The organism is Pseudomonas paracarnis (genome assembly GCF_904063055.1).
In the GTDB taxonomy this organism is placed as follows: Bacteria; Pseudomonadota; Gammaproteobacteria; order Pseudomonadales; family Pseudomonadaceae; genus Aquipseudomonas; species Aquipseudomonas paracarnis.
This window is the reverse complement of record NZ_CAJFCN010000011.1, coordinates 113,462-171,132: the sequence shown is the minus strand read 5'-3', so window position 1 is coordinate 171,132 and position 57,671 is coordinate 113,462. Positions and strand designations below refer to the sequence as shown.

46 protein-coding genes and 1 pseudogene (2 of these 47 running past the window's edge) are annotated in these 57,671 nt (G+C 59.0%); 39 read left to right on the top strand and 8 right to left on the bottom strand.

Annotated features, from left to right (window positions below):
- The 5 genes from JMV15_RS21890 to JMV15_RS21870 form a co-directional block, all read left to right on the top strand.
- Nucleotides 1-482: the 3' portion of an HlyD family secretion protein gene (locus tag JMV15_RS21890; protein WP_201491918.1), read on the top strand. Its footprint begins 577 nt before the window's first position; 482 of the gene's 1,059 nt are visible here — the last part of the coding sequence; the start codon falls outside the window, past its left edge; its stop codon occupies nt 480-482.
- Nucleotides 479-1,924 (top strand): efflux transporter outer membrane subunit, encoded by a 1,446-nt coding sequence (locus tag JMV15_RS21885; RefSeq protein WP_014716374.1) that lies wholly within the window; start codon nt 479-481, stop codon nt 1,922-1,924. Before JMV15_RS21890 ends, JMV15_RS21885 begins: the two co-directional genes overlap by 4 nt.
- Nucleotides 1,925-1,998: 74 nt before the next feature.
- On the top strand, nt 1,999-2,508 hold the full coding sequence (locus JMV15_RS21880; protein ID WP_019819531.1) for a sigma-70 family RNA polymerase sigma factor: 510 nt from the start codon (nt 1,999-2,001) through the stop codon (nt 2,506-2,508).
- Nucleotides 2,505-3,455: a FecR domain-containing protein gene (locus tag JMV15_RS21875; protein ID WP_038448395.1), complete on the top strand. Its 951-nt coding sequence runs from the start codon at nt 2,505-2,507 to the stop codon at nt 3,453-3,455. Before JMV15_RS21880 ends, JMV15_RS21875 begins: the two co-directional genes overlap by 4 nt.
- A 92-nt stretch (nt 3,456-3,547) precedes the next feature.
- Nucleotides 3,548-6,001 carry a TonB-dependent siderophore receptor gene (locus JMV15_RS21870; RefSeq protein ID WP_038448397.1) on the top strand — a complete coding sequence of 818 codons (2,454 nt, stop codon included), beginning with the start codon at nt 3,548-3,550 and terminating at the stop codon, nt 5,999-6,001.
- 62 nt (nt 6,002-6,063) lie between these two features.
- Here the strand turns inward: JMV15_RS21870 and JMV15_RS21865 are convergent, their stop codons facing one another.
- The 4 genes from JMV15_RS21865 to JMV15_RS21850 form a co-directional block, all read right to left on the bottom strand.
- On the bottom strand, nt 6,064-7,284 hold the full coding sequence (locus JMV15_RS21865) for a type II toxin-antitoxin system HipA family toxin (protein ID WP_081339094.1): 1,221 nt from the start codon (nt 7,282-7,284) through the stop codon (nt 6,064-6,066).
- Nucleotides 7,262-7,621 (bottom strand): helix-turn-helix domain-containing protein, encoded by a 360-nt coding sequence (locus tag JMV15_RS21860; RefSeq protein WP_014716379.1) that lies wholly within the window; start codon nt 7,619-7,621, stop codon nt 7,262-7,264. The genes JMV15_RS21865 and JMV15_RS21860 overlap by 23 nt, the downstream gene beginning before the upstream one ends.
- Nucleotides 7,622-7,726: 105 nt before the next feature.
- Nucleotides 7,727-8,431, bottom strand: a complete 705-nt coding sequence (locus tag JMV15_RS21855) for a DUF3142 domain-containing protein (RefSeq protein WP_201491917.1) — start codon at nt 8,429-8,431, stop codon at nt 7,727-7,729.
- A complete protein-coding gene (locus JMV15_RS21850) occupies nt 8,428-10,590 on the bottom strand; it encodes a hypothetical protein (RefSeq protein ID WP_038448401.1) in 2,163 nt (720 codons plus the stop codon). The genes JMV15_RS21855 and JMV15_RS21850 overlap by 4 nt, the downstream gene beginning before the upstream one ends.
- 181 nt (nt 10,591-10,771) lie before the next feature.
- On the opposite strand from JMV15_RS21850, the gene JMV15_RS21845 reads away from it, so the two are divergent.
- The 25 genes and pseudogenes from JMV15_RS21845 (at nt 10,772) to JMV15_RS21725 (ending at nt 46,088) form a co-directional block, all read left to right on the top strand.
- Nucleotides 10,772-12,352, top strand: a complete 1,581-nt coding sequence (locus JMV15_RS21845) for a glycosyltransferase family 39 protein (RefSeq protein ID WP_038452055.1) — start codon at nt 10,772-10,774, stop codon at nt 12,350-12,352.
- A gap of 32 nt (nt 12,353-12,384) precedes the next feature.
- Nucleotides 12,385-12,630 (top strand): DUF2789 domain-containing protein, encoded by a 246-nt coding sequence (locus JMV15_RS21840; RefSeq protein ID WP_014716383.1) that lies wholly within the window; start codon nt 12,385-12,387, stop codon nt 12,628-12,630.
- Between the two features lie 157 nt (nt 12,631-12,787).
- A pseudogene (locus tag JMV15_RS21835) lies at nt 12,788-13,723 on the top strand (Fic family protein); the annotation flags it as partial.
- A gap of 438 nt (nt 13,724-14,161) precedes the next feature.
- Nucleotides 14,162-14,581 carry a MarR family winged helix-turn-helix transcriptional regulator gene (locus JMV15_RS21830; protein ID WP_003187465.1) on the top strand — a complete coding sequence of 140 codons (420 nt, stop codon included), beginning with the start codon at nt 14,162-14,164 and terminating at the stop codon, nt 14,579-14,581.
- A complete protein-coding gene (locus JMV15_RS21825) occupies nt 14,578-16,656 on the top strand; it encodes an FUSC family protein (RefSeq protein ID WP_014716385.1) in 2,079 nt (692 codons plus the stop codon). The genes JMV15_RS21830 and JMV15_RS21825 overlap by 4 nt, the downstream gene beginning before the upstream one ends.
- Nucleotides 16,653-16,862: a DUF1656 domain-containing protein gene (locus tag JMV15_RS21820; protein WP_003187469.1), complete on the top strand. Its 210-nt coding sequence runs from the start codon at nt 16,653-16,655 to the stop codon at nt 16,860-16,862. Before JMV15_RS21825 ends, JMV15_RS21820 begins: the two co-directional genes overlap by 4 nt.
- Nucleotides 16,859-17,749 carry an efflux RND transporter periplasmic adaptor subunit gene (locus JMV15_RS21815; protein ID WP_014716386.1) on the top strand — a complete coding sequence of 297 codons (891 nt, stop codon included), beginning with the start codon at nt 16,859-16,861 and terminating at the stop codon, nt 17,747-17,749. Before JMV15_RS21820 ends, JMV15_RS21815 begins: the two co-directional genes overlap by 4 nt.
- Complete coding sequence (locus JMV15_RS21810) at nt 17,746-19,188, top strand: efflux transporter outer membrane subunit (protein WP_038448403.1); 1,443 nt, start codon at nt 17,746-17,748, stop codon at nt 19,186-19,188. Before JMV15_RS21815 ends, JMV15_RS21810 begins: the two co-directional genes overlap by 4 nt.
- An 81-nt stretch (nt 19,189-19,269) precedes the next feature.
- Complete coding sequence (locus tag JMV15_RS21805) at nt 19,270-19,902, top strand: hypothetical protein (RefSeq protein WP_019819550.1); 633 nt, start codon at nt 19,270-19,272, stop codon at nt 19,900-19,902.
- A 147-nt stretch (nt 19,903-20,049) separates the two neighbouring features.
- Nucleotides 20,050-21,546, top strand: a complete 1,497-nt coding sequence (locus tag JMV15_RS21800) for a YdgA family protein (RefSeq protein ID WP_020302878.1) — start codon at nt 20,050-20,052, stop codon at nt 21,544-21,546.
- 337 nt (nt 21,547-21,883) lie between these two features.
- Complete coding sequence (pgaA, locus tag JMV15_RS21795) at nt 21,884-24,364, top strand: poly-beta-1,6 N-acetyl-D-glucosamine export porin PgaA (RefSeq protein ID WP_201491916.1); 2,481 nt, start codon at nt 21,884-21,886, stop codon at nt 24,362-24,364.
- A gap of 12 nt (nt 24,365-24,376) precedes the next feature.
- Nucleotides 24,377-26,374, top strand: coding sequence for a poly-beta-1,6-N-acetyl-D-glucosamine N-deacetylase PgaB (gene pgaB / locus JMV15_RS21790; protein ID WP_014716390.1), 1,998 nt, complete (start codon nt 24,377-24,379; stop codon nt 26,372-26,374).
- Between the two features lie 2 nt (nt 26,375-26,376).
- Nucleotides 26,377-27,717, top strand: a complete 1,341-nt coding sequence (pgaC, locus tag JMV15_RS21785) for a poly-beta-1,6-N-acetyl-D-glucosamine synthase (protein WP_020302876.1) — start codon at nt 26,377-26,379, stop codon at nt 27,715-27,717.
- 2 nt (nt 27,718-27,719) lie between these two features.
- Complete coding sequence (gene pgaD, locus JMV15_RS21780; RefSeq protein WP_003187480.1) at nt 27,720-28,196, top strand: poly-beta-1,6-N-acetyl-D-glucosamine biosynthesis protein PgaD; 477 nt, start codon at nt 27,720-27,722, stop codon at nt 28,194-28,196.
- Between the two features lie 492 nt (nt 28,197-28,688).
- Nucleotides 28,689-30,410, top strand: a complete 1,722-nt coding sequence (locus JMV15_RS21775; protein ID WP_038448410.1) for a ShlB/FhaC/HecB family hemolysin secretion/activation protein — start codon at nt 28,689-28,691, stop codon at nt 30,408-30,410.
- Nucleotides 30,411-30,440: 30 nt separating this feature from the next.
- Nucleotides 30,441-39,482 carry a two-partner secretion domain-containing protein gene (locus JMV15_RS21770; RefSeq protein ID WP_038448412.1) on the top strand — a complete coding sequence of 3,014 codons (9,042 nt, stop codon included), beginning with the start codon at nt 30,441-30,443 and terminating at the stop codon, nt 39,480-39,482.
- Complete coding sequence (locus JMV15_RS21765) at nt 39,482-40,105, top strand: hypothetical protein (RefSeq protein WP_014716394.1); 624 nt, start codon at nt 39,482-39,484, stop codon at nt 40,103-40,105. Before JMV15_RS21770 ends, JMV15_RS21765 begins: the two co-directional genes overlap by 1 nt.
- 97 nt (nt 40,106-40,202) lie before the next feature.
- Nucleotides 40,203-40,580 (top strand): hypothetical protein, encoded by a 378-nt coding sequence (locus tag JMV15_RS21760; protein ID WP_014716395.1) that lies wholly within the window; start codon nt 40,203-40,205, stop codon nt 40,578-40,580.
- A 221-nt stretch (nt 40,581-40,801) separates the two neighbouring features.
- Nucleotides 40,802-41,293, top strand: a complete 492-nt coding sequence (locus tag JMV15_RS21755; RefSeq protein ID WP_019819564.1) for a pentapeptide repeat-containing protein — start codon at nt 40,802-40,804, stop codon at nt 41,291-41,293.
- Between the two features lie 297 nt (nt 41,294-41,590).
- Entirely contained in the window at nt 41,591-42,187 is a 597-nt protein-coding gene (locus tag JMV15_RS21750) for a hypothetical protein (RefSeq protein WP_019819566.1), read from the top strand.
- 167 nt (nt 42,188-42,354) lie between these two features.
- Entirely contained in the window at nt 42,355-43,050 is a 696-nt protein-coding gene (locus tag JMV15_RS21745) for a hypothetical protein (protein WP_019819568.1), read from the top strand.
- A gap of 116 nt (nt 43,051-43,166) precedes the next feature.
- Complete coding sequence (locus JMV15_RS21740) at nt 43,167-43,610, top strand: hypothetical protein (protein ID WP_072435749.1); 444 nt, start codon at nt 43,167-43,169, stop codon at nt 43,608-43,610.
- Between the two features lie 211 nt (nt 43,611-43,821).
- A complete protein-coding gene (locus JMV15_RS21735) occupies nt 43,822-44,199 on the top strand; it encodes a hypothetical protein (RefSeq protein WP_081088332.1) in 378 nt (125 codons plus the stop codon).
- A 672-nt stretch (nt 44,200-44,871) separates the two neighbouring features.
- On the top strand, nt 44,872-45,279 hold the full coding sequence (locus JMV15_RS21730) for an Imm63 family immunity protein (protein ID WP_201491915.1): 408 nt from the start codon (nt 44,872-44,874) through the stop codon (nt 45,277-45,279).
- A gap of 143 nt (nt 45,280-45,422) precedes the next feature.
- Nucleotides 45,423-46,088 carry a hypothetical protein gene (locus JMV15_RS21725; RefSeq protein WP_201491914.1) on the top strand — a complete coding sequence of 222 codons (666 nt, stop codon included), beginning with the start codon at nt 45,423-45,425 and terminating at the stop codon, nt 46,086-46,088.
- A gap of 264 nt (nt 46,089-46,352) precedes the next feature.
- Here the strand turns inward: JMV15_RS21725 and JMV15_RS21720 are convergent, their stop codons facing one another.
- Nucleotides 46,353-46,610, bottom strand: coding sequence for a hypothetical protein (locus JMV15_RS21720; protein WP_005783616.1), 258 nt, complete (start codon nt 46,608-46,610; stop codon nt 46,353-46,355).
- 474 nt (nt 46,611-47,084) lie between these two features.
- On the opposite strand from JMV15_RS21720, the gene JMV15_RS21715 reads away from it, so the two are divergent.
- The 8 genes from JMV15_RS21715 to JMV15_RS21680 all read left to right on the top strand — a co-directional run bounded on the left by JMV15_RS21715 (nt 47,085) and on the right by JMV15_RS21680 (nt 53,751).
- Complete coding sequence (locus JMV15_RS21715) at nt 47,085-47,477, top strand: DUF2846 domain-containing protein (RefSeq protein ID WP_171905465.1); 393 nt, start codon at nt 47,085-47,087, stop codon at nt 47,475-47,477.
- Between the two features lie 73 nt (nt 47,478-47,550).
- Complete coding sequence (locus JMV15_RS21710) at nt 47,551-48,243, top strand: hypothetical protein (RefSeq protein WP_038448414.1); 693 nt, start codon at nt 47,551-47,553, stop codon at nt 48,241-48,243.
- Nucleotides 48,244-48,875: 632 nt separating this feature from the next.
- A complete protein-coding gene (locus JMV15_RS21705; RefSeq protein WP_005783620.1) occupies nt 48,876-49,556 on the top strand; it encodes a CsgG/HfaB family protein in 681 nt (226 codons plus the stop codon).
- 29 nt (nt 49,557-49,585) lie between these two features.
- A complete protein-coding gene (locus JMV15_RS21700; protein WP_005783622.1) occupies nt 49,586-49,948 on the top strand; it encodes a DUF4810 domain-containing protein in 363 nt (120 codons plus the stop codon).
- Nucleotides 49,945-50,595: a DUF799 domain-containing protein gene (locus JMV15_RS21695; protein ID WP_005783625.1), complete on the top strand. Its 651-nt coding sequence runs from the start codon at nt 49,945-49,947 to the stop codon at nt 50,593-50,595. Before JMV15_RS21700 ends, JMV15_RS21695 begins: the two co-directional genes overlap by 4 nt.
- A 201-nt stretch (nt 50,596-50,796) precedes the next feature.
- Entirely contained in the window at nt 50,797-52,437 is a 1,641-nt protein-coding gene (locus tag JMV15_RS21690; protein WP_038448416.1) for a vWA domain-containing protein, read from the top strand.
- 148 nt (nt 52,438-52,585) lie between these two features.
- Nucleotides 52,586-53,158 carry an RNA polymerase sigma factor gene (locus tag JMV15_RS21685; RefSeq protein WP_032901739.1) on the top strand — a complete coding sequence of 191 codons (573 nt, stop codon included), beginning with the start codon at nt 52,586-52,588 and terminating at the stop codon, nt 53,156-53,158.
- Nucleotides 53,155-53,751 (top strand): hypothetical protein, encoded by a 597-nt coding sequence (locus tag JMV15_RS21680; protein ID WP_038448418.1) that lies wholly within the window; start codon nt 53,155-53,157, stop codon nt 53,749-53,751. The genes JMV15_RS21685 and JMV15_RS21680 overlap by 4 nt, the downstream gene beginning before the upstream one ends.
- Nucleotides 53,752-53,800: 49 nt before the next feature.
- Here the strand turns inward: JMV15_RS21680 and JMV15_RS21675 are convergent, their stop codons facing one another.
- A complete protein-coding gene (locus tag JMV15_RS21675; protein ID WP_038448420.1) occupies nt 53,801-54,832 on the bottom strand; it encodes an SDR family oxidoreductase in 1,032 nt (343 codons plus the stop codon).
- A gap of 116 nt (nt 54,833-54,948) precedes the next feature.
- Here JMV15_RS21675 and JMV15_RS21670 point away from each other — a divergent pair, with 116 nt between their 5' ends.
- Nucleotides 54,949-55,848 carry a LysR family transcriptional regulator gene (locus JMV15_RS21670; protein WP_038448421.1) on the top strand — a complete coding sequence of 300 codons (900 nt, stop codon included), beginning with the start codon at nt 54,949-54,951 and terminating at the stop codon, nt 55,846-55,848.
- 252 nt (nt 55,849-56,100) lie between these two features.
- Here the strand turns inward: JMV15_RS21670 and JMV15_RS21665 are convergent, their stop codons facing one another.
- Nucleotides 56,101-57,321, bottom strand: a complete 1,221-nt coding sequence (locus tag JMV15_RS21665) for an alginate lyase family protein (RefSeq protein ID WP_019819937.1) — start codon at nt 57,319-57,321, stop codon at nt 56,101-56,103.
- A gap of 111 nt (nt 57,322-57,432) precedes the next feature.
- On the bottom strand, nt 57,433-57,671 hold the 3' end of the coding sequence (locus JMV15_RS21660; RefSeq protein WP_038448423.1) for a MipA/OmpV family protein. Its footprint extends 574 nt past the window's final position; only the last 239 of its 813 coding nucleotides appear in the window; its start codon lies off the right edge, out of view — the gene reads right to left on this strand; the stop codon is at nt 57,433-57,435.

Below are 57,671 nucleotides of genomic sequence, written 5' to 3'. Positions count from 1 at the left end.
TCAAACGCGCCCAGGCCGCGCTGGAAATGGCCAGTTATCAGCTGTCTTACACGCGCATTGTCGCACCGGTGGATGGCATGGTCGGTGAGCGTGCGGTGCGGGTCGGCGCCTACGTGACACCGGGCAGCAAGATCCTTGCGGTCGTGCCGCTTTCTGAAGCCTATGTGGTGGCCAATTTCCAAGAGACCCAACTGTCGCATATGCACGCGGGGCAAGCGGTGCAAGTCAGCGTCGACAGCCTTGACGGCGAACTGCTCAAAGGCCATCTGGAAAGCCTTGCGCCAGCCACGGGAGTGACCTTCGCCTCGGTCAAACCCGACAACGCCACCGGCAACTTCACCAAGGTGGTGCAGCGTATTCCGGTGAAGATCGTGCTTGAGCCGAACCAGCCATTGACTGAGCGCCTGCGCGTGGGCATGTCGGTAGAAGCCAGCGTCGATACCCGGCCCGTCGAGCAGCAGCGTGAGGTGGCCCAGCAATGAAACACGTTGCCTGGCTCACCTTGAGCCTGATCACCCTGAGTGCCTGCACGGTCGGTCCCGACTTCCAGCGGCCCGAGAGCCCGCAGATCAATCAATGGAGCGAACCTCAGGGCCGACAAGCTGCCAGCCGTGCCGTCAGCGATCCCTTGCAGGAGCGCTGGTGGGACGTGTTCCACGACGCGCAGCTCTCAGCCCTGACACGCCGCGCCCTCAGCGATAACCTCGACCTGAAGTTGGCCAGCAGCCGCCTGCAACAGAGCCGCGCGGTACGTCAGGTAACCACCGCCGAGCGCTACCCGAATGTCGATGCGGGCGGCGGCTACCAGCGCAAACGTAACAGTGGCAAAGGCTTGAACGACCCCTCCGGCGAGAATGGCCGCGCAGCCTTCAACCAATGGGACATGGGCTTCTCGGCCTCTTGGGAGCTGGATTTCTGGGGCCGGGTCAAGCGTGAAACCGAAGCAGCCGACGCCACGCTGGAAGTTGCCGAAAACGACCGTCGCGCCGTGTTGTTATCGGTGCTGGCCGAGACTGCCCAGGACTATATCCAACTGCGCGGCGTCCAAAACACCCGTGCCGTCACCGAGCAAAACCTTGATGTTGCGCGCCACAGCCTCAAGCTCTCGCAATTGCGGTTGGCCGACGGCGTGGCCACCGACCTGGATGTGGCCGAAGCCGCCGCCCAGGTCGCGGCTATCGAAGCGCGCCTGCCGGATTTACAACAGCGCCAGGACCAATTGATCAACGCCCTTAGCCTGCTGATGGGCGAGCCGCCTCAGGCCTTGCACGCGCAGTTGTCCAAAGACGCTCCCGTGCCGCAAACCCAACGCCAGGTCGCGATCGGCCTGCCATCGGAACTCGCCGAGCGTCGCCCCGACATCCGCCAAGCCGAAGCCCGCCTGCACGCTGCCACTGCCAGCATCGGCGTGGCCAAGGGCGACTTCTACCCGCGCATCACCCTGTCTGGCAGCCTCGGCTCCCAAGCCATGCAGCTCTCGGATTTCGGCTCCTGGGGTTCCCGTGCCTTTGCCTTCGGCCCGCAGTTGAGCCTGCCGCTGTTCAACGGCGGGCGCCTGCAAGGCATGGTGGATTTACGCGAAGCCCAGCAACAGGAAGCGGCCCTGGCCTACCAGCAAACCGTGCTGCGTGCCTGGCATGAAATCGACGACCAACTGACCCGCTACAACGCCAGCCAACTGCGCCGCGACAGCCTCGCGGAAGCCGTGCGCCAGAACCAAATTGCGCTGACCACCGCCCAACACCAGTACGTCGAAGGCGTGGCGGATTTCGTCAACGTACTCACCGTGCAGAGTGCGTTGTTGGCGACTCAGGAACAGTGGGTGGAGAGCTCCACCGGCGTGTCATTGGCCATGGTCGGGCTGTACAAAGCGTTGGGAGGAGGGTGGGAGTCGGTGTATCCGTTGCAGGCCGCTGGGCGCTGAGTGAGAAAGAGTTTTTGTCAGTCGTCAAATAAGATGTAATGATAATTGCTCTCAATAACACTTCTGAGCTTTTCATGGGCATCGCGACTGACGGCCAGCAACAGCTTCACATCCTGTACCGCGACCATCACGGCTGGCTGCAAGGCTGGTTGCGCAAGCGCCTGGGCGACCGTGAGCAGGCCGCCGATGTGGCGCAGGACACCTTCCTGCGCCTGCTGGTGGCCGGGCGTTTCCCGGGTGACAAGGAAAGCCGCAGCTATTTGGCGCAGATCGCCCGTAACCTGGTGATCGACCAATGGCGCCGCCTGCGCATCGAACGTGCGTACCTGGAAAGCATCGCGCACCTGCCCGAGCCCGAGTCGCCTTCCCTGGAAACCCGCGCGCTGATCCTCGAAACCCTGATGCAGATCGACGCCATGCTCGACCGCATGCCCGACAATGTACGCCGTGCGTTTTTACTTTCGCAGTTCGAAGGCTTGAGCTATGCGCAAATCGCCGAACGCCTGGGCGTCACCGTCAGCTCGGTGCAGAAGTACATGACCCGCGCCATCGTCGCCTGCTACCAGGTGGTGTACGAAGAATGAAGCACGACGCGCCCATCGCCCCCGCGATTGTCGAGCAAGCCAGCGAGTGGTTGATGCTGCAATGGGGCGGCGAGCTCAAGGGCGAGCAGCGCCAGGCGTTTGCCCGCTGGCAGGCCGCTGACCCGGAACACCGCCGCGCCTGGCAGCGCTTGCAGCAGCTGCAACACACCCTGGGCGGTGTACCTGCCGACAGCGCTCGCGCGGTATTGCGCGACACCCCGGATACCCAACGTCGGGCCGCGCTCAAACTGCTCGGCCTGCTGTTGGTGGCCGGTGGCAGCGGCTACCTGGTGCAACGCAGCGAACCCTGGCGAGCGGCCTTTGCAGAGCTGCGTACCGCCACGGGCGAAATTCGCCATATGACCTTGAGCGACGGCACGCAACTGGACCTCAACAGTGACAGCGCCGTAGACCTGCGTTTCAGCGCTACCGAACGACGTATTCGGCTGATCCGAGGCGAGGTCTTGCTGATCAGCGGCCACGATGCCTCGCGCCCGCTGATCGTCGAAACGCCTGCCGGTGATGTACAGGCGTTGGGCACGCGCTTTGCGGTACGTGAATTGCCCGACGGCAGCCGTGTGGATTTGTATGAAGGTTGCCTGCGGGTCACGCCGTTGCAGGGTGCGCCGGTGCATATGCAGGCAGGGGACAGCCTGTGGTTCAACGCGCGTCAAAGCACCGCGTTGCCGGCAGTGAGCGCCAATGCCAGCAGTTGGACCGAGCATCGTCTGGTTGCCGAACGTCAGCCGTTGGGTGAGTTCGTGGCGCAACTGAGTCGCTACCGCCCGGGCCTGTTGCGCTGTGATCAGGCGGTGTCGAACCTGCTGTTGACCGGCGTGTTCCCGCTGAACGACACCGACGCGATCCTGGCCGCCTTGGAGCGTTCGTTGCCCGTGCACGTGCAGGCGGTGACCCGTTATTGGGTAACGATCAAGGCGCGGATCTGAAAATACTTTGTACAGGGCTTGTCGGTTTTTGCGGCCCGTTCGGGATACCTCTTGAAAGCCAATCAAGAAGCGTTCTCACGGGGAGTCCTGCCATGTCGCACCACCCAATCCAACCTTTGGCCCGCGCGCTGCGTCGTGGCCTGTTTGCCGGCCTGCTGGCAACGGCTCCTGTACTGCCGAGCATGGTTCAAGCCGAAGAAAGCACCGAAGCGCTGCGCAGCTATGACATCCCTGCGGGCAGCCTCGACCAGGCGTTGAACCGTTTCGCCAGTGCCTCAGGCATCCTGCTGTCGGTTGACGCTTCGCTCACCGACGGCAAGCGCAGCGCCGGCTTGAAAGGGCGTTATGGCGTAGGGTCGGGGTTGCAGCGCTTGCTGGCGGGCAGCGGTTTGGCGGCTGTGCAGTCCCAGGGCGGTTGGTCGTTGCAGGCCCTTTCCGGCGACGGAGCCTTGCAGTTGGGCGCGACCCAGATCAGCGGCCGGCAGGCGCAGGAAAGCGCCTGGGGTCCCGTGGACGGTATTGTCGCCAAGCGCAGCGCCTCGGGCAGCAAGACTGACTCGGCGCTGGTGGAAATCCCCCAGACCATCAACGTGATCACCGCCGCCGAGATCAAGGCACGTGGTGCCCAGAGTGTCACCCAGGCGTTGCTCTATACCCCCGGTATGAGCGCTGGAGGTTTTGCCGACCGAGTCAAATTGTTCGATGAGCCGACGTCACGCGGCTTCTCGCCCACGCCGCTGTACCTGGACGGCCTGCACCTGCCTTATGGCGGCGGCAGCACAGGTGGCGCGTTGCAGATCGAGCCGTATTCCCTGGAGCGCATCGAGGTGCTCAAGGGCCCGGCGTCCGTGCTTTACGGCCAGAACCAGCCGGGCGGTATCGTCAATATGGTCAGCAAGCGCCCCAGCGAAACGCCGAGACACCAAGTGGTACTGGAAGCCGGCACCTACGAACACAAAAGCGCGGCCATCGACCTGAGCGGCCCGTTGGACGAGGAGGGGCAGTTTCTCTACCGCCTGACCGGCCTGGCGAATGACGCGCAAGACGAAATCAACTACGTCGAAAACAAGCGCCAGTTCATCGCCCCCAGCCTCACCTGGCGCCCCAACGACGATACCAGCCTGACCCTGTTCGCCCAGTACCAGAAAGATAAAGGCGTGCCCGAAGCCCAAGGCCTGCCGGCGTCCGGCACGCTGTGGGACAACCCCAACGGCAAGATCAAGCGCGATGTGTTTATCGGCGAGCCGGGCGTCAACCAGTACAACCGCGAGCAATACGTGCTGGGTTACGAAGTTTCCCATCGCCTCAACGACATCTGGACCCTTAAGCAAAACGCCCGTTACGCCGAGGTCGACGACCGCTACACCGCGCCCTTGCACGGCTACCGTTTCGTCGCCAACCCAAACACCGGCGTGCAAGACCAGCGTTACCTGCAACGCTTCGGCGTGGACTGGTCGCAGACCAACAAAGTGTTCGGCGTGGACAGCATCGCCCAGGCCGAATTTGACACGGGGGCGCTGTCCCACACCTTCATCGTTGGCCTGGACTACTACCATTCCAACTCGCAGTTCCATGGCCTGTACGACCGCAACCCGCCGATCATTGACCTGTTCAAACCGGTGTACGGCCAGCCCTTGAACTTCGGCCAACCGTACCGCTGGGATCGCACCATCACCCAGACCGGCCTGTATCTGCAGGACCAGATCAAATTGGATAAATGGGTACTGGTACTCGGTGGCCGCTATGACTGGGCGAATGTGGTGAACAAGGAGCCGATACAGGACACCCGCTTTGCCAGCAAAGACCAGGCGTTCACCGGCCGTGCGGGCCTGGTGTACCTGTTCGATAACGGCTTGTCGCCCTTCGTCAGCTATTCGGAATCCTTCCTGCCGCTGGCCGGCACTGATGCGAACCGAAAACCCTTCGAACCCTCCACCGGCAAACAGTACGAAGTCGGCGTGAAGTTCCAGCCACCGGGCCAGAAGAGCTTCATCCAGGCTTCTGTGTACCAACTGGACCAGGAAAACGTGCTGACCACCAACCCGGTGGATACCACCTTCAGCACCCAAAGCGGCGCCCTGCGCTCGCGAGGTGTTGAACTGGAAGCCAAGGCCGTCTTGAGCGATGCCTGGGACGTGGTCGCCTCGGCTGCGCGCAATGACGTCAAATACACCAAGGACAACGATGGCCGCCAAGGTCGCCACCCGGCCGGCATCTCCCCACTCACCGCCTCGATGTGGGTCAACTACACCGTGCTCGGCGACACGCCCTTGGCAGGGTTGGGCGCGGGCTTGGGCGTGCGTTATGCCCGTCAAAGCCTGGGCGACGACTACGAAGGCGCTTTTAATGTGCCGTCCTACAGCGTCTACGATGCAAGCCTGAGCTACGACCTGGGCGCCTCGCCGCTCAAGCTCAAGGGCGTGAAACTGGCGATGAACGTGCAGAACCTCAGCAACAAGACCTACGTCTCGCAGTGCACCAGTGATTTGGATTGCTACTACGGGGAAGGACGCACGGTGGTGTCGAGCCTGACGTACGATTGGTAACTTAGCGTTTAGGTGATATTTGCTGCGGCGCGCACCCTTCAAGGGTGCGCTCTGTTGCCGCCCTACACCAGGTCCGCTGCAAATCGTGTACACACATTGGAAAGCATGCGTACCTCGGCACCGCTACAGCCTGCCGCTTCGAAAAAGCCGGAGGCTTCTCGCACGACGGCATACATATCCGTGACGATGGACCTTGCTTCATCCGCCCCCAACCCAAAGCGTTCAGGCGTACTCAGCAAATTACTGACAGACGATACCCGGCCTTCATTGCCGATGATGAGCGCCTGCAAGCCTAGTTGGGTAGGGTGGGGCAACACGTCAAATACTGGCGCAAGGGAATAGCCCGAGGCGCTGGTCAGCAGCAGCCCGGTTTGTTTCAGGTGGTCGTCGCTATTGCCGATGAGCACGTTGAAGGCCATGCGCTTGTAAAGCTCGCGCATGTCAAAGGTGGCATCGTCGCAGACCTTCTTCAACACGTCGGCGATCCTGGAATAGGAAACGGCACCGTCAGCTGCATCAACCCGCATTCTTGGCTTCTGCGTGCTTACCAAAGAGTTGCAGCTGACATAGTGCTCGCGACCAGCGCCTTCATGTCGATCAAAACGCTCGACCATCAAGACCGGTTTGCCGGCGACCTCTACCAACTTGTGCCCGGCTGCGGGTAGACCTGCTGCATCCGCCATTTGAAGGCTGGCGAATTCCGCCCGTGGCTGGTCGAACACATCGTCGCTACGGCCGAGTTTAGCAATCCATTCCTTACCTTCATGAGTCACGGTGACCTTCGGCCTGGCGCCGCCCATGGAACTCCCAAACTCGAATAACCGTGCGATTTCCACGGGCAGGTCGACGTCACCTTTCTCGACTCGATCAAGGCCCACCATGATTTTCTCAAGGTCTTCGAATTGCGGGGGGTGGTGCAGGGTTGGCAGCTGGCTTCTTGACGCACTGAACAGCAGGCAACCCACTCCTGCTCCCCGCGATGCAAGCAGCCATTCAACTTCGTTTTGTGGATGCTGTTTGTGGGTCGCCAGCAGAACACGCCGGCCCCAATTGTCGGGCGTTGCGTCGTCGAGCACACCAAACATGCGCGTCGAGGAATACTGGTTAGGGGTCAGTGGCAAACTCAGCGGGTCAATCGCAAATGCGTCGGGCCGCGCGAGCCAACTGTTGGCGTAGCGAAAAACGAAGCCATTCCCATGCATGGCCACTTCGCCAACAGGGACCGGGTCACCGACTAAGTGAGCTGAAAAAACAAAGGCATTACCAATCGGCTTCCAGGACATCGTGTTCTCCTTCAGTGCGAATGCGCTCAGGCTCACGGGCAAGGCTCATGGTAATCCCAACCTGGTCAAGTTCTGGTGACGCAATGCTCGCCATACCTTCTTCCAGGTCCATCGCGCTAAGCACATTCATCAGCACGCCGAGGGATACGCCGGCCTCGCCCTGCCTCAGCCGCTGATACGTCTGCCGCGTAATGCCCGCGCGGCTGCATATGGTGGAAATTTTCAACCGGCGACGAATGCGGGCTATTTCGATACCGTTCCCGATACCTCTCATCAGCTCAGCGCTTCTCTCAGAGATGTACCCTTTGTGCGGGTAGGGTTTCGCTGTTTCTTGCATGATATATCACCCTTTAAAGCAACAAAGGTAACTTATATCATCCAAGCCTCTAAGGCCACCTGCAAAAAACCGGCTCGAGGCCGGCTTTTTGCAGGGTTGGAAGAATCAAAGGTTTTGCAAAAACACCACATACCCCCGAAACCACTCATCGGCCCCCAGATACCCCGGCTCTTGCCACTCCCCGCCCTGAATCAAGCCAATCTTGAACGGCACGCCCAGCCGATTCATCCGCGGCAAATACGCGGCATAGTCAGGGATGCTGTGACGCCCTTGATACGTCTGCACCACCACTTCATCCACCACGCCCTTGAGTTGGGCGATAGCGGCCGGGTCGGCGTTGCTGCTCCAGTCCATCAGGCCGGTGATGCTCAACCGCAGGTCGGCAGGCAGACGCTGGCGCAGGTCGCGCAGAAAATCGGCGTATTCGTGCAGATATTGGATGCGGGCGTCGAAGTCGATCTGGATGCCGATCACCGGGTTGCCGGCGTCACGCCAGCGTTGCACCTGGCCCAGCACCTGGGTGTAGACCCGTTCCGGCCAGCGCAAGGTGTGGGCGCGGTACACCACCCAGACGTGGCCTTGAGTAATACGCGGCACGCTCATGCCCTGGGCGATCAATTGCACGCCGCGCTGGGGCGCGCGACGAGTGGAGTTGATCTGGCCTTGCAGGATGTACAAGGTTTTTGCCTGCTTGATCACCGGCTGAGGCTCGACGCCACTCCACAGCCAAAAGGCGTCATAGTCGCGGGCGTCCACGGCACCAAAAGCCGGGCTTGCCAGCAACAGCAAGCCCAGCCACAGCGGCTTCACCAGTAGTACTGCAGCGATTTGCCCCACTGGGTATCGGCAAAACCGCTCTTGAGTTGGCGGAACCAGGCTTTGCGCACCGCCGGCGCCACGTCTTCGCCGCCGCAGCTGTTGTAGCCGGCCGGCGCGTAGCAGTTGATGGCGCGGAACAGCGCATAAGCCTTGTCGGTTTTCGGCGCCTTGGCGTTGGCGATCACCTGTTTGTAGCCGTCCAGGCGCGAGAAGGTTTCACCCTTGAAGTCCGAGTCGGTACTGCCCAGGCTGCCGGCGGCGCGGGGTTGTTCCAACGGCATGCCGTCCAGGCCGTTGCGCAGGATGAACTCACCGAAGCAGTTCAACGCATGCGGGTTTTTGGCCTCGTTCTGCAAGGTCGCCGCGATTTGCGCGATGCTTGGGCAGGCGTAGCCGGATTCGGCCTTGTCTCCGTTCCATTGGAACAGCTTCAAGGTCTGGCCACTGGTATAGGTGTAGCCCAGGCTGGTGCCGAGTTTGTCGTCAGAGAGCGAGGCCTGCTTGAGGTCATCGGCGAAGGTGGCGTACTGGCCGCGCAGCAGGTCTTTGTAGAGGAGCACGAATTGCGCGCTCTGACGCTCGGTCGGGTCGCTTGCGTTGGCGATCTGCTGGCGCAGCAGGTCGGGGCCTGCGACGTTACGCAGCAGGATGTAGCGCACTTGCTTGGCGCTGATCGGTGAGTCGGCGGCGAACACCTTGGCCAATTGGCCGCTGCGCTCGTAGTTCATGGCCAATGCCAGCTCGAGCTGGTCACGTTGCAGCGGTTGCTTGGCCAGCGGCAGCAGTTGCAGCCACAGGGCTTCGGCGGCCTTCCAGTCCTGCTTGGCTTCCAGAGCCAGGGCGCGCAGGGTCTGTTGGCTGAAGGCGAAGTAATCCAGGCTCGACGGCACATCCGCCGGCAGGTGCTTCAAGGCCGCGTCGGGTTGGTGTTCGACGTACAGGGCATAGCTGGCTTGCAGGAAGTCAAAAAGCGCCGGCTCACTGGCGAAGGTGCTCTTTTGCTTATCCAGGTCTTCACGGCTCAACAGCGGCGGGGTGTGGGCGCGCATCGCCATCAGGTCGCTGACCACTTGCAGCATCGGGCTGTTCGCCGCTTTATTGCCGACCATCAGCAACTTGAGGTCGGCCTCTTCCACCAGTTCGTCCACGCTCACATTGCGCTGGGCCTCAGTGGCCTCGGTGAACTGCCAAGTGAAGTCTTCGGCAAGCCTGGCGTCGTCGTTCGCCAGCCAGTGCACACGGCGCAACAGGCCACGGGCCGATGCAACGTAATCGCCCTGTGGATAATGTTTCAGGTAACTGAGAAAACCTTCTTCGGCATCGCTCAAGGCCGACTTATCCACATGCTCGCGTTGCGGCATGCCGTATTCGTCGAAGGCTTCGGCCTGGGCCTGATTCAGTGAAGTACGCGCAGTCATGTACAGCGCCGTTTCCTTCAGCCACGGCACATCGCTGGTGGCGGCGGCGGCGAACCCGCGCTCGGCGTAATCGAAGCGCCCGCTGTAGAAGTCGCCGGCGGCCTGCAAATAGGTGCGAAACAACTGGGCGTTGGCCGAGGGGGTCAACTGCGCGTCCACGACCTGGCGGCTCCAGTCACAGGTGGTCAGCAGCTGCAGGCGTGCTTTTACCAACACATCGCGCTCGGCGGGCGGCATCTGGGCCTTGATCACCTGGCTGATAAACGCCGTGGCGCTGTCATCGTCATTGCTGCGGCAACGGCTGCCTTCGCCATTCAGGAAGGCCTGGCCTGCGGTCTTGTACTCCTCGCGCTTGATGCCCAGGGGCTGGAGCAGCGTGTCGAGTTCGGCTGTGCGTGAATCGTCAGCCTTGTTGTCAGGCTCCTCATTCGTGGCCGGAACCGGCACCAGGCGGTACACCGGAAACGGCACCGGGCCAAAGCCTTGCGCCAAATCGTCTTCGCCCAAGGCATTCGGAGCCAGGGGCGCAGCTTTTTTGTCGGCCAGCAACAGGCGCAGGTTCACCCGGCTGTCGTTGCCAGGGCTGAGAAACGGCTGGTTGCTGCACGGCTCGTAGCTGTCACGCGATACCCGCCAATCGGGGTAACACGAGTCGTCAGAGCTGGCCTGGGCCGGTAGGGAAAAACCGGCCAACAGGGCCAGGGCCAGAGGTGACAGCAAACCGATGCGCATAACGTTTCCTTGATCCTGAGTCCTTGGAGAAGGGGCAATAATAGCCTGATCCGACGAGTGCTTCGGTGAAGGCCTACACAAATTGCTGATTTGTCCGATTCCAGCGGCGAGGCCAGGGCTTTTGGCCTAGAGTGGCGGTGTTTGCGCATAGGCAAGCAGGGTCATGCCGGGAGAATTTGAGGTGCGTCGGTCTGTGGTAGAGCAAAACGAAACAGTTGGGGCATTGCCTGCCTTGCATCGCTCGACCTGGGAAGGTGCCGGCTGGCTCAGCCGTCTGTGGTGGGTGCCGATCCTGGCGCTGGCCATGGCCCTGCGGTTTTACCACCTCACCTCGGCGGCGATCTGGGGCGACGAAGGCTCAAGCCTGTTACTGAGCGAATACGCCCTGGCCGACCTGTGGTTTCACGCGGCCCATGATGTGCACCCACCGCTGTATTTCTTGCTGCTGCGCGGTTGGATCGAAGTATTCGGCGACAGCATCGGCTCAATTCGCAGCCTGAGTGCAATCCCCGGCGTGGCCGTCGTGGGCCTGGGCATCTGGCTGACACGGCAACTGTCCACCCGACGCGCAGCCGTGCTGGCGGGGATCCTGTTGGCGCTGCTGCCGACCGCAGTGCGCTACAGCCAGGAAGTGCGCATGTATTCGCTGCTGGGCGTGTGGCTACTGGGCGCCACGCTGGCCCTGGTGTACTGGGTGAAGCAGCCCGAGCGCGTGCGTTATTTGGCTGTGTATGTGCTGTTAATGAGCGCCGCGTTCTATACCCACTACTTCACCGCGCTGTGCGTGCTGGTGCATTGGGCGTACCTGGGATTGCAGGCGCCAGCTCAACGCCTGATCACGCGACCTGCCTGGTGGGTCGCTAACGTAGCGATAGTGTTCTTGTATCTGCCCTGGCTACCCAACCTGCTGGATTTGGTGCAGCACGTCGAACAGCTCAAAGTCGGCGGCGACATTGGTTGGGAAGAGCCGGTCAATCTACTGTCGCTGCCATCGATGGTCTGGCAGTTCCTGTTGCAGGATGACGGTCTCGGCCTGTGGCCGCCGCTGTTCTGGCTGTTCCCCCTGCTGCTCGCCGTGGTGGTTGTATCGACGGCCTGGCGCAACCACGCGGCGCGCCTGCCGGCACTGTTTTGCCTGCTGCCGCTGCTGCTGGTCTATGGCGTGTCCTTTATCTCGCCCGTGTTTATCGAGCGCTACCTCACGGTGTATGCGTTAGGCCTGCCGATAGTCCTGGCGCTTGCCATCGACCGTTTGCCGTCCCGTTTGTGCTGGCTGGGCGTGGCGTTGTTCGCACTGTTTGTTGGCGTAGAACTGTTGGGGCTAAAGAACAACTTCGAAGTGGATGAGCACGACCAGTTCAACGTGCCGGTGGAGTTCGTCAATCGCAACTACCAGGAAGGCGACCGCATCGTCCTGAGTGACATGATGTGGTACCTCAGCTACGTGTATTACGACCAGACCGACGCGCAACTTCAGCTCTACACACCGCCCAAGCCCGACGGCACTGCCACTCGCCCGAACGCCTATGGTTTCGGCACACTGGTGGACCAGGACGGTGGCCGCATCTATCTGGACCGCCTCTCAGCACTGCCTGCTCAAACGCGGCGGGTATGGTTGATCAGCAGCAACGAAGCCCCAGATGAATTCGCGCCACTGCCCAACGGCTGGCGCGAACTCAGTCGCCAGGACGGCGGTGGCGCCAGGGCGCGGTTGTTCGTGCTATGCAACGCACCGGCGCCGCAACCTGAAGGCTGCCGCTAGACTCACTTGAACCTACCTATGAGGAGCCTTTCATGGAATCGCCACTGCACAGCTTGCCGGCTTTGTTCAAACAGCTTGGCCTGCCGGACGACCCGGTCAGTATTGAGCAATTTGTCGCCTCTCATTCGCCGCTCAAGCCGGAGTTGAAACTGGCGGATGCGTTTTTTTGGAGCGACGCCCAGAAGACATTTTTGCGTGAAGAGATTCTGGAGGATGCGGATTGGGCGGTGGTGGTGGATGAGTTGAATTTGATGTTGCGGGGTGGGCGAGGGGTGTAAAAAAATATCCCAAGAAATGCGAGTATGTAAAAAAAAATGGTGAGCGGTAAAAAAAACTGGGCATTAATCGCTTAAGTGAATTTTTTCTGGAAAAGCTCGCCCTGCCAACAGTCGGATACGCTCATCTGTGTGAGGCGCTCGATCTAAAGGTTATCGCACCCTCCCTCCCGAAATGATGGACCGCGCCATCCAGTGGGCTTACCTGCACGAAACCCGCGATTCATTTGCCATCGAAAAAGAACAACCCAGCGAAGAAAAATCCCGTCGCTTCGTTCAACTCCTGCGCCAGGCCCACGAAGGCCGTTTGCTCACCGAAGACTACTTGGTCGAGCTGCAAAACAGCACAGTCTCCAACCCCTTCGACAAAGCCGTCGCGTTTCGCCACGAACAGAACCATCTGCACAACGGGCTGCGCGGCGCAGCCGGTGTGAGCTACGTACCGCCAGCCCCCGCGCTTTGCCAGGAATTGATGGAAGAGCTGATGGCCTTCGCCAACCAGCCCGTTCGAGACGTCGATCCTTTGGTTGCGGCCGCGGTCACCGCTTTCGGTTTCGTCTTCCTGCACCCGTTCATGGACGGTAATGGGCGCCTGTCTCGCTTCCTGATTCACCAGACGCTTTGCCACTACGGCGCACTGGAAAATGGTTTGCTGCTACCGGTTTCTGTCGCCATGAAGCATGAAGAGCAAGCCTACCTGCAAGCGCTGAAAACCTTTTCCCAGCCAACCCGTGAGTTCTGGAACGTCACCTGGCTGGATGCGGACCACATGGCGTTCGACTTCATCGGCCACCCCTCGATCTATCGCTACTGGGATGCGACCCGCTGCGTCGAATTCACCCTGCAAATGGCCCGCCGAGCCCTGGAAGTGGAACTGCGCGAAGAAACCGAATTCCTCGACCGCTACGACCGCGTGATCAAGGCCGTGAATCAACGCTACGACGTGCGTGGCAGTGATTTGTCGAAGCTGGTGATGATGTGCCTGGATAACGGTGGGAAGCTTTCCAAGCATCGGCGTAAGCAGTTTCAATACAGCGTGGCGGATGAGGTGTTTGGGTTTATTGAGGAGGAGAGCTTGAGGTTGATGGGCGAGTAAGAGGTGATCCAGACACTTCGTGAAAAGATGGGAAACGTCCTATTTCTCTAGGTGAAACGGACTATAGATGCAGCAGACGTTTTTTCTTATCAAAGGGATATCGCCTATTGATGAGTGGGTGCGACTAATTCCGCGCGGAAGACTACGTCGTCTGGGCGGACAGGCTGAGCAGCAAGCATGAAGCCGACGCTGACCTAATGTGGGAGCGGGCTTGCCCGCGAAGGCGGCGTGTCAGTCACTGAATATTCAACTGAACCACCGCTTTCGCAGGCAAGCCAGCTCCCACATTTTGTTTGTCGCATGGCGAACGCGCATCCCACCACTCATCTGCGAAATTGTTTCAAAACTTGACGGAAAATCCTTCTTCCACCATATTGATAGTTAGCAAACTAACTGTATGCGAACTATCCAGTGCCTCAATCCCTCGAACAACTCCAGATGAGCCTCAGCAGCAGCATGGTGGTGGGCGCCCGTAATTGGCGCAAAATCTGCCAGACCACGCTGGTGAGCTATGGCATCTCCGAAGCCTGCGCCGTGCCGTTGTTGATGATCGGCCGCTTGGGCGACGGGGTACACCAGGTCAAAGTAGCCCAGGCTTCCGGTATGGAAAGCCCATCACTGGTGCGCCTGCTCGACCGGCTGTGCGGTGACGGCTACGTCTGCCGCACCGAAGACATCCACGACCGCCGCGCCAAAGCCCTGAGCCTTACCGAGCGTGGCCGTGAGTTGGTGCAGGCGGTGGAAGCGCAACTGGTGCGCCTGCGCAAAGACGTGTTGGCAGATATCGCCCCTGACGATCTGCAAGCCGCACTGCGCGTACTGCGCGCCTTCGAAGCGGCTGAGGCTGTGTCGTCTTGAACGGATTTTTTACCGGCTTCCCGCCTGCCCGCGATTGGTTCTACGGGGTGCGTACCTTCGCCGCGTCGATGATCGCGCTGTACATCGCCATGCTCATGCAAATGCCGCGTCCGTACTGGGCGATGGCCACGGTGTATATCGTCTCCAGCCCGTTTGTCGGCCCAACCAGTTCCAAAGCCCTGTACCGCGCCATCGGCACCCTGATGGGCGCGGCGGCGGCGGTGCTGTTTGTGCCGATGTTCGTGCAGTCACCCTACATTCTGGTGGTGGTGATTGCGCTGTGGACGGGCACCTTGCTGTTCTTGTCCATGCACCTGCGCACCGCGAATAACTATGCCCTGATGCTGGCCGGCTACACCTTGCCGCTGATTGCCCTGCCGGTGGTGGATAACCCTTTGGCGGTCTGGGATGTGGCGGAGGCGCGTACCGAAGAAATCTTCCTCGGCATTGCGGTCGCGGCGGTGGTGGGCGCGATGTTCTGGCCCCGGCGCCTGATGCCGGTGTTCGATGGCTCGGTGGCCAAGTGGTTCAGCGACGCCCAGGTCTACAGCCAGCGCTTTCTCAGCCGCAAGGTCGACCCCGAAGAAGTCAGCAACCTGCGCGGCGGCATGGTCGCCACTTTCAATACCCTCGAATTGATGATCGGCCAACTGCCCCACGAAGGCGCGCGCCCGCAGACAGTACGCAACACCAAGGAACTGCGCGGGCGCATGATTCACCTGCTGCCAGTGATCGACGCTCTGGATGATGCGGTGTACGCCATCGAGCACCGTGCGCCGGAGTTTCTCGACCAGCTCACGCCGTTATTGGAAGCGGCCAACGCCTGGCTGCAAAGCACTACCGAACAAGCGCCCCTGGAACGCTGGCGCGTATTGCGTGACAAGATCGACGCCGCCCAACCCCAAGGCGAAGCGCTGGATGACCGTCACACCTTGCTGTTCTCCAACGCCCTGTACCGCCTGGGCGAATGGGTCGATTTGTGGCAAGACTGCCGCAGCCTGCAAGCCGCCATCCAATGTGAAAGTCAGGACACCTGGCGCGCCGTTTACCGGCACTGGCGCCTGGGCCGGCTCACGCCGTTCCTCGACCGTGGGCTGATGTTCTACTCGGCGTTTTCCACCGTCACCGCAATCATCGTCGCCTCGGTATTGTGGATTCTGTTGGGCTGGACCGACGGCGGCAGCGCCGTGATCCTTGCCGCTGTGGCGTGCAGCTTTTTCGCCTCGATGGACGACCCTGCACCGCAGATCTATCGGTTCTTTTTCTGGACCGCCATGTCGGTGCTGTTCGCCAGCCTGTATCTGTTTCTGGTGCTGCCCAACCTGCATGATTTCCCCATGCTGGTGCTGGCCTTCGCCGTGCCGTTTATTTGCATCGGTACCCTCACGGTGCAGCCACGGTTTTACCTGGGCATGTTGCTGACGCTGGTGAACACCTCATCGTTCATCAGCATCCAGGGCGCTTATGACGCGGACTTTCTCAACTTCGCCAACGTCAACCTGGCCGGGCCCGTCGGTCTGCTGTTCGCGTTCGTTTGGACCTTGATCGCCCGACCCTTCGGCGCCGAACTGGCGGCCAAGCGCCTCACCCGTTTCAGCTGGCGCGACATCGTCAGCCTCACCGAGCCCGCCACCCTGGCCGAGCACCGGCACATGGCCGTACAAATGCTCGACCGCCTGATGCAACACCTGCCGCGCCTGGCGCTCACCGGCCAGGACACTGGCATCGCCCTGCGCGACTTGCGCGTGGCTTTGAACCTGCTCGATCTGCTGGCCTACTCGCCGCGCATCCTCGGTGTGCCACGGGTGTTGCTCAACCAGGTGGTGGAAGGCGTGGGCGGTTACTTCAAGGCCTGCCTGAAGGCGGGTGAACGCTTGCCCGCGCCCAGCGGTCTGCTGATGACCCTGGACCGCACGCGTCGCGCCCTCAACGGCCAGGGCCTGCAAGACGAAGACGACACCCGCCTGCACCTGCTGCACGCCTTGGCCGGCCTGCGCCTGGCGCTGTTGCCCGGGGTGGAGTTCATTGGCGGTACAGAGATGCAAGCGCCGTTACCTGATGGAGCGCCTTTATGATCGGTGACCTGGATATCAGCGGGGTATTCCTGCCCACGCTGCTGGTGCTGATGGGCATTACTTATGTGTTGTTTCTGGTGGTGCACGGGCTGTTGACGCGCATGCACTTCTATCGCCTGGTCTGGCACCGGGCATTGTTCAATGTGGGGCTCTACGCGCTGTTGCTGGGCGCGGTGGACTCACTCAGTCGATATTTGATGACATGAAAAAACCTTTTTTGACTATCGGCCGTGTCGTCCTGACGTTGTTGATCGTGAGTTTCGCGGTCGTCGTTGTGTGGCGCATGGTCATGTACTACATGTTTGCGCCCTGGACCCGTGACGGCCACATCCGTGCCGACATCGTGCAGATCGCCCCGGACGTGTCCGGGCTGATCCAGCGCGTGGACGTGCGCGACAACCAGTTGGTGACCAAGGGCCAGGTGCTCTTCGCCGTCGACCAGGACCGCTTCAAGCTGGCCCTGCGCCAAGCCCAGGCCGCCGTGGCCGACCGCCAGGAAACCCTGGCCCAGGCCCAGCGCGAGTACAAGCGTAACCGGGGCCTTGGCAACCTGGTGCCCAGCGAGCAACTGGAAGAGAGCCAGTCCCGCGTCGCCCGTGCCCAATCGGCCCTGGCCGAAGCCCAGGTGACGGTGGACTCCGCCCAACTCAACCTCGACCGCTCGGTGATCCGCAGCCCCGTGGACGGCTACGTCAACGACCGCGCACCGCGTACCCAGGAGTTCGTCACCGCCGGGCGCCCGGTGCTATCGGTGGTGGACAGCAATTCCTTCCACATCGACGGCTATTTCGAAGAGACCAAGCTCGACGGCATTCACGTAGGCATGGGTGTGGATATCCGTGTGATCGGCGACAACGCGCGCCTGCATGGCCACGTGCAGAGTATCGTCGCCGGTATCGAAGACCGCGACCGCAGCAGCGGCTCCAATCTGTTGCCCAACGTTAACCCGGCGTTCAGTTGGGTGCGCCTGGCCCAGCGGATCCCCGTGCGCATTGCCTTCGATGACGTGCCGGCGGACTTTCGCATGATCGCCGGGCGCACGGCGACGGTGTCGATCATTGACGACAAAGTTAAAGACGGGGGCAAACCATGAAGCGGCTTCTGGCAACCGCTTCCCTGGGGTTGTTGCTGTCGGCCTGCCAAGTAGTAGGCCCGGATTACAAACTGCCGGAGCAGGCTGCGGTCAACCGTGGCGACCTCCAAGGGCCGATCATGGGCGAAGGCAAAAATGTAGTCTCGGCGCCAGTGCCAGCGGATTGGTGGAAGCTGTACAAAGACCCGCGCCTGGACGAACTGGTGCGCCAGGCCATGGCCTCCAACACCGACCTGCGCGTGGCCGCCGCCAATCTGCAGCGCTCGCGTTACCAGGTGCAGCAGGCCGAATCCGCTGGCGGCTGGAGTGCCGGCGTCAAGGCCGAGGCCCAGCGTTTGCAGGAGTCTGGAGAGGCCTTCTTGCTGCCGGACAAAGTCCCGGTGGGCAATATCGGTAGCGTCGGGATTACCACGTCCTATCAATTCGACCTGTTCGGCACCTTGCAGCGTGGCATCGAAAGCGCCCAGGCCAGCGCCGACGCCACCCAGGCTGCGGCGGATATCGCCCGCATCACCCTGGTGGCCGATGTGGTGCGCTCCTATACCCAGGTGTGCGCGGCCAACGAAGAGCTGGCGATTGCCAACGAGTCCCTCGACCTGCAAGCCCAGAGCACCAAACTGACCCAGCGCCTGCGGGATGCCGGGCGAGGCGACGAAACCCAGGTGACTCGCTCGCAAACCCAATACAAATCCCTGCGCGCCGACATACCGCGCTATGAAGCCTCGCGTCAGGCCGCGCTGTTTCGGCTGTCGATGTTGCTGGCCAAACCGGTCGACCAACTGCCAGCCGGCACGGGCACCTGCGCTGAGCTGCCGCATATTGCTCAATTGCTGCCGGTAGGCGATGGCGCCACGCTGCTCAAGCGCCGCCCTGATGTGCGCCAGGCCGAACGCCAGCTGGCCGCCGCCACCGCACGCATCGGTGTGGCGACCGGCGCGTTGTACCCGGACATCAGCATCGGCGCCACGGTCGGCACCGTCGGCTTGCTGGAAAACCTTGGCACGCCTGCCACTAATCGCTGGGGCTTTGGCCCAATGATCAGCTGGACTGTACCGACCAACGGCGCCCGCGCCCGCGTGCATGAAGCCGAAGCCGCGACCCAGGGAGCCCTGGCCCACTTCGACGGCGTGGTGCTCAACGCCATCCGCGAAACCCAGACCGGCCTGGCCCAATACACCGCCGTGTTGCAACGCCGCGACGCCCTGGCCGGCGCCGAACAGTCGGCCCGAGAAGCGGCGGGCCAGACCCACCGCTTCTTCCAGGCCGGCCGCGAATCCTTCCTGGCCGACCTCCAAGCCACGCGCACCTACACCGATATGCGTGCGCAATTGGCGGCGGCCAACACCCAGGTTGCCATGAGCCAGATCGACCTGTTCCTGGCCCTGGGCGGCGGTTGGGAAAGCGGACGAACGCAAGGGCAAAAACCCGGCAAACCGTGAGGTGATTGCTATGCTTTCTTGGGTGAGGCCCGCTGGCGCCTCACCCGACAAAGCTCGCGTTTGCTCATGGGGATTCCAAGAATGAAAAACCCTTATGCTCCCGCTTTCTGGTGCGTGCTCTTCGCACTGGTTTTGTTATCGGCCGCGTATTTTTACGGCGTCATGCTCGCCCATCAACTCGACAAGGCGATGGTGTTCCTCGACAGCGCCTGCCTGGTGATCGGCACCTTGTCCATTGGCGTGGTGGCCTGGGCGTCGTATCAAAACCAGCGGGTGAAGAAAAAACTCCTCGAGCAGGGCAAGACCCGCGTGGCGATCTGGGACACCAAGGTCGCCCTGCGCCGCGTCGAAACCGTGTTCGACCGCTATTTCTGGGGCAGCTACTGGCAGCCGGGGCGCACGTTCCAGGAAGTCATGGGCGACCTCACCGGCACGCCGCTGGAAAAAAGCCTCGAAGTCCTGAAAAAACAATGCGTGCTGCTGGACCGACAGGTTGCCGACGGTAGGCATTGGCTGGATAACGCGCGGGAATTGTCCGACGTGGCCACGCAAATGGCCCGCGAGCGCTACCAGCTGGATTTTTGCGACCCCAAGGCCGACACCCCCGGCAACGCCGTGATACACCGCGAGTTCGAGGTGTTGGTGTACACCTGGACCGCGCGCTTGAAGAGTTTTGATCACCAACTGGATGAAGTCGAACAAGAGTACTCCTGAACTCCTGCTGAACTGATCCCTCTGAAAGGCTGGGCCGTTTACGCCCGCCAGTGCTAATCTTCCCCCGTTTTCGGCGGGCTTGAGCCAATCCCCTCAGGGGTTCAAGGAAGACAGCCCACTTCTCACAGGATTTGATCAGGTCACTTCATGAATAAGCCAGCCGTTGTTTTCTTGGGTTTTGTTGTCGCCGTCGGCGCCGTCAGTGCGGGCGGTGCCTGGTACACCGGTAAACAACTGGAGCCGGTCCTGCAAACCGCTATCCAGAGCGCCAATAAAGAACTGCAGACCTCCATGGCCGGCGTCGATGGTAGCGTGACCCTGGAGCTGGTGTCCCTGGACCGTGGCGTGTTCAGCAGCACCGCGCACTATCGCCTCAAGGGCCAAGGCAGCGTGTTCGGCGAAGACAACCCGAACCCCGAATTGCTGTTCGTCGACCATATCGAACACGGCCCGCTGCCGTTCTCGCGCCTGGTGACCCTCAAGTGGTTGCCGGTCATGGCCACCAGTCACTACGAACTGGAAAAGAACCCCACCACCGAAAAATGGTTCGCCGCCAGCAAAGACGTGTCGCCGCTCAAAGGCGTGGCGAATATCGGCTACAGCCGTTCGGTCAGCGGCAACATCGAATTGCTGCCGCTGGAGTTCAAGGATGACACCTCCTCGGTGAGCTTCTCCGGCGCCAACCTGGAATTCGACAGCAGCGCCGAAGGCCAGAAGGTCAAGGCTGATGGCTTCATGAACAGCCTCAAGGTCGCGGCGATCGATGCCAATGGCGCACCGTTCGAAGCGGAACTGGCTGGCCTGACCGTCGCCAGCAACCTGGAAAAGTCCACCTTTGGCTTCTACACCGGCCAGAACACCGTGGAACTGACCGACACCAAGGTCACCTTTGGCCCGCAGAAAGCCGTGCTGACCCTCAAGGGCTTCGAGCAGAAAGATTCCACCCAAGCCAAGGACAACAACCTGGCCGGTCGCGTCGACTACAAAATCGACGAGATCGGTTACCAGGGCAAGCCGGTCGGCTCGGCGGCCATGGCTGTGAGCATGAAGAACGTCGACATCCCGGCGATGCTGGTGCTGACCAAGCTCTACCAGGACAAAATGCAACCGGTGCAAGCCGCTGCCGCTGCCGGCCAACCGGTGCCGGAACTGCAATTGACCGAAGCCGAGCAGGCCCTGGCCGAAGCCAACGTCAACCAGGTATTGGCTGCCAAGCCGCAACTGGCGGTGGAAAACCTGTCGCTGAAAACCACCCACGGCGAAAGCAAGTTCAACCTGGTGGTCGACCTGGCCAAGCCAACGTCTATGGAGCTGCCGCCGGTTGAGCTGGGCAAGCAGATGATTGCGCTGCTCGATGCCAACCTGACCCTGTCCAAGCCGATGATCAGCGACGTGGCCGCCCTGCAAGCCCAGGTCGGCGGCGTGACTGACCCCAAAGCCATCGAGCAGCAATCGCAGATGGCGGCCGAGATGGTCAGCGGCATGGCCGTCGGCACCCAAATGGCAACCCTGGTGGGCACCGATGTGGTTTCCAAGCTGCACTACGCCAATAACGAAGTGACTTTCAACGGCCAGAAAATGACCGTTGAGCAGTTCCTCAGCTTTGTGATGTCCAAGGCCGGTGCGGTCAGCGGCGCCCAGTAAGCGCTGAAAATGCAGTAAAAAATGTGGGAGCTGGCTTGTATGGGAGCTGGCTTGCCTGCGATAGCATCGCCCCGGTCTGGCTGAACGACCGCGGTGCCTGCATCGCGGGCAAGCCCGGCTCCCACACAAACCCGGCTCCCACATTCGTTTTGTGTGAGGGCAAAAAATCGCGCTCGCACAATTCTGAACAATTGTTCTGAATTGCACTTCCCCCTACTTCGCTAAGAGATAGTTCCTACAGGAAAGCTAGGTCGGGTCCCGAGACGCCGACACCCTGATGCGTTTCGCTCAGGATCACCTATCGTTAAGGCTTTCCGTGTGTAAGGAAGCTCACGATATGCTGCGAAACCACCCCTACAGTGCCTCCGGCCGGTTGCGTCTGCTTATCGGGGCCGCCCTGTGCAGCCAGTTGCTGGTTCCAGGCCTTGCGTTTGCCGACCCAGCCTACGACGCCCTGATCATCCAGGCCCGCAACGGCCACTTCACGCCGGCGCTGACCCAACTGCGCCAACTCTCCGCCGAACGCCAGACCCCAGGCCAGGTCAGCGACCACCTGGTGATCGCCGGCTGGGCCGGGCAAGACGCCGAAGTGCTTAAGGTGTACGAGGCGCAAGGCAAGCATCGCAACCTCACCACCCAGGCACTCGCCACGGTGGCGCGCACTTATCGCAATCAAAAGCAGTGGGCTCAGGCCGAAGCGGTCTATCGCCAGGCGTTGCTGCGTGAACCCCATAACGTCGACCTGCAACTGGGCCAGGCCCTCACCCAGGCCGATGGCGGCAAAGCCAACGAGGCGGTGCAACGCCTGCGCACGCTGGTGGCGGCCCAACCCAATGACCCCAACCGCCGCATGGCCCTGGGGTATGCGCTGACACGTGCCGGTTTGAACTACGACGCGCTATTCGAATTCGACCAAGCCTTTATCCGCGCCGGTGACAAGCCCGAAGTGGCCAGTGAATACATCGTTGCCCTGCAAAAGGCGCGGCTGCCGGAGCCGGCACTGCGCCTCTCGGCCAAGCGCCCGGGGTTGGTGGACGCCGTCACCCAGCGCCGCCTCGAAGGCGACCTTGCCGCCGAGCGTGTGCGCATGGCCGAGTTCGCCACGCGTACAGAAAAAGAACGCTACGTCATCGCAGACCGTGCCCTGCAGGACTACGACAAACTGATCAGCCGCTGGGCTCCCGACGCCACAGCCAAGGACGATGTCATCCGCTGGCGCATCGACCGCCTGGGTGCGCTCAAGGCGCGAGCGCGGCATGCCGAGGTGATCCGCGATTACCAAACCCTCACCAGCGAAGGCGTGCAACTGCCCACCTACGCGTTGCGTTGGGTCGCTGGCTCTTACCTGGAACAGCGCCAGCCGGAAAAGGCCGAGCCGTTGTACCGCCAGGTACTCACCGCCCCTGACACCGACGCCAGCTATCGGGTCGATGACAGCACGGCGCTGTTCTACGCCTTGTTGGAAAGCGACAAGGTCGAAGAGGCCCGCCAGGTCGCCAACAACCTGGCCAAGGAGCAAAACCCCCGCGTTGAGCTCAAGGGCTTGCCCATTGGTAACCCCAATGACAACTGGATGGACGCCCAACAATTATCCGCCCAGGCCGGTACCTATGGCGGTGACCTGCCCGGTAGCGAGGCCAGCCTGGAAGCCCTGGTGGCCAAGGCACCGGGCAACGTGGGCCTGCGCCTGGCCCAGGCCGACATGTACCGCGCCCGCGACTGGCCGCGCCGCGCCGAAGGCACGCTCAAGGAAACCGAAACCCAGGCCCCCCGCGACATCGGCCTGGAAGTCTCCCAAGCCTATACCGCCATGGACTTGCAAGAATGGCGGCAGATGGACGCGCTCACCGACGACGTGCTCGCCCGCAACCCGGACAACCGTCAGGTGCAGCGCCTGAGCCGCCTGCGCGATGTGCACGACATGGCCGAGCTGCGTGTCGAAGCCTACACCGGCAAAAGCTACGGTGGCGGCAATAACAACGACGCCGGTGCCGTCTCCGGCAGCCGAGACTGGGGCATTGAAAGCGTGATCTACACGCCGCCCATCGACGAAGACTGGCGCCTGTTCGCCGGTGCCGGCTATGCCACCGCCGACTTCGAGGAAGGCACTGGCCAACATCGCTGGCAGCGCGTGGGCGTGGAGCGTCGTACCCGTGACATGACCATCGAAGCCGAAGTGTCCAACCACTCCTATGGCGACGGTTCCAAGCAAGGCGCCAGCGTGTCGATTGCCCGCGACATCAACGACCACTGGCAATACGGCGGCAGCCTTGGCTATTTGCTCAGCACCACACCGTTGCGGGCCCTGAATGACGGCGTCACAGCCAACGGCGGCAGCGGTTTTATCCGCTGGCGCGCCAACGAAAGCCGCGAATGGAAGCTGACCCTCAGCCCGTCCCATTTCAGCGATGGCAACGACCGCTTCGAAGCCTTGCTCACCGGCCGCGAAGGCCTATACAGCTCGCCCCATGTGCAAGTGGACCTGGGCCTGGAAGTGGGCGCCAGCCGCAACAGCAAGGAAGACACCGTGTACTTCAACCCGAAGTCGGACTTCACGGTGTTGCCCATGATCAACGTCAATCACGTGCTCTATCACCGCTACGAAACCCAGTGGAGTCAGCAGTTCCAAATCGGCGCGGGTACCTACAGCCAGCGTGACTACTCCACCGGCGGTATCGGCCTGATTGGCTACGGCCAACGCTATCGCTGGAACGACGTACTGGAAATGGGCGCCAACCTCAGCCTGATCAGCCGACCTTATGACGGTGATCGCGAACGCGATCTGCGCCTGCTCGTCGACCTCACTTACCGTTTCTAAAAGAGCCTGACCATGACCGTCCTCAGCCGTTGCTTGTTGGTCCTGGGTGTAATGCTGGCCGCCGCCTGCGCCCAACAACCCGCGCCCTACACTCCACCCGCCGAACGGCCGATAGCGCCCAACGAAGCGCCGTGGCCGAAGAACCACTTCCTGGGCATTGCCTATCACGACGTAGAGGATCGCGACCCCGATCAAGCCGTGGTGGCGGTGCGCACCGAGCGTTTGATCGAGCAGCTGGCGTGGCTGCGGGAGAATGGCTACCAGGCGGTCAGCGTCGATCAGATCCTGGCGGCCCGGCGCGGCGGCCCGGCATTGCCACCCAAGGCGGTGATGCTCAGCTTCGATGACGGTTATTCCAGCTTCTACACCCGCGTGATGCCGATTCTGCGTGCCTACCACTGGCCTGCATTGCTGGCACCGGTGGGGTCCTGGATCGACACGCCGTTGAACCAACCGGTGGATTTTGCCGGTACGCCACGACCACGGGGAGAGTTCCTGACGTGGCAGCAGATTCGTGAAGTGTCCCAGTCTGGCCTGGTAGAAATTGCCGCTCACACCGACGCCAATCACAAGGGCATCCTGGCCAACCCCCAGGGCAACCTGGAACCGGCCGCCACCACGCGAAGTTTTGATCCCAAGACCAACGGCTACGAAAGCGAAGCGCAGTTCCAGGCGCGTATGCGGGCTGACGTCGCCGCGATTTCGAACAAAATCCGTACCGTCACCGGCAAGGCGCCGCGTGTGTGGGTGTGGCCGTATGGGGCGGCCGATGGCACCTCGTTGGCGGTAGTCGGCGAGCACGGCTACGAGATGGCGCTGACCCTGGAAGACGGGCTCGACGACCTCGGCAACCTGATGAACAGCCCGCGCTTTCTGGTGGCCTCCGACCCGGACGGTGAACACTTTGCCAACAGCATGGTGGCCGTGCAGACCAAAGCGCCGATGCGCGTGCTGCACGTAGACCTGGACAACGTGTACGACCCCGACCCGGCCCAACAGGCGCGCAACCTCGACGTGCTGGTTCAGCGCGTGGTGGACATGGGCGCCGGCACCGTCTTCCTGCAAGCCTTTGCCGACCCCAAGGGCGACGGCCTGGTGCATTCGCTGTACTTCCCCAACCGCCATCTGCCGATGCGTGCCGACCTGTTCAACCGGGTCGCCTGGCAGTTGCACACCCGCGCCCATGCCAGTGTGTACGCCTGGATGCCGGTGCTGAGTTTTGCCCTCGACCCCAAGCTGCCGCGTGTCACCCGCTGGGACCCGAAAACCGGCCAAGTCGGCCCCGACCCGGATCAATACAAACGCCTGTCGCCATTTGATCCCAAGGTGCGGCAGGTCATCGGTGAGATCTACCAAGACCTGGCGCGTGTAGGGCCGATTGACGGCATCCTCTACCACGATGATGCGGTGTTCAACGACTTCGAAGACGCCAGCCCCGCAGCGCTCAAGGCCTACGCGGCCCAAGGTTTGCCGGACAGCATCGCGGCCCTGCGTGCCGACCCTGCCGTGATGCAGCGCTGGACCCGTTTCAAAAGCCGTTACCTGATCGACTTCACCCATGAGCTGACCGCCAAGGTCCGCGCCATCCGTGGCCCGCAGGTGCTGACGGCGCGCAATATCTTCGCCGAGCCCATGCTCAACCCTGGCAGCGAAACCTGGTTCGCGCAGAACCTCGATGACTTCCTCCAGGCCTACGACTGGACCGCGCCGATGGCCATGCCGTTGATGGAAGGCCAGGAAGTGAAAACCTCCAACGCCTGGCTGGAAAAACTCATCGCCACGGTCAAGACGCGTCCCGGCGCGATGCAAAAAACCATCTTCGAATTGCAAGCCAAAGACTGGCGCACCCAAGCCGCACCGGATATCAGCGCTGAGCAATTGGCAGAGTGGATGGGTGTACTCAAACGCCAGGGCGTCACCAGTTTCGGCTACTACCCGGACAACTTCCTGGAAAACTCCCCGGACTTGAAGACCATCCGTCCGGCCCTCTCCAACCAATGGAACCCTTGATCATGGTTGACAGAATCCTGGCTCTATTCGTGTTGGCACTGGTACTGGGCTTGCCCCTGGGCCTGATATTCCTGGTGACCGGGCAGTTCCTGATGGACTTCGTGTTCTTCTACCCGCTGTTCATGTCGGCGCTGTGGATCGCCGGTGGCCTGTATTTCTGGCTGCACTGGGAACGCCACTGGCCGTGGGAAGAAGACACGCCGGCACCGACCCTGGCCGGCGAGCCGCTGATCTCGATCATCATCCCTTGCTACAACGAGGGCGATAACGTCGCCGACACCATTGATGCGGCCCTCGGCCAGGTGTACCCGAACATCGAAGTGATCGCGGTCAACGATGGCTCCAGCGACAACACCGCCGCAGTACTCGATGCCCTTGCGTTGCAACACCCGCGCCTGCGCGTGCTGCACCTGGCGCAGAACCAGGGCAAAGCCGTGGCCCTGCGCATGGGCGCCGTGGCCGCCCGCAGCGAATACCTGGTGTGCATCGACGGCGATGCCTTGCTCGACAAAAACGCGGCCGCCTACATGGTCGCGCCGATGCTCGACAACCCGCGCCTGGGCGCCGTCACCGGCAACCCGCGCATTCGTACCCGCTCGACCCTGATCGGCCGAGTGCAGGTCGGCGAGTTCTCCTCGATCATCGGTTTGATCAAGCGTACCCAGCGGGTATTCGGCCGGATCTTCACGGTCTCTGGTGTGGTGGTGGCGTTCCGCAAGAAAGCCCTGGACCGCATCGACTACTGGAGCACCGACATGATCACCGAGGACATCGATGTCAGTTGGAAGCTGCAACTCGATCACTGGGCGATCTTCTACGAGCCGCGCGCGCTGTGCTGGATCCTCATGCCCGAAACCGTCGGTGGCCTGTGGAAACAACGCCTGCGTTGGGCCCAGGGCGGCGCCGAAGTGCTGTTCAAGAACATCCGTGGCATTTGGCAATGGCGCCACCGCTACCTGTGGCCGCTGCTGTTCGAGTACTGCCTGTCCACCGGCTGGGCCTTCACCTTCCTGCTGTCGGTGGTCTTCTGGGCCGTGGGTAAATTCGTCACGCTACCGGCGGCGATCACCGTGAGCTCGTTGGTGCCGCCCGCGTTCACCGGGCTGGTGCTGGCGATGGTGTGCCTGCTGCAGTTTGCGGTGAGCATCCTGATCGACCGGCGCTACGAAAAAGACCTGTGGAAAACCCTGTTCTGGACCGTGTGGTACCCGATGGTGTTCTGGCTGGTCAGCCTGCTCACCACCCTGGTCAGCTTTCCCAAGGTGTTGTTCAACCAGCATCAGAAACGCGCACGCTGGGTCAGCCCGGACCGCGGTATCAAACCTGCACAAGAGGAGGCGTGATCATGAAACTGGTCAGAACTCGCCAAAACACACTGATGTGGATCGTCGATGTGCTGTTGACCCTACTGGCCTGGGGTGGGTTGATCTGGCTGCTGGCGCGAGGCATCAGCGCCATGCTTGAAACCCACGGCGGCCCGCGCATCGAGGCGCCTATCTTTGCTGCGCTCAACACCTTGCAGGTTTACCTGTGGATCGCGCTGTTCAATGCGGTGATCCTGATCAGTTGGGCACGTTATCAGCAGCATCGCGGGCGCAAATTCGCCCAGCGCCGCGCCGAGGCCAATGCGCTGAGCGACCAGCACCTGAGTGAAAGTTTCAACTTGGGCGATGGCGACCTCGAACAACTGCGCCGCCCTGGCGTGCTGGTGATCCACAACGACGAAGAAGGCGGCGTCGAAGAAGTGAAATCCCACGTCTCCCGCGACGTCGAACGCCCCGGCCTGACCCTGGTGCCCGACAAAGACAAGGGCATTGGCTAGCGTTAAGCGAACGCAATGCTCAAAGCAATGAAGATCCAATGTGGGAGCTGGCTTGCCTGCGAAAGCGATAGTGCAGTAACAGTTGCAGTGACTGACACACCGCCTTCGCGACCAAGCCCGCTCCCACAGGTAGTATTTCCACCCATGGGTTGCAGTGGTTCACTCCTCTTGTTGGAATTCCGATAAATGGGATCCAATTCACAAAACCCCCGCGAACTTTTCCCCCTTCTCCGGTACTAACCTAACTCGACGAACACCTGATGGCTAAATAATGGCAGTCGGAAAGTCATTCGTCGAATCGCCATCAAAACAGTTGCCGCTTGTCGGAATAATCACCGTAAGTGCCCGACTTAAACTCTTTTGATGAAAAATTATTATTAATAATCAACAGGTTAGAAAACTAATCAGTCGAGCGGCCCCACTTCGCCCGTTTCTAGGCGAGCTGGAAGTTCGATGTTAGTTTCGCGGCCCTTGATTTTCGATGGATCGAACATGTCTTCGTTATTGCCACGGACCCGGTTATTGCTCTGCACTTTCCTGCTCACTTGCATGGGCCTGAACAGTGCATCCGCCGCCCCCACGCCTGGCGATCAGGACTTGATCCGCGACCGGCAGAACCGCCTGCTCGAAGAGCAGCAGCGGCGCCTCCAGGAACTCCAGGACCTGCCCGGCAAAGCGGACAAGCCCCAAGCCCCGGCAACCCCGGCCGACACCCGTTGCTTCCCGATCAAAACCATCGAACTCAAAGGCGCCGACAGCCTGCCGGCGCCCGACCGCGAGCGCTTGCTCAAGCCCTACATCGGCCAGTGCCTGGGCGTGTCCCAGCTGAACGACCTGCTCAAAACCATCACCGACTACTACCTCGGCAAAGGCCGCGTCACCAGCCGTGCCTACCTGCCGCAGCAAGACCTCTCCACCGGCCATCTGCAAGTGCTGGTGGTGGAAGGCAAGCTCGAAGCCCTGCGCAGCGCCGAAGGCAGCACGGTGACCGACCGCGAACTGGCCATGGCCTTTCCCGGCAAAGTCGGTGAAGCGCTGAACCTACGTGAAATCGAGCAACTGGTGGACCAGCTCAACCGCCTGCCGTCCAAACAAGCGCAGATGGAACTCACCCCCGGCAAGCAAATCGGCGGCAGCGACGTGGTGGTCAAGAACACCGCGCAAAAGCCCTGGCGCGCCAGCCTGTCGCGCAACAACGACGGGCAGAAAAGCACTGGCGAACAGCAATGGGGCGCTGGCCTTGAGTGGGACAGCCCACTGGGCCTGGGTGACCAACTGATGCTGCGCGGCGGCCACGACGCCATCAGCGACCACCAGAAAACCTCGAAAAACACCATGCTCTACTACAACCTGCCCTGGGGCTGGTGGAACTTCAGCTACACCTACAGCGAAAGCGACTACCGCACCTACGGCGTCACCGACGGCTTCAAATACAAGCAGGACGGCGACAACCAGAACCACCAACTGCGCGCCGAGCGGGTGATCCATCGCGACGACGTCAGCAAGACCTCGGTCAACGTCGGCCTGGCGCACCTGCGCACCAACAACTACATCCTCGACGTGCGCACCGCGCCCAGCAGCAACCGCCTCAGCGAACTGCAACTGGGCGTCAACCACGGTCGGCGCATCGGCAGTGCCTTCGTCAACCTGGACCTGGGCATGCAAAGCGGCATCGGCCTGCTCGACGCCCAGGCCCAAGACGAGCGTGACCCAGCAGGCCGTCGCCAGCCGAACTCGCGCTACCGCAAATACACCGCCACCGTCAGCTACCTGCAACCCTTCAGCCTGTGGGGCGAGTCGTTCAGCTTCAGCAGTTTGGCCACCGGCCAACGCAGCGAAGACCCGCTGTTTTCGCCGCAGCGCATGAGCCTTGGCGGCTCGGCCTCGGTGCGCGGTTTCAAGGACCAGTTGCTGACCGGCGACAGCGGCGGCTACTGGCGCAACGAAGTGCGCTGGGCGCGCCCGGTGACCCTCGACTGGATGCGCCCGGCCTTCGCCGAGTACGGCGCCAGTGTCGGCTACGACCAGGGCGTGATCCGCAACGACCGCTACAACGACAACGTTCATGGCCGGGTGTCCAGCAACTCCCTGGAGCTGTTCGCCCGAGGCAAACACGTCAGCACCAGCGTGACCTTTGCTCATTCGTTAGAAAGACCCGGTGTAGTCACCGAGCGCGAAGCGCCGATCTACTTTCGCATGGATTTCTTCCTGTAATTCAACGCCCCGCTGCATGAGAGCCTGACAATGGATGTTCGCCAATTCGCCTTCCTGGCCCGCCAACCTTCTGCCGCCCTGAAGCGCCGGGACGCGTTCTTCGGCCTGCCCAAGCGCGGGCTGGCGTTGATCCTTGCCAACGCACTGTTCTGGCAGCCGCTGCTGGCCCAGGCCGAGGGCATCGTGGTCAGTGCGCCGGGCACCACCGTGGGCGCGGCGGGCAATGGCGTGCCGGTGGTAAACATCGCCACCCCCAATGGCGCGGGCCTGTCCCATAACCAGTTCAAGGACTACAACGTCGGCCCCAACGGCGTGATCCTCAACAATGGCAACGGCGCCATGGTCAACACCCAACTGGGCGGGATCATTGTCGGCAACCCCAATCTCAAGGGCGGCGCGGCGAACGTCATCCTCAACGAAGTCAACGGCGGCAGCCCCAGCCAGTTGCGCGGCTACACCGAAGTGGCGGGGCAGTCGGCCAAGGTCATTGTCGCCAACCCGTACGGCGTGACGTGCAGCGGTTGCGGCTTTATCAACACCCCCAACGTCACCCTCACCACCGGCAAACCGGTGCTCGACGCCAGCGGCCAATTGCAGCGCTATGAAGTGGATGGCGGCGCCGTGACCATCGACGGCCAGGGCTTGAACGCCAGCAATGTCGAACGCTTCGATATCATCACCCGCTCGGCCAAGATCAACGCACAAATCAACGCCCGCGAACTCAACGTGATCGCCGGGCGCAACGACGTCGATGCGCAAAGCCTGAAAACCACCGCCCGCGCCGATGACGGCAGCACCAAGCCCGAGCTGGCAATTGACTCCTCGGCCCTGGGTGGCATGTATGCCGGCGCGATCAAACTGGTGGGCACCGAGGCCGGTGTGGGCGTGAAGCTCGACGGCACCCTGGCCGCCAGTGGTGGCGATATTCAGCTCGACGCCAACGGGCGCCTGAGCATGGCGCAAACGGTGGCCACCGGTAACGTCAAAGTCACCGCGCAAAACGTCGACCTCACCGACAAGGTCTACGCCAACGGCAACGTGCAGGTCACCAGCGCCCAGGCGCTGGTCAACCGCAAGAGCATCGCCGCCGGCCAGCGCATCGAGATCAACGCGGCCAGCGTGAACAACCCCGGCATCATCGAAGCCGGCGTCGCCGCTGATAACAGCCGCAACACCACCGGCGATCTGGTGGTGAACGCGCAAACCGTCACCACCAGCGGCAACCTGTTGGCCAGCCGCGCACTGGCGATCACTGCCGCGCAAGCGCTGACCAACCAGGGCGCGATCATCCAGGCCAAGAGCGTCGAGGTCAGCAGCGCCAAGCTCACCAACCAGGGCGCCACTGCGCGCCTGTTCGGTGAGCAGAGCCTGGCGATCAACTCACCGGCCATCGTCAACCTTGGCGGCCTGATCCGCTTCGGCGAAGGCCAGGCCGCCACGCTCAACAGCGCGTCCCTGGACAACCGCCAGGGCCGTATCGAAATGGCCGGTGGCAGCCTGGTGCTCACCAGTGCCGACCTGAACAACAGCGGCGGCCAAGTCATCGCCAACGACCTGACCGTCAACGCCGGCAACCTGAACAACCAGAACGGCGTGTTGGTGGCCAAAACCGCGACCGTCACTGCCAGCAACCTCGACAACAGCCTCAAGGGCTTGATCCAGGCCGACGGTGGCGCGCTCAACCTCGCCGTTTCCAACACCTTCAACAACAACCAGGGTTTCGCCCAGGCCAGCACCGATCTTAGCGTCACTGCCGGCACCCTCAGCAGCAACGCAGGCGGCGTACTCAGCGCCGACACCGGCAAGCTCACCCTCACCGCCGCGCAACAGCTCAACAACGCCGAGGGCCGCTTGCAGGCCGGGCAGGGCGATATCGAACTGCACGCCGCCAACCTGGATAACCAGAGCGGCACAATCGTCGGCAAGCAACTGCTGCTCGACGTGGCTGGCGGCGACATCGACAACCGCGCCGGGCGCGTGTTGGGTGACCACCTCGACGTGCGCGCCTCGGGCCTCGACAATCGCAACGCCGGCCTGCTCGCCGGTGGCGCCCAGGGCGTAAGCCTACTGCTCAAAGGCCCGGGCCAGTTGCTCAACGCTCAGGGCCGTATCCAGAGCGAGGGCCTGCTGCAATTGCAAGGCGAGCGCTTCGACAACAGCGCTGGCATCCTGCTGGGGCAGACCGTCGACGTCACCGCGCAGACCTTCAACAACAGCAACAAAGGCGTGCTGGTCAGCGATGGCGGTGATGTGGTGCTCAAGGTCAGCGACCTGCTCACCAACGTCGGCGGCCAGATCGACGCGGGCGAGCGCAGCGTGCTGGTCAAGCAACTCACCACCCTCAATAACGACGGCGGCACCCTGCGCGGCAAGCGCCTGGACATCGCCGCGCAGCACCTGAACAACGACAACGGCCAACTGCTGGCCGGCGCCGAAGGCCTGAGCTCCAGCGGCCAGGATGTGAGCAACCGCAAGGGCCTGATTCTCAGCGGCGGCGCCCTCACCGAACTGAACATCACCCGCCTGGATAACCAGGGCGGCACCGTGCAGGGCGACAGCCTGAGCGTCACCGCCAACAGCGTCGACAACGCCAGCGGCGGCCTGATGGCCAGCCTGGTCGGCAACCTGCAACTGACCGTAGAGGCCCTGGCCAACCGTGGCGGCAAGCTGTTCGGCAAAGAACAAGTGACCGTCAGCGGCGCCAGCCTCGACAACAGCGCGGGCGGCCAGGTCAGCGGCAATCAGATCAACCTGACCTCACGCAACACGCTCACCAACCAGGGCGGCCTGATCGAAGCCAACCAGGGCCTGGCCCTCACCGGCGGCAACCTGGATAACAGCGTCAGCGGGCAACTGCGTGCATTGGGCGGCGCCAGCAGCAAACTCAACCTCAGCGGCGCGCTGAACAACCAGAACGGCACCCTCGAATTCGGCAGCCAGGCCTTCAGCCTTGACGCCGCCAGCCTCAACAACCAGAACGGCATGTTGCAACACGCCGGCACCGGCCTGTTCCACCTCAACACCGCCAGCCTCGCAGGCAGCCAGGGCAATATCCAGGGCATGGGCAGCGCCGACTGGGCATTCGGTAAAGTCGACGGCCTGGGCCGTGTGCAACTCAACGACGTGCTCACCTACAAGAGCGACCAAGGGCTGGCCCTCAAGGCCGGTGACCGCTTGGCCAGCGCCAAGGGCTTGATCCTCAACGTGGCCAGCCTGGATAACGGCGGCGAACTGCTCAGCGACGGCGACATCAGCATCACCACCGGCGATATCACCAACAGCGGCCGCGTCTCGGCCCTGCAAACACTCACCGTCGCCGCCAACAACCTCAGCCAGAACGGCGGCCGCCTGGCGGCCACCAATGCGCGCCTGACCCTGGGCGGCACCCTGGACAACCTCGGTTTCCTCACCGCCCGCCAGCAACTGGACATCGCCGCCGCGCAAATCAACAACCGTGGCACCCTCGGTGCCCAGGGTGCAGTGAACCTCACCGCAGTCAACGGCATCACCAATGCCGCCAACACGCTGCTGTTCAGCGGCGGCGACATGACCTTGCGCAGCAATGGCTTCAGCAACAGCTATGGCGATGTCTACAGCAAAGGCAACCTGAGCTTCGCCGCCCGCGATGGCGGGCGTGCCGTGCTGTTCAGCAACCGCTCCGGCACCGTGGAAAGCGAAGGCTCGATCGGCATCAATGCAGGCTTTATCGAAAACGCCAAAGATGAATTCGAACTCGGGCAAACGCTGACCACCGGCAGCTTGAGTTGGATCTGTGGCCAGCACTGCGGCGAGAGCGACAACTGGGAACGTGGCGAGATCACCATCTACGAAACGTACCTTGAGGCGGCGACCAAGGACTCGTTAGCGGCGCGCCTGGTGGCGGGCAAAAACATGCTGCTGCAAGGCGACACTGTGCAGAACCGCTACAGCCTGATGGCCGCCAATGGCGACTTGAGCATCACCGCCGGTGACCTGCTCAACCAGGGCGCTGCCACGCGCACGGGCCAGCGCAAGCTTGTCATCGGCACGCCAGGTCACGTCTCCGACGATTTGTTTGAACGCATGCAATATGTCGACGTGCCCGCGTTCAATGCGGCCACGGCGGCCGGGAATTTCGATAAGGCGCGCTTCGAAGAACTCAAAAGCCGCTCACCCAATAGCCTACCGTTCGCCTACGCAAGTGACGTCACCACCTGGACCAACAACAGCGGCCCCGGCTACGACGCCACCCTGCAAGCGGGCGGCACGGTCAACCTCAACGTCGCCCGCACCCTGCAAAACGGCACGCTGCACAACAACACCCTGGCCCAGTTGACCGGCACCCTCGGCGACGATCAGACCGGCATCCCCGTCGGCGGCATCAACATCAACCTGAGCAAACACGCCAACGACCCGAGCGCCCAGGCGCCTGGCAGCGTATTGCCCGTGGTAGGCGTTGCCCCTGGTGGCGGCTTCGTGCCTGTGGACTACACCGGCACCGCGTTTGCCCCGGTCGATCCCACCACCTCGCCCACCTTCCAACTGCCCAAGGGCGAGTACGGTCTGTTCGTCAAAAACGCCGACCCTACCAGCCACTACCTGATCGAGACCAACCCCGAATTCACCTCGGTGTCGGGCTTCTTCAGCTCCGACTACATGCTCGGCAAACTCGGTTTCACCGCCGACAACGCCTGGCGCCGCCTCGGTGACGGCCAGTACGAAACCCGCTTGATCCGCGACGCCGTCCTCGCGCAAACCGGCCAACGCTTCCTCGCCGGCGGCCTGTACAGCGACGCCGACCAGTTCCGCTACCTGATGGACAACGGCCTCGCCAGCAAAGACGCCCTGCGCCTGAGCCTGGGCGTGGCCCTCACCGACCAGCAAGTCGGCGCCCTGACCCACGACATCGTGTGGATGGAAAACCGCGTCATCGACGGCCAGACCGTCCTCGTACCGGTGCTGTACCTGGCCCAGGCCGACTCGCGCAACGTGCACGGCAACAGCCTCATCCAAGGCCGCGACCTCAACCTGGTCACCGGCGGCGACCTGATCAACGTCGGCACACTGCGCGCCAGCAACAACCTCTCCGCCATCAGCAGCGGCAGCATCTACACCGGTGGCCTGGTCGAAGCCGGCAACAACCTCAACCTGCTGGCCCAGGACAGCATCCGCAACGCCATGGCCGGCGAAATCCGCGGCAAGCAAGTCAGCCTCACGGCGCTCAAAGGCGACATCACCAACGAAACCACCGCCATCCAGGTGCGTGACGGCGCCGGTATGCGCACCCTCACCGACACCAGCGCCGGCACCATCGTCGCCCGCGAAAATCTCGCCATCGACGCCGGGCGCGACCTCACCAACCGAGGCGCTCTCACCGCTGGCAACGACGCCAACCTCACCGCCGGCCGCGACCTCAACCTCATCGCCGCCAGCGACACCCGCGTCAAACACGAGACCCGCGACGGCGGCGAGAAATCCAGCATCACCACCGACGTCAAAAACCTCGCCGCCAGCGTCACGGCGGGCGGCAACCTCAACATGCAGGCCGGGCAAGACGTCAACATCATCGGCAGCACTGCCACCGCCGGCAAAGACCTCACCATCGCCGCCGGCCGCGACCTTAACGTCGCCTCGGTCAGCGACATGCACAACGTCGAGGGCAAGGAAAAGGACGGCAAAAAACGCATCAAGACCTCGGACGACCAGGCCACCCAAGTGGCGAGCGTACTGACGGCGGGTGGGGATTTTGTCAGCCAGGCGGGGCGTGACACCACGATCGTGGCGAGCAGGATCAGTGCGGGGAATGAGGCTTATCTGTATAGCGGGGATAAGTTGAGTTTGTTGGCTGCGCAGAACAGCACCTACAGCCTTTACGACATGAAGGAGAAGGGGGGCTGGGGCGCGAAGAAGACCAAGCGTGATGAGGTGACCCACGTTACAAATGTGGGGACTGAGATCAAGACTGGTGGTGATCTGTCGCTGGTCAGTGGCGGTGATCAGTTGTATCAGCGGGCCAAGCTTGAGAGCGGTAAGGACCTGGCCATCACCAGTGGCGGCGCGGTGACCTTCGAGGCGGTCAAAGACCTGCACCAGGAGAGCCACGAGAAGAGCAAGAGTGACCTGGCGTGGACCAGCGCGAAGGGCAAGGGGAATACCGACGAGACGTTGCGCCAAAGTGAGTTGAAGGCACAGGGTGAGTTGGCGATCAAGGCGGTTAACGGGCTGAAGATCGACATTAAACAGATTGATCAGAACACGGTTAGCCAGACGATTGATGTGATGGTCAAAGCAGACCCACAGTTGGCTTGGTTGAAAGAAGCCGAGAAGCGTGGGGATGTGGATTGGCGGCATGTGAAGGAGTTGCACGACTCCTTTAAATACAGCCACTCCAGCCTCGGCCAAGGCGCAATGCTGGCAATTATCATCGTTGTCACCGTGTTGACGGCGGGAGCGGCCAGTGCGCTAGCTGCTTCGGCAGGTAGCGCTGTAGGGGCCGGCTCCACTATGGCTGCCGCGACAGCCGCTACCGCTGCGACGTCGACCACCGCAGCAGTCGCAGGAACTGCAGCAGGGTTGGGCAACGTCATCGCGACTGCCTCGTTGACCTCGCTTGCCAGTACCGGCGTCGTCAGCACCATAAACAATAAAGGCAACTTGGGGGCCGCATTCAAGGAAACCTTCAGCAGCGACAGCTTGAAGCAGTCACTGATCGCGGGCGCTTCTGCGGGCTTTGTGAATTACGCCAGTGGCAATTGGTTTGGCGCGCAGAGCGACCCTGTAACTAACAAGGTAAGTGGACCAAGCGTCGTACCCCATTGGAATGACCCCGCAGCGATTGGCCGTTTTGGAACGATCCAATTGGCTGGCGGTGCCGTGCGCGGAACGCTCTCTGAAGCTCTTGGACAAGGCAGCTTCAAGGATGCAATGAAGGGCAGCCTTTTCGATGTAATGCAGGCGACCGCGTTCACCGGCGTTGGTGATTTTGGTAATGCCTTCAAACTTCAAGACAGCGACCTGAGCAAAACTGCACTGCATGCTGTTGTAGGTGGTTTGCTTTCAGAAGCAATGGGCGGCGACTTTAAAACGGGAGCGATGGCTGCGGGTGCTAACGAAGCCCTTATTGTGGCGTTGGATAAGTCGCCTTTGCTCAGTGGCAATGATCCAGCGGGACACGATCGTCTGGTCAATGCGGCTTCGAAACTGGTGGGATTGCTCGCTGCCGCGAGTGTTGATGGCGATGTCGCCATGGGCTCGGAAATCGCTGGGAATGCACAGTCATACAACCGCAAGTTGCACGTTCAAGAAGAGAAACGACTGGCCCAAGAGGCCAAGAGTTTAGATGCCACCAAAGGTCAAAGCCGATCTGGTTTTGAGTGGGATGCGCTCCTAACGTTTGTTGCCGGAGGCGAGGTCGATCAGAAAACCAACAATGAGCTTCAAGGGATTCTGGCCGGTTACGGTCCTTCTAACCCTGAAGGGCAAGCATTAGGTGACGACCTGACTGTTGCGCGGGGAGTTATCACCAAGCTGCAAAACGAGAAAGTCCTGCTGACCTGGGGAGATGGCAGCCCCATTGTTGCCAACGGGGATCAGGTCGTTGCGTTCAAGTCCACAGAAAAGCAGTACAAGGATTCGCTGCTGTTCAATCCTTCAAGTAACACAACCTACAACAACGAACCTGGTGGCATGGGTGTTGTGCCTGATGCGTGGTCCGAGCAATACGGAGAGCGTACGGCTATCACGAAACTCCCTGAGATCGCCGCGCTCAGTTCTGACGCCGCCTCCCAAGCAGAGCAAATAGACCGGCTACGTGTTTTGGCAAGTGGTGGCATTAATTCAGATATTGATCTCAAGCTGCTTGCTGAGCTTATGCCCATAGGTGGAGTAGGCAAGGGAGCATTGTTAAGCGCAATCAAAGAGTTGGCCGCGCGCGACGCATTAGCGGTTAAAGGTACGGAGGCTATCGCTGGCAAGGCTGCAGAAACTGTTGCCGGAAAGGGCATTGAGTCAGCCGCTGGTAAAGGCTTGGATGCGGCGGCGGGTAAGGGGACTGAACAGTTTGCCAACCAAGCACAGGCCAAATTAGCAGGCTATAGCCCATGCTGTTTTGCAGCCGGGACTATGGTCGCCACCCCTGATGGTGAACGAGCCATTGACGCGCTCAGGGTGGGCGACGTCGTCTGGACTAAACCTGAAGAAGGCGGTGAGCCGTTCGCGTCGAAGGTCTCAGCAACCCACATTCGCACGGATCAACCGATCTATCAGCTGACGCTTGTGAAGAACGGCAGTGCCGGTCAAGGTATCACTGAGACTCTGCAAGTGACGCCGGGTCATCCGTTCTACGTGCCTAAGCGCAAAGGCTTTGTGCCACTTATAGAGCTCAAGCCGGGTGATCAACTGCAGTCGTTGGGGGATGGGGCGACTCAAGAGGCTTCGATCTCCGTTGTATCAATAAAGCTGCTGCAGTCGCAGGGTAAAACGTACAACCTGACGGTGGATATTGGACATACGTTCTATGTTGGCAAGCTAAGTACCTGGGTACATAACATTGGGCCTTGTTATACCTGTAATGCGGGAAGCTGTTCGATTCATGAGGTGCCTTCTGCCGGATCGCCTGTAAGCGAAAGCCACACTGACCGGACGTTTCAAGAGCTTGTGCCTGACGGCAAAGTGCCTAGCGTTCGTAACGGCGCTTTCACACGTTGGTTTGACGACCTGTCGCCAGCAGAGCTAGACGTGCTTTGGGAAAACAGGGCTACCCGAGAGGCAATTGAGGCGAGAATTCGTCAGCCAGGAGGTTTGCATGAGTGGTGTATGGTTTGTCGCGCTCCTGAATTCAAACAATGGGGGGTGCCGATGAGTGAAATTCAGCGTTTCAGAACAAAAACATCCGAATTGACATGGGTCAACCCTATTGATGGGGTACCAGGCGGTCACGGTGGGAATGCTTCAGGTGCTTTCCATAATGAGCTAAAAGCTGTTATTGATAACAGTAAGTCCCTAAACGAATTTAATAAGGGCGTAACGGCATTGCGCGATCGATGGAAAATCGATCCTTCTCTTTTGCCGGAGTTACCAAGAGGAAGAAATTAATGCCTACCCTTTTAAATGACTGGTGCGCTTTTTGTGAGGGAAGAACTTATTTTGATAAGTCGCATTTTTTAGCTCTGTTCAAAGTACATTCTTCTCTAACTGAAATTACTGAAGCGTTAAGCTATTTTCCTCAAGCTGACAGTTTGGTATCGCGCGTGAATGAGGTGATCCAAGCTGGTACGCTTGAAGATAAGTTATATCTATGCCCGACGATTGAATCTAGCGACTTTGAATTGATGCAAAAGGCAAAACTCTGGTTGCAAGCTCAGGCAAGTTTCTGTAAGTCTCTTGGAGACGACGAGTTATACGGGATATGCCAACGTGCAAAACTGTTGTATGGAAGTAAAGATCAATTTAACGATTATGATAAATTAGACGTTCCCAGCAACTGGATACTTGAACTGGTGGGGGATCAGGTCAGGGATTGCAGGTTGCTAAAAACAGAGCAAGAGTACGCACTGTTTGAGGCCCTTTACGGAGTTGCCGCTGATTATTATTTGGCTTGGTATATGGGGCAGCCTTTAATAAATCTGGATTTTGACTTTCGTTCATATTTCGAATTTTGGCGCTTAGGCGGTATTGGGTATCTCAGTGAAGATAAGTTCTTTGTTTGTCGAAAATAAAAGAGTGGGGGAAATGTATTTAGATCTGTTATGGCAGTACAAGACCTATTAGATAATATCTATCCCCCCTAAAAAAGGGGAGATTCGAGGGCGGAAAGTGATTACAGAAAGAACTGATCGTTACAGTGATGAACTTTTAGGGTTTGTAATCACCTGTCTGTTCTGCGAGGCTATTGATAGATTGGAGTTACAATCGTGGTGCGCAGGATTTTTAGGGGAGGAGGGAGCTCCAGATTTTTTATATGATTTGATTGAATTTGATGAGCCTATTTTCAAGATCTACAAAGTAATTGGCTATGTTCCAAATTGGAGTCGCTCTAAAAACGAGGAATATGCTTTATATGGAATAGCACTGCTCCGTGGCACGGTACCCTACGATATGCCGCTTTCGGCTACCGAAATGTTGGACGAGCTAGCCCGGTTGCCAGCGATACAGCATATGTTTCGTAAAGTATTTCCAAGTGTTGTATTTTAAAAGGTAGGATAGATTTTTTTGGGGTAGAGATGAGGGTGTGTTAGCAATAATGTGGAAATGAAAAAAGGGGACTAAAAAATGGGACAAATTTATTTAAATTAAAGTTGAAAAGCCTATTAAATAAATCTGTCCCATTTTGTTGGAACATTACCGCCGAATAAAGCTGGCTTAACTAAGCCAATGTCTGAGGTGAAGGTGGATCCGGTGGATTGGGGGGATAAATGATTAATATTAATTTTGAGACGGGCGAGATATTAACTCTACCTTTAAATGGTTTTGTTGGTGCAAGTTTGAAAGGGTTGCAGTTGCATCGCGCTATATTTGATGAGCTTAATATTGGAAGTGCCGACTTTTCTGGTTCGAATCTGAGAAGTGCCTCATTTGTTAACGCGTTTATAGATCGAGCTATATTTGATCGAGCAGCTCTGATGAATTCAAATTTTATGAATTCAGTTATGAGTAATACTTCTTTCGCAGGCGCAATGGCAGCATTTGCTGATTTTGCCGGTGCAAATCTTTCATGTGCAAGTTTTGATGGTGCTGATATTGGTGGTGCTAGCTTTATTAGATCAAATTTATGTGGCGCTGATCTTTGTGCAAATAGAATCGAAGAGGCGTTTTTTTTGGGCGCTACGTATAATGACGCTACTGTCTGGCCAAGTGGGTTTCGACCAGAAAGTTATGGTGCGATTAAAGTGCTTAAACGAGAGTAGAAAAGGGGGGCGTTATTTATGTTAGAGTTGAAAAGCATATTAAATAAATCTGTCCCCTTTTTCTATCGTGGTTGTATTTGATGTCGATGCTAAACTCCATAGTGAAATTATGGCTAACGCAGTTCCTCAACGTCCGATTCCAGGAGTCAACCGAGACCCGTCAGCGCCTAAAATTGTAGATCCGACCAAGCCTGGGACAGCCCTGGAACTTCCTAAGGTGTGGGAATCGTTGCTTGAAAAGCACTCAAGCAACGCCCGCATTTACGCTCATGAAGAATTTTTAAAGGAGTTCGGGAATTGAATTTAAATAAAGAAGTGCTTGATGGTTTATGGTCTGGTGAGAAAAGTATCTGTTTTTTTGTAAGTGGTGCTAAGTGTTATTGGGTTTTGGATTATAAGTATAACTTTTCATTGGATGCGGAAAAAGACTATCGCGCATATTTGGATAAAGGGCATATAACCCAGGCGCAGTATGAAGAAGCGTGTAGGGTGTTCCGTGGTGGAATTTTAAAGCTAACAGCCGATAATTTTTCGCAGTATCTAAATAGTGTTAGTGAAGGTGTGTTGACGGGTGAAGACCTTTCAAAAATTTTTGAGCTGGATGACGACTGTAGTTTACCCCGGTTGTTGAAAGAGGTTGAGGGCTACTTTTTGTCAGGCGCGAGTTTGAGTGCGGATATATTCGGTCTTGTTGGCCGTGTAGCGTCTAGGTTGCCCGTATTCTATATTAATTTTGATAGAAGAATATATATGCATATGGATCAAGACCGATTCCACGAGGAACTCTCATATTCTGATTGGACATCCAAGTGTTCAGATTTTAGTTTTTTAATACCAGATGCTGAGAGATATTGGATGAAGAGCGGTGATCTCTGGAAGTTTCGCTATGTTTAGTCGTGGTGTTGAGGCGATTTATTCGTGAATCTGACACAAAAATGGCCTTTCGTCGTGCTATAACTAAGGTGGGCGTCAAGATTTGATGGGCGAAGTTGCGTTTATTTAGGGGGGTAAGCCTTTTGGGTTTAGTTTTCAAGTTCGCCTAACTTTCAAGAGTGTTATGTATGAAAAAAATTTTCGTAGTTTTTTGCACTTTATTTCTGCTGGTTGGCTGCGTAACACAAGACCTGAGCATTGAAAACCGCCATAAAATCACGACTGTCACTATTTTGCCTGCCTCGTTTTCGGAGCAGCAGTTCAAGTACACCAGCATGGATCAAGCCTGGGGGGCCGGCTTAGGTGCCGGTGCCGGGGTGGCTGTGGGAATGGCATCGGATTCGTCCAAAGTCGCTACCAGTGCTATGGCTGGCGTGGGTGTGGCAGCGGGCGCGAAAGTGGCTGATGGTGGAGCTTCAAGTCCACGGCAGGCAATTTTGTTGAACTTGCAGCGTAACGAAATAGATCCAAGGCAGTTGTTCAAACAACTGTTGGAGGCACGGATCAGTGCTGAGCATTTATTCAAAGTTGAACCGGAGGGCGGCCGGGCCGATGCGCATATAGAATTTGTCGTGTCCGAATGGGGCTTTGCCTTGAAAAACTACAGTGCAGAGCTTTATCCCACAGTGGGCATTGTAGCGACCATGAAGCTCGGCGACGCAGTAGTTTGGAGGAATTTCGAAACTGTAACAGCGTTCAGTGAGGGAAATGTCCAGGCGTATACACCTCAGGAGTACGCAACAAACCCTGAAGCTCTCCGTAGCGCTTTGCAGAATGCTTTCGAGTTAGTGATAGCTAAACTAATGGCTGACTTAAACCAATAGGCGCTATAAGGGATAGAGAGAAAATGGCACAGATTTATTTAAATTTTAGCTGGGAAAGTGTATCAGATAAACCTGTCCTATTTTGTTGTGCTTAATTGCATAGGGCGCGGCGAGTTATGACGGATAAACAAGTATGTGAGCTGACGATTGATGATCTTGGTAGTTATAGCGTTTGGTTCTTTCCGATGGACGACACCGTGGAGGACGAATTAACTATACGCCCCCTCGCCGAACAGGAAACGTGCTCAGACTTTCAGATTATCGTTCGAGCTGATTTTTTTGGTGAAAATGGCTCTGTGTATTGCGGTTATTTGTATTGGGACTCCAATCTTGCAGTTGAATACTTGAGGCCTGTTGTATTGTCTGGAACGGGAGAGGCCGTAAGTTTTTGGAACGGTATAGTAACTCCCGCGTGGGAAAGTTCGGAGTTCGCCGATTTGATTAGATCCGAGTTGCCTATTTCTTATACCTCAGAACCGATTTTTGGTCTTCCTTCCATTTGCGGAAAACTGGAGGGACTTTATTATCTTTCTGATGATCAAGTTTGCTGCGTGAAATGACGAAAAAAGTGGACCGGTTTTTTGGTTGGATTGCTCACGCACAAAGCGGGCGACACAAAGGCCGCCCGATTTTCACTCAAGGAAAAGGGGACAGATTTATTTAAGTTAGAGTTGAAAGGTATATTAAATAAATCTGTCCCCTTTCGTTCAGTCCCCTTTTGTTCACAGCAAAATTGGACACATAGGTGGTGAAGCTATGGGGGGGCGGAAAGTGATTATAGAAAAAACTGAGCGTTACAGTGATGAGCTTTTAGGGTTTGTAATTACCTGTCTGTTCTGCGAGGCTATTGATAGATCAGAGTTACAATCGTGGTGCGCAGGATTTTTAGGGGCGGAGGGAGCTCCAGATTTTTTATATGATTTGATTGAGTTTGATGAGCCTATTTTCAAGATCTACAAAGTAATTGGCTATGTTCCAAATTGGAGTCACTCTAAAAACGAGGAATATGCCTTATATGGAATAGCACTGCTCCGTGGCACGGTACCCTACGATATGCCGCTTTCGGCTGCCGAAATGTTGGACGAACTAGCCCGGTTGCCAGCGATACAGCATATGTTTCGTAAAGTATTTCCAAGTGTTGTATTTTAAAAGGTAGGATAGATTTTTTTGAGTTAGAGATGAGGGTGTGTTAGCAATAATGTGGAAATGAAAAAAGGAGACTGAAAAAAAAGGGGAAGAATTTATTTAAGTTAGAGTTGAAAAATACCTATTAAATAAATCTGTCCCCTTTTGTTCGTGCCGCCTGCTCTGCTTGTAAATTATGGAGCACTGTACGATAAGTAGCGCCCAGCAATTGAGTCGGAGAAAAAGCGTGAAAATTAATAAATGGCTTTTAGTAGTATTATTGTCGGCCTTGGCTGGCTGCGCACCTTCCCATTCCAATTGGGAAAATGGAATGAATCTATGGGTAGGTACTCATTTCGATTCCCACCTTTACAAAGACTGCACTCGAGGATGTGGCGACTCATATTGGTCGCCTGTAAATAAAAATAAGACCTTTGATAAGGTTGTTGATGAAAACGGAGGCAGGCGGTATTACATAACTTGGATTAGAGATTGCCGATATTCGGTTTTTGTCGCTGCGGATCGGCTAATAAAGTCATGGAGATACGAAACTTCTAACGTAAAAGGATGTTATGTCTTTTAACTGCTGTTTTAAGGGTAAAGAAAAGAGAGAAAAGGGGGGCGGATTTATTTAAATTAGAGTTTAAAGGTGCATTAAATAAATCAGTCCCCTTTTGTTGAGACGAACGAATTAGTATGGTTTCCAATTTCGGTGATCTGCAGAAAACCGTGAGTTTGATAGGCGCTAAGTTGGGAGCGCCTAAGTCTATGCTGTTGGTTAGAGAGAGCTCCCCCGAAGATGGTACTCCTCACGTGGAGTTTAAAAGTGAGGGTTTTGAATATGTCTCCTCAGAAAGAGGTTATGAGATTTTCAGAAAGCACACGCATTCGCTGGATGAACTTCTCTTTTGGATAATCAGTCGTGTAGCTTTCAATATGGCGGTAGATTACGAGCTCTCCCATCGTGCTGCCGGAAAAGACTCCAGAATAATGATTTTTGAAAAGTACCTCTCGGAACTTAGTAGGATTAATAAGGAATGGGGAAAAAAAGCGTCTGATGAAATCGAGGCGGTACTGCTCGCCGCTCCATTTTCAGATAGTTGAAGTCGATGGGAATGATCAGGAAAGGTTAAGGGTTTGAGAAAAGGTGAGAAAAGGAGACAGATTTATTTAAATTAGAGTTGAAAAGCATATTAAATAAATCTGTCCCCTTTTGTTCGAAATATTTCTGTAAGGGTGGCACGGTAATGACTAAATATAAGCTTGAGTTTCGGCATAGACCTAGTGTTTCAGAGTCTATCGAAGAGAGGCATAAAGATTTTTTGAGAGCTATAGGCGATTTGGGCGTTCCGTGGAGTTTGAACGATGCCTTTGAAGTTCCCCCTATTGGAAGCGAGTTGGTGACCTCGGTGTCATTGGATAAGCTACTTCCAGTCGGCGTTAAAGGTCGAATTTCATATGCTCTGCGAGATCAGAAGTATCTCCAAGATGATGCGCAGTTTGATGATACGCTATTTATTGAATTTACAGACTCCAAAGTCGACTATTCGTATTTGTTGAAGGTTGTTTTTCCTGTTTATATAAAGGCGTTTGGCTCCTATCGCTCAGCTTTACATGATTGGAGTGTTACGAGGAGCGATTGGCCTTTAGTGTTGGAAGCTTGTGATGCTACAAAAAAAGACGTTAACGGTAGGGATGGCGTTTTTCGTATAAATGCAGCGAATTATTTCGATAAGGAGTTGTGTTTTCGCGCCTTTGAAAAAGGGCCTCGTGAACTTGTTGATTTGTTGAATGGTTATGTAGAAGAAGTGTGTGAGTTTGAAGAGGGGGTTTTGATTGTAATTAGTTATACTCCGCTTTCTGCCGACAAACTACTCAGTGCGGGTGATCGAATAAAGAGCTTAGTGGTTTGATTTTTTGTCTAGTCAAATTGGTTGGTGTATTGCAGTTTTGATTGCAAACGAAAAGGGGGCAGATTTATTTAAATTAGAGTTTAAAGGCGCACTAAATAAATCTGTCCCCTTTTTCACCTTTTTCATTTACGCAATACCTACTGGGGTAGGAGTTTGGATACAGTCCTGGTTGAAAAATCGTAAAGAGCGTGAGTCTAACGATAAAGACAGGGGCCAAGGGAATTGAGCACAAAGCGGGCGACACAAAGGCCGCCCGGTTTTCACTCAGGACGGATCGGCATTAAGCCTGCGACTGATGACATCCAGCAAATCACACCCATCGCGCAGCGGAATGGCCAGCAAGTGGGCGAAGTCTGAAAGCACTACGGCATCGCTGCTGAGTTGTTCGCGGAAGGCCAGGTTTTCCAGCAGTTGGGTGACGGCCCGAATGCGGTGCACGGCGGCGTCGTGAAGGACGTCGAGAGGTGCCTGGGTGTCGATGATCAGGGCTGGGACGGTGCAGTCGTGGCCGGTTAGGGGCATGTATCTATTCATACTTAACACTCTGTTTTTGGTGGTTGAAGCCACCACTCAATCGTCGCCAAACGAATGGGTGGCAGCTGTACGCAGGTTGGCGAACCGGCAACAGAGTAAACCGGCAGACCCGAAGGTCTCCCGCGCACAGCCGCCATAACGAGCACAGCTTTGCGGGTGCAAAAACACCTGCATGAAGCGGATTGCTTTTGCACTCTGTTGTCAGGTCGCCAAACCTGATCGCCGTATGGGCGACGGCCGGACTATAAGCCCCTCACCCAAAACCGCGCAAGGCATCACAGCAATGGCACAATGCTTCGGGCCATGCCATAAAAATGAGATCCCGCCATCATCGGCACTCTCAAAACCGCTCCACCGTTACCCACAAGGAAGAAATACATGATCAAGTTGTTCTGCAAAGCCGCTGTCGTTCTGTCCCTTGCCACGCTGTTTGGCTGTTCCTCGACGCCGTCGGTGGAGAAGATGCAGGCTGACGTGGCGAACTATTCGCTGCCCAAGGCTGCCGTGGCCGATAAAGGTTTGGTGTACGTCGTGCGCCCTAGCAATGTCGGGATGATGGTGCGGTTCAATGTGTTCCTGGATGACAAGGAAGCCGACTCGGAGATGGGTTACAACCGTGGTAACCAGTACATCTATTTTTTCGTGACGCCGGGCAAACACGTGATCAGCTCCAAGGCTGAAAACTGGGCGGACATGCCGATTGATGTCAAAGCGGGTGAGGTGGTTTACCTCAAGCAGGAAGTCGAAATGGGCTTCGCCGTGGCGCGTAACAGCCTCAAAGCGCTGAGCGAAGTCGAAGGCCGTTACCTGGTCAAGGATGCGTCCTTGGGCACCATTGCCAAAGAAAGCAAATGAGTTGAGCCAGTGTGTCGGCAGGGTCCAGGCTCTGCCGACTTCTCGTATTCACTGCAAACATTAAAGGACTGATGTGAAAAACCTCCTTTTCATTCTCCTCACCACCCTCATCCTCGGCGGCTGCGTCAGCCACCCCCTCACTCCCGAAAACCGCGCGCAGATCAAGACCGTCAAAGTCCTGCCCGTGAAGTGGGAAAAGAACATGGTGTACTTCGGCCGCGAACAGGCCTGGGGCGCGGCCCTGGGTGCCGGGGTTGGCGCCGGTGTTGGCATGGCCAGCGGGGCGTCCAAGCTGGGTACTGCGGCGTTGAGCGGCGCCGGGTTTGCCGGCGGCATGAAGCTTGGGCAGTTGGCCGAGATGCCGACGCCGGTGGCTATTCTGACGGTGATGGAGGCGGAAAAACTCGATGTAGGCGTGTTGCTCAAGCAGGGCTTTATCGATGAGTTGGGTAAGATTTCGACGCTCAAGGTGGTCGGCGATGATGAGCCCGCCGATGCGCAGATTCAACTGACCGTGTCCGAGTGGGGCTTTCGCCTGACCCAGGGTTTCAGCAGTGTGATTTATCCGACCCTTAACGTGTTAGCGCAGATGGATCGGGGCGATGAGATGATCTGGCGCACCTTTGAAGCGGTCACGCCGTTTAATGGTCAGAACGTTTATGGCTATACACCGTTAACCTACCGCACGGACCCGGAAGCTTTGCGCCGGGCGTTGACCGGGATTACGCAGATTTCTGCGCAGTACCTGGTGAAGGAGCTCAAGTAGGGCTGTGCGAAGGCTGGCTGCTGTTGGTGGGCGGGCTTGGACTAATACCAGTCAGGGTTAAGCGCAGTTCCCCTGTGGGAGCGGGCTTGCCCGCGAAGGCGGTGTGTCAGTCGCTGCATCTGTTGCTGCACTACCGCTTTCGCAGGCAAGCCAGCTCCCACATTGGATCTTCGTTGCTTTGGGCATTGCGTTCGTTTAATTGATCGGCATTGGGCTTGCCCGCGAAGGCGGTGTGTCAGTCGCTGCATCTGTTGCTGCACTATCGCTTTCGCAGGCAAGCCAGCTCCCACATTGGATCTTCGTTGCTTTGGGCATTGCGTTCGTTTAATTGATCGGCATTGGGCTTGCCCGCGAAGGCGGTGTGTCAGTCGCTTCATCTGTTGCTGCACTACCGCTTTCGCAGGCAAGCCAGCTCCCACATTTGATCTTTGTTGCTTTGAGTGTTGCGGTCGGCAGTAGGGTAAGCCACCCATCTCTGGCCGAAACAACTTGAGAACCGCTCTCAACCCCGTAAAATGCCGCAGCCGTTGCATCACCGTCGTTCAGGGAAGAATCCAGGCCAGCGCGTTTTCAGGCTGCCTTTCTCCTTGGAAAACCCAGCAACGCTGATTTCCTCACCCAAGGAGCACCCTGTGAAGACACTGTCCAAAATCCTGCTGTCGGGCCTCACCGCCGCGGCGCTGTTGACCGTGGCCGGTTGCGCCACCGAGAGCAACCGCGCGATGCCGGTGGAGCAAGTCGCCAGCGCCCACGTGGCCTATTCCGGCGTGCGTGTGCCGATTGCCGTGGGCAAGTTCGATAACCGCTCCAGCTACATGCGCGGCATCTTCTCCGATGGCGTTGACCGTCTCGGCGGCCAGGCCAAGACCATCCTCATCACCCACTTGCAGCAGACCAACCGCTTCAGCGTGCTGGACCGCGACAACATGGGCGAAATCTCCCAGGAAGCCAAAATCAAAGGCACCGTGCAGAAGCTCAAGGGCGCTGACTACGTAGTGACTGGCGATGTAACCGAGTTCGGCCGCAAAGAAACCGGCGACCGCCAGTTGTTCGGCATTCTCGGCCGTGGCAAGACCCAAGTGGCCTACGCCAAAGTCGCGTTGAATATCGTCAACATCAACACCTCCGAAGTGGTGTATTCCACCCAGGGCGCTGGTGAGTACGCGCTGTCCAACCGTGAAGTGATCGGCTTCGGCGGCACCGCCAGCTATGACTCCACCCTCAATGGCAAGGTGCTGGACCTGGCCATGCGCGAAGCGATCAACCGTTTGGTCGACGGCATCAACGCCGGCGCCTGGAACCCGCGTAACTGATCAGCCACACCACAAGGAGCAGTACACGGATGAGCAAGGCAGTGAAGTTAGCGCTGACGCTGGCAGCAATCGCGACGGTAGCCGGGTGCCAAACGGCGCCCCAGCCCCTGTATCAATGGGAAAGCTACCAGCCGCAGGTTTACGAGTACTTCAAGGGCGAGCCCAAGGAAGCGCAGGTGGAAGCACTGGAGCGCGATCTGCAGAAGATCAACGCCAGTGGCCGCAAGGCACCGCCGGGTTACCACGCGCACCTGGGCATGCTGTACATGAACATGGGCAAGGATGACCAGATGGTGCAGGAGTTTCGCACCGAGAAGGCGTTGTTCCCTGAGTCTGCTGCGTACATGGACTTTCTGTTGAAAAACGCCAAAGCCGGAGTCGCCACCAAATGAGCCTGTTAAAACTCACCGGCGCCTTGCTGGCCCTGGCGTTGCTCGGCGGTTGCGCCGCGCCCAAGACGGTTGATTATTCGGCGTACAAACAGGCGCGGCCCAAGTCGATCCTGGTACTGCCGCCGATCAACGAATCGCCGGAAGTGCAGGCGTCCTACAGCCTGGTGTCGCAAGTCACCTACCCGCTGGCCGAAGCCGGCTACTATGTGTTGCCGATTGCCCTGGTGGACGAAACCTTCCGTCAGAACGGCCTCACCACCGCCAACGATATCCAGGCCGTACAACCGGCCAAGCTGCATGACATCTTTGGTGCGGACGCGGCGCTGTACATCACCATCAGCGAGTACGGCACCCAGTACATGCTGATCTCCAGCGACACCTCGGTGACGGCCTCGGCCAAACTGGTAGACCTGCGCACCGGCACCACCCTGTGGACCGGTTCGGCGCGGGCGTCGAGCGAGGAGGGCAATAACAACGGTGGCGGCCTGGTGGGCATGTTGATCACGGCGGCGGTCAAGCAGGTGATCAACAGCTCTACCGATGCGGCGCACCCGATTGCCGGTATCACCAGCGCGCGGTTGCTGTCGGCAGGGCAACGCACCGGCATCTTGTACGGCCCGCGTAACCCCAAGTACGGCACGGACTAAGAGAACACCGCCATTCAACTGTGGGAGCTGGCTTGCCTGCGATAGCGGTGGGCCAGTGCTGGAAAGGCTGCCTGACACACCGCTATCGCAGGCAAGCTAGCTCCCACATTGATCGGGGTGAATTTCAAGGGTTTAACCCGAACCCAACCTATGTCGCGTCTGACCTTGTGAACGGCTCATTCATTCACGAGGTTCAGCCCCATGTCCCGCCCTCTGCTTTACCTGCGTCCCGCTGCCCAAGGCTTCACCGTCACCCTGCTGGTAGCGCTGGCCGGGTGTGGGCTGTCTTCCTCTCCCGAGGTGGCCAAACCCGCACAACCCGTCGCCGAGCTGTACAGCCCGCCGGTTGAGGGCGCGATGGCCAAACGCATGGCCATGCCGGCACCGATGATGGTGCGTGAAATGGCGATGATGAATGACCGCAGCGAACCCCGCGAGCAATACGCCAACCTGCCTGACAACCCCGTGCACCGCGTCACCGAAACCCCGGTCTCCACCTTCAGTGTGGATGTCGACACGGGCAGCTACGCCAACGTACGGCGCTTCCTCAACCAAGGCCGTCTACCGCCCGAAGGCGCGGTGCGATTGGAGGAAATGGTCAACTACTTTCCCTACAATTACGCGCTGCCCACCGATGGTTCGCCCTTTGGCGTCACCACCGAAGTCGCCACCACGCCATGGAACCCGCGCACAAAACTGCTGCGCATCGGCATCAAGGCCTCCGATAAACCCGTGGCCGAACTGGCGCCCGCCAACCTGGTGTTCCTGGTGGACGTGTCCGGCTCCATGGACCGTCGCGAAGGCTTGCCGCTGGTCAAAAGCACGCTGAAATTACTGGTGGATCAACTGCGTGATCAGGACCGCGTGTCACTGGTGGTCTACGCCGGTGAATCCCGCGTGGTGCTCAAGCCCACCTCGGGCAGTGAAAAAGCCAAGATCCGCAACGCCATCGACCAACTCACCGCCGGCGGTTCCACGGCGGGCGCGTCCGGCATCGAACTGGCCTACCAGATGGCCCGCGAAGGCTTTATTGCCAACGGCATCAACCGCATCCTGCTGGCTACCGACGGCGACTTCAATGTGGGCATCAGCGATTTCGACAGCCTCAAGCAAATGGCCGTGGCTCAGCGTAAAAGCGGCGTATCCCTGACCACCCTCGGCTTTGGTGTGGATAACTACAACGAACACCTGATGGAACAACTGGCCGACGCGGGCGACGGCAACTACGCCTACATCGACAACCTGCGCGAAGCGCGCAAAGTGCTGGTGGAGCAACTCAGTTCTACCCTGGCCGTGGTGGCGCGGGATGTGAAACTGCAGGTGGAATTCAACCCGGCCCAGGTCAGCGAATACCGCCTGCTGGGTTATGAAAACCGCGCCCTGAAACGTGAGGATTTCAACAACGACAAGGTCGATGCCGGCGAGATTGGCGCAGGGCACACGGTGACCGCGCTGTATGAAATCGTGCCCAAGGGCGAGAAGGGCTGGTTGGAGCCTCTGCGTTACGCCGCCGCACCTGCGACCGAAGGCCAATCCGATGAGCTGGCGATGCTGCGGGTGCGCTACAAGCCCGCTGCGGGCGGTAGCAGCCAGTTGATCGAACGCCCTATCGCCAACCAGGCCACCCCAGCCAGCGACGACCTGCGTTTCTCGTCTGCCGTGGCCGCCTTCGCCCAACAGCTCAAGGGCGATGGCCGCTACACTGGCACCATGAGCTTGCAAGACACCGCCAAACTGGCGCGCTCGGCCCGCGGCGATGACCCGTTCGGGCTGCGCAACGAATTCGTGCAACTGGTGGAGTTGGCCCAAAGCCTCAAACCAGAATCCCGAACACAACAATGAACCAATGTGGGAGCTGGCTTGCCTGCGATGCAGACAACTCGGTTCACCAGGCACACCGAGTGGATGCCATCGCAGCGTTGCGACGATTCGACAAGCCAGCTCCCACACTAACCCTGCTTCGGCTGACCAAAAGGAGTTCGCCCACTACATGGCCGTTCCAGACGACTCACCCAGCGACGAATCGCTGCTGGCCCGCTACCGAACCGGTGACGCTGCCGCCTTCGAAGCTTTGTACAGCCGCCATCGCCAGGGCCTGTACCGCTTCCTCGTGTCCCTGTGCAACAAAGCCGAACTGGCCGAAGAAATCTACCAGGACACCTGGCTCAGCCTCATCCGCAGCACCACCCAGCCACAAGGCCGGGCGAGTTTTCGCACCTGGTTGTTCCAGATCGCCCGCAACCGCCTGATCGACCATTGGCGCAAGCACGGCATCCACAACCCCCTGCATGACAGCTACGATGAACAGCTGCACGCCCAGGCCGACGACAGCGACGGCCCCGAGCAGCAACTGACCCTCAGCCGCGACCAGGCGCGCCTCGACGCGGCCCTGCAAGCGTTGCCCGAAGACCAGCGCGAAGTGTTTCTGCTGCGCCTGCACGGCGACCTCGAAGTACCGCAAATCGCCACCCTCACCGGCGCCCCGCTGGAAACCGTAAAAAGCCGCTTGCGCTACGCCCTGCAAAAATTGCGGCGCCTGCTGGCCGAGGAGGTACCCGTATGACTGACTCCCGACACACCCCAGACGACGCGCTGCTCCAGCACTACCGTCAACACAGCACGGGCGAACCGCCCGCGTCCCTCGACGCCTTCATCCTCAACGCCGCCCGCCGCGAAGCCCCGCAGCCGCAACCCAGCCTGTGGCAACGCTGGCTGCAAGCCTGCCAACGCCCGCGCTGGCAAATGGCATTCGCTACCGTCGCCGGGTTGGCACTGATGATCGGCGTGGTCATGCGCTCCCCCGTGCCGCAACCTGAAATCTCCACCGCGACATTCTCCGCGCCGCGCCACGAAGAAGCGGCTCACCCGGCGCCGCAAGCGTTTTCCGCACCCGCGCCCATGGCCCGCATGGCCGTAGCGCCCAGGGTTGAAAGCGCGCCGGTTCAGGCCGAAAGTGCAGTTGCAGATCAGCCCGCGGCGAAACTCAGCAAGCGGGCGCTGACAGCGTTGCCCACGCTGGAAGAAGGCCTGCAGGAGATTGTGAACCTGCGTCGAGCGGGGGAAACCAAGGCGGCGGACGAGAAACTGCTGGCGCTGTACCAACGCTTCCCGCAGGAGGATTTGCCGGCACGGTTAGAAGCACTGCAAACGCGTTAAATCTGCCGCCACGAAAAAAGCCCCAGGCCTGTCGACCTGGGGCTTTTTATTACAACCCGCCGTAGGCTCGGTACCAGCCCACCGTGTCCGCTAGGGTCTGCTCCAACCCGCGAAAGCTCAGCCCCAGTTCCTCTTCACTTTTACGGTGGTCAAAGCGGGTACGGTGCTCCTCGCGTATCAACAGCCGCAACGTCGCCATGCTCAGCAAGATGGGCTTGCCGGTCAGGTACGCGTAGGCCTCTTGCACCGCTGCCAACAGGTACAGCGCGGGCAGCGGCAGCTGGCGGGAGGGCACCTTGACCTCGGCAATACGCCCCAGCACAGGCATCAGCTGGCGCATGGTAAAGTTGCGACCGGCCGCGAGATAACGCTCGCCCCGACGCCCGCTCTGGGCGGCAGCAATGTGCGCCCAGGCCACATCGCGGGCATCGACCAGAGAAAAGGTGCCAGGAATCAGCCCCGGCAACTTGCCGTTGATCACGTCCCTCACCAACTGCCCCGAAGACGTCGGCCCACGGTCGCCCGGCCCCCACATCCAACCGGGCAAGACCATGCAGGCGTGCATCTGCGGGTGGCTTTCAAGAAACCTCAACACCTCACGCTCAGCCAGGATCTTGCTGCGGTAGTAGTCATCCGCATCGGCTTCGTCCCGCAGGCACGTCTCGTCGATCGGCGTACCGGGGGCACCGTCGAGCACGGCAATCGACGAGGTATGCACAAACCGTCGCACACCGGCGTCATATGCCTGTTGCAGCAGGGCTCGCGTACCGACGACATTGATCTTATCCAGTTCCTCCCAATGGCTGCCGCCCTTGTAGTTATCGCGAAAAAACGCTGCGCAGTGAAACACCGTATCGCAGCCTTGCAACGCCGCCGCAAAGGCATCCACATCCGCCATGTCCCCCACCACCTGCTCCACGCCCGGCACATCGCCGAACTGCTGCGCGCCCTTGGCCGCCGAGCGCACCAGCGCCTTCACCGCATAACCCCGTGCGACCAGCTCCCGTACCAGGTTATTGCCCAGCAAGCCGGTGGCACCGGTCACAAAGGTGCTGTGCAAGCGATTGGGGTTCGTGTTCATACAGGCCATTCCATTTGTTGAGAAGGCCAGTAGATATACCCGCGAGCCCGCGCCGTAAAAACAGCGCCTGCGGCATAATGGCTTTGCACATCTGCACACCAGGGAAGCGCGGAGATATGGCATTGCATGCAAATTGGGACGATCTTCGACTGCTGCTGGCAGTCTCACGGCGCGGCAGCTTTTTACAGGCAGGCCAGTTACTCGACATCGCGGCCTCTACCGTCTCCCGCCGCCTCACCCAACTGGAAACCGCCCTGGGCGAACCACTGGTGGAACGCGGCGTGGAAGGCTGCCGGCTCACCTCCCGAGGCCAAGCGCTGGTGGACGTCGCCCTGGCAGCCGAATCCGGCCTGCGACGCCAGGCCGCCGTCGACGGCACGCCAGCAGCCCTCAGCGGCACCGTGCTGGTGAGCGCCGGCGAAGGCTTTTCTGCCAGCGTGCTCGAAGCCGCCAGCCGCTTCACCGCGCAGCACCCAGGCTGCTCCGTAGAACTACAGGTCACCACCGACTTCCACAAAATCGTACGAGGTGTGGCCGACATTGCCATACGCACTGCACACCTGGGCGAACCTTCTCTGATCTACCGAGGGCTCGGCAAACTCGCGTACGGCGTGTTCGCCACCGCCGACTACCTGCAACGGTTTCCTGCGCTAACACCAGCCACTGCCGCCAGCATCGCCTTGCTGCCACCGCTGGACCTGCTACCGCAAATGCGCGCCGCGAAAGCTGCGGGGCTGGACCATGCGCCGATCAGGGTGAGTTCGTTTGCGGTGCAGCTTGAATCGGTGAGGCGAGGGATGGGGGTGGCGGTGTTACCGCGTATTTTGGCTACGGGGTTGAGTGAGGTTTTTCAGGAGATAGAACTGCCGGCGATGGAGGTTTATTTGGTGACGCGGCCGCAGGCGTTGAAGCAGGGGCATATTCAGAGGTTTTTTGGGGTGTTGGAGGGGGTGTTGCGCGGTGAAATTTCAAGCCTGGAAAAGCAGCATTCCGGGAATTCATCAAGGCCTTCGTAATATTCAACCCATCGGGATGTAGGCGCTTAGCCACTCGTAGCAACATCGAGTTGCGCGTGCAAGTGGCTCACAAAAAAGCCCTGGGTCTTAAGGCCTCGGGTGTTTCATTCATATCTGGCTCCACACTTCTGCGGCGATGGTGCTGGCGTCCTTTGACATTTCCAACACACCAATGCGTTCTTGCCATTCCTCGAATTTGACAGGTAGAAAGGACGCATTTGTAATGCGCAGCGCAGCTTCGGTGATATACCTCTAAGGCATTAACTGCATCTCCGACAAACCGTATTCCCCCAACGAATACAGCAACGTCCCATACCCCAGCTGGACGTAGCCAACCCTGTCAGCACCATAATCCCCGCCACCACCTTCCACTTGGACGTTATTGGCCATGGCCTGCACATTCGGTGCGCGGAGGCCCTTTCGCACGGCGTAGTGGTTGTAGAGCAGTTCCCATATCGGACGGGTTTCGCCGCGATGATCGGCCGAGATGACGGTCTGTTTGAAGCTGCTGTTGGGGATGGGGGTAAACGGCACCTCCTGGCCAAGGTTGTACTTGGCCACATACTCGGCGCCCTGCAGCACGCGGTTGTTCTGGTAGCCGAACAGGTCGTTGCCCTGGCTCCAGGCCATTTGGCAGAAACTGCCGAGCAGGGCTATGTCGAGCATGGCGTGTGACTGATCACGTCCGCTTTCCTGGACTTGACCAAGGCCATCGCCGTAGAGCTTCCACACCGCGTGGGCGATGGCGCCGTTACCGGTGCCGTGCTTGAAGTAGTCGACGGCCTCGTTGTAGAGATCGCGGCGGTCGGTCAGTACGCCGATGGCCAGCATCGAGTTCATGTTGGCTAGGTCCCAGCTGGCCCCATGATGATCAGGCCGGGCGCCGTCGTGGTTCACCAGGAAGTCATGATTGATGGGGTAGAACACAGTGAGCATCATGCCTTGAAAACGCTGGAAATCTTCCGCCCGCCACTTTGGGTAGCTGCGCAGCAGTTCGGCCGCGTTGGCCAGTTGGTAGCCGTACAAGCCTGCCACCAAAGCTCTGCCGGGCTTGTCTTTGATCGCGGTAAGGGTCAAGGCCCACTGGTTCAAAATACTCACGGCCTTGTCGGCATACGCCGGGTTGTTGGAGATCTGCCAGCGCAGGGCCAGTGCATACGCGGCGGCTGCATCGTTGAACAGAACACTGTCGTTATTCGGGCCGCCTGAAGTGCGGTACACCACCGGCACCGGGTTGGGCTGCCAGTCTAATGAGGCATGGGGGTTGGCGATCAGTTTCTGCCAGCCGGCCAGCCACGGCTGGTTATAGTTGGCCAGCTTCTCGCGTATCCGCGTGAAGTCCTCCCGGGTGTGGAGCAGGCCAGGATGCACGAACGCTTCGGTAGGCAGGGTGGGGGACGCTTGACTGCCGATACTCATCAATAGCGCATAGAGCAGCACGGCTCTTTTGGACAGGTACTTCAAACGGATCATCGTGTGTACGCCCTGATGGGGAGAACCTTGCGGTCTGAAAAGCCATTCGCACAGGACCGGAATCTGCCCCAGGGATAGTCCAGATGAAGGCTGCATACCCGGGGCTTGTTGTCAGAACGTGTAGTTGATTGCAAACAGGCCCAAGCCTGCGGTTTCGCGCCTTACCAGCGGGCTGTCGCTGGCCTGGTCGGCGTATTGAGTCAGCGTCAGGCTGGCCAGCGTTGACCAGTGCGCGTCGAAGGTGTGCTGCCAGTTCAAGGCAGCGGAGTAGGCATAGATCCCGGCGTCGGCGGTGTACTTGCTGTAGATCGAGCGTTGGCTCTGAGCCTGGGTGACGCCGAAGAACGTCT

What these genes read in the sequence shown, in the direction of transcription:
- JMV15_RS21870 (WP_038448397.1), top strand. Translation starts at nt 3,548, where the DNA reads ATGTCGCACCACCCAATCCAACCTTTGGCCCGCGCGCTGCGTCGTGGC.
- JMV15_RS21720 (WP_005783616.1), bottom strand. Translation starts at nt 46,610, where the DNA reads ATGCCCCTAACCGGCCACGACTGCACCGTCCCAGCCCTGATCATCGAC.
- JMV15_RS21850 (WP_038448401.1), bottom strand. Translation starts at nt 10,590, where the DNA reads ATGCGCATCGGTTTGCTGTCACCTCTGGCCCTGGCCCTGTTGGCCGGT.
- JMV15_RS21730 (WP_201491915.1), top strand. Translation starts at nt 44,872, where the DNA reads ATGGTTTCCAATTTCGGTGATCTGCAGAAAACCGTGAGTTTGATAGGC.
- JMV15_RS21665 (WP_019819937.1), bottom strand. Translation starts at nt 57,321, where the DNA reads ATGATCCGTTTGAAGTACCTGTCCAAAAGAGCCGTGCTGCTCTATGCG.
- JMV15_RS21755 (WP_019819564.1), top strand. Translation starts at nt 40,802, where the DNA reads ATGATTAATATTAATTTTGAGACGGGCGAGATATTAACTCTACCTTTA.
- JMV15_RS21715 (WP_171905465.1), top strand. Translation starts at nt 47,085, where the DNA reads ATGCAGGCTGACGTGGCGAACTATTCGCTGCCCAAGGCTGCCGTGGCC.
- JMV15_RS21800 (WP_020302878.1), top strand. Translation starts at nt 20,050, where the DNA reads ATGAATAAGCCAGCCGTTGTTTTCTTGGGTTTTGTTGTCGCCGTCGGC.
- JMV15_RS21805 (WP_019819550.1), top strand. Translation starts at nt 19,270, where the DNA reads ATGAAAAACCCTTATGCTCCCGCTTTCTGGTGCGTGCTCTTCGCACTG.
- JMV15_RS21865 (WP_081339094.1), bottom strand. Translation starts at nt 7,284, where the DNA reads ATGTCCTGGAAGCCGATTGGTAATGCCTTTGTTTTTTCAGCTCACTTA.
- JMV15_RS21875 (WP_038448395.1), top strand. Translation starts at nt 2,505, where the DNA reads ATGAAGCACGACGCGCCCATCGCCCCCGCGATTGTCGAGCAAGCCAGC.
- pgaB (WP_014716390.1), top strand. Translation starts at nt 24,377, where the DNA reads ATGACCGTCCTCAGCCGTTGCTTGTTGGTCCTGGGTGTAATGCTGGCC.
- JMV15_RS21675 (WP_038448420.1), bottom strand. Translation starts at nt 54,832, where the DNA reads ATGAACACGAACCCCAATCGCTTGCACAGCACCTTTGTGACCGGTGCC.
- JMV15_RS21685 (WP_032901739.1), top strand. Translation starts at nt 52,586, where the DNA reads ATGGCCGTTCCAGACGACTCACCCAGCGACGAATCGCTGCTGGCCCGC.
- JMV15_RS21820 (WP_003187469.1), top strand. Translation starts at nt 16,653, where the DNA reads ATGATCGGTGACCTGGATATCAGCGGGGTATTCCTGCCCACGCTGCTG.
- pgaD (WP_003187480.1), top strand. Translation starts at nt 27,720, where the DNA reads ATGAAACTGGTCAGAACTCGCCAAAACACACTGATGTGGATCGTCGAT.
- JMV15_RS21885 (WP_014716374.1), top strand. Translation starts at nt 479, where the DNA reads ATGAAACACGTTGCCTGGCTCACCTTGAGCCTGATCACCCTGAGTGCC.
- pgaA (WP_201491916.1), top strand. Translation starts at nt 21,884, where the DNA reads ATGCTGCGAAACCACCCCTACAGTGCCTCCGGCCGGTTGCGTCTGCTT.
- JMV15_RS21765 (WP_014716394.1), top strand. Translation starts at nt 39,482, where the DNA reads ATGCCTACCCTTTTAAATGACTGGTGCGCTTTTTGTGAGGGAAGAACT.
- JMV15_RS21725 (WP_201491914.1), top strand. Translation starts at nt 45,423, where the DNA reads ATGACTAAATATAAGCTTGAGTTTCGGCATAGACCTAGTGTTTCAGAG.
- JMV15_RS21670 (WP_038448421.1), top strand. Translation starts at nt 54,949, where the DNA reads ATGGCATTGCATGCAAATTGGGACGATCTTCGACTGCTGCTGGCAGTC.
- pgaC (WP_020302876.1), top strand. Translation starts at nt 26,377, where the DNA reads ATGGTTGACAGAATCCTGGCTCTATTCGTGTTGGCACTGGTACTGGGC.
- JMV15_RS21695 (WP_005783625.1), top strand. Translation starts at nt 49,945, where the DNA reads ATGAGCCTGTTAAAACTCACCGGCGCCTTGCTGGCCCTGGCGTTGCTC.
- JMV15_RS21740 (WP_072435749.1), top strand. Translation starts at nt 43,167, where the DNA reads ATGACGGATAAACAAGTATGTGAGCTGACGATTGATGATCTTGGTAGT.
- JMV15_RS21680 (WP_038448418.1), top strand. Translation starts at nt 53,155, where the DNA reads ATGACTGACTCCCGACACACCCCAGACGACGCGCTGCTCCAGCACTAC.
- JMV15_RS21880 (WP_019819531.1), top strand. Translation starts at nt 1,999, where the DNA reads ATGGGCATCGCGACTGACGGCCAGCAACAGCTTCACATCCTGTACCGC.
- JMV15_RS21700 (WP_005783622.1), top strand. Translation starts at nt 49,586, where the DNA reads ATGAGCAAGGCAGTGAAGTTAGCGCTGACGCTGGCAGCAATCGCGACG.
- JMV15_RS21830 (WP_003187465.1), top strand. Translation starts at nt 14,162, where the DNA reads ATGAGCCTCAGCAGCAGCATGGTGGTGGGCGCCCGTAATTGGCGCAAA.
- JMV15_RS21690 (WP_038448416.1), top strand. Translation starts at nt 50,797, where the DNA reads ATGTCCCGCCCTCTGCTTTACCTGCGTCCCGCTGCCCAAGGCTTCACC.
- JMV15_RS21770 (WP_038448412.1), top strand. Translation starts at nt 30,441, where the DNA reads ATGGATGTTCGCCAATTCGCCTTCCTGGCCCGCCAACCTTCTGCCGCC.
- JMV15_RS21745 (WP_019819568.1), top strand. Translation starts at nt 42,355, where the DNA reads ATGAAAAAAATTTTCGTAGTTTTTTGCACTTTATTTCTGCTGGTTGGC.
- JMV15_RS21775 (WP_038448410.1), top strand. Translation starts at nt 28,689, where the DNA reads ATGTCTTCGTTATTGCCACGGACCCGGTTATTGCTCTGCACTTTCCTG.
- JMV15_RS21815 (WP_014716386.1), top strand. Translation starts at nt 16,859, where the DNA reads ATGAAAAAACCTTTTTTGACTATCGGCCGTGTCGTCCTGACGTTGTTG.
- JMV15_RS21860 (WP_014716379.1), bottom strand. Translation starts at nt 7,621, where the DNA reads ATGCAAGAAACAGCGAAACCCTACCCGCACAAAGGGTACATCTCTGAG.
- JMV15_RS21840 (WP_014716383.1), top strand. Translation starts at nt 12,385, where the DNA reads ATGGAATCGCCACTGCACAGCTTGCCGGCTTTGTTCAAACAGCTTGGC.
- JMV15_RS21810 (WP_038448403.1), top strand. Translation starts at nt 17,746, where the DNA reads ATGAAGCGGCTTCTGGCAACCGCTTCCCTGGGGTTGTTGCTGTCGGCC.